This window comes from Leisingera sp. S132 (genome assembly GCF_025144465.1).
Taxonomy (GTDB): domain Bacteria; phylum Pseudomonadota; class Alphaproteobacteria; order Rhodobacterales; family Rhodobacteraceae; genus Leisingera.
The window spans coordinates 3,155,001-3,212,671 of the sequence record NZ_CP083553.1 but is presented as its reverse complement, the minus strand read 5'-3'; the positions used below and the strand labels follow the sequence as shown (position 1 = coordinate 3,212,671).

The 57,671-nt window shown below is 63.6% G+C and carries 41 protein-coding genes (2 of these 41 cut by a window edge); 21 read left to right on the top strand and 20 right to left on the bottom strand.

The features are described 5' to 3' along the window. The 12 genes from K3725_RS15815 to K3725_RS15760 form a co-directional block, all read right to left on the bottom strand. On the bottom strand, window positions 1-794 hold the 5' portion of the coding sequence (locus K3725_RS15815; protein ID WP_260016244.1) for a cis-3-hydroxy-L-proline dehydratase. The gene continues 310 nt to the left of window position 1, outside the view; the window shows 794 of its 1,104 coding nt (coding positions 1-794); its start codon is at window positions 792-794; its stop codon lies beyond the left edge, outside the window. Window positions 795-829: 35 nt separating this feature from the next. Next, window positions 830-2,080: an FAD-binding oxidoreductase gene (locus K3725_RS15810; protein WP_260016243.1), complete on the bottom strand. Its 1,251-nt coding sequence runs from the start codon at window positions 2,078-2,080 to the stop codon at window positions 830-832. Window positions 2,081-2,091: 11 nt separating this feature from the next. Beyond that, window positions 2,092-3,402, bottom strand: a complete 1,311-nt coding sequence (locus tag K3725_RS15805; RefSeq protein WP_260016242.1) for a TRAP transporter large permease subunit — start codon at window positions 3,400-3,402, stop codon at window positions 2,092-2,094. A gap of 3 nt (window positions 3,403-3,405) precedes the next feature. Beyond that, window positions 3,406-3,942, bottom strand: coding sequence for a TRAP transporter small permease subunit (locus K3725_RS15800; RefSeq protein ID WP_260016241.1), 537 nt, complete (start codon window positions 3,940-3,942; stop codon window positions 3,406-3,408). Between the two features lie 53 nt (window positions 3,943-3,995). Next, window positions 3,996-5,057 (bottom strand): TRAP transporter substrate-binding protein DctP, encoded by a 1,062-nt coding sequence (gene dctP, locus K3725_RS15795; RefSeq protein WP_260016240.1) that lies wholly within the window; start codon window positions 5,055-5,057, stop codon window positions 3,996-3,998. Window positions 5,058-5,123: 66 nt separating this feature from the next. Beyond that, window positions 5,124-6,074: a proline racemase family protein gene (locus K3725_RS15790; RefSeq protein WP_260016239.1), complete on the bottom strand. Its 951-nt coding sequence runs from the start codon at window positions 6,072-6,074 to the stop codon at window positions 5,124-5,126. Then, window positions 6,065-7,024: a dihydrodipicolinate synthase family protein gene (locus K3725_RS15785; RefSeq protein WP_260016238.1), complete on the bottom strand. Its 960-nt coding sequence runs from the start codon at window positions 7,022-7,024 to the stop codon at window positions 6,065-6,067. Before K3725_RS15785 ends, K3725_RS15790 begins: the two co-directional genes overlap by 10 nt. Before the next feature lie 65 nt (window positions 7,025-7,089). Then, window positions 7,090-7,812 carry an amino acid ABC transporter ATP-binding protein gene (locus tag K3725_RS15780; RefSeq protein WP_260016237.1) on the bottom strand — a complete coding sequence of 241 codons (723 nt, stop codon included), beginning with the start codon at window positions 7,810-7,812 and terminating at the stop codon, window positions 7,090-7,092. Beyond that, window positions 7,809-8,471 carry an amino acid ABC transporter permease gene (locus K3725_RS15775; protein WP_260016236.1) on the bottom strand — a complete coding sequence of 221 codons (663 nt, stop codon included), beginning with the start codon at window positions 8,469-8,471 and terminating at the stop codon, window positions 7,809-7,811. The genes K3725_RS15780 and K3725_RS15775 overlap by 4 nt, the downstream gene beginning before the upstream one ends. Window positions 8,472-8,482: 11 nt before the next feature. Next, the gene (locus K3725_RS15770; protein WP_065268448.1) at window positions 8,483-9,145 is read right to left on the bottom strand and encodes an amino acid ABC transporter permease; all 663 of its coding nucleotides are present in this window, start codon (window positions 9,143-9,145) and stop codon (window positions 8,483-8,485) included. A gap of 73 nt (window positions 9,146-9,218) precedes the next feature. After that, on the bottom strand, window positions 9,219-10,019 hold the full coding sequence (locus K3725_RS15765) for a transporter substrate-binding domain-containing protein (RefSeq protein WP_260016235.1): 801 nt from the start codon (window positions 10,017-10,019) through the stop codon (window positions 9,219-9,221). A 128-nt stretch (window positions 10,020-10,147) separates the two neighbouring features. Next, window positions 10,148-10,561 (bottom strand): helix-turn-helix domain-containing protein, encoded by a 414-nt coding sequence (locus K3725_RS15760; RefSeq protein ID WP_260016234.1) that lies wholly within the window; start codon window positions 10,559-10,561, stop codon window positions 10,148-10,150. Between the two features lie 89 nt (window positions 10,562-10,650). Here K3725_RS15760 and K3725_RS15755 point away from each other — a divergent pair, with 89 nt between their 5' ends. The 3 genes from K3725_RS15755 to K3725_RS15745 all read left to right on the top strand — a co-directional run bounded on the left by K3725_RS15755 (window position 10,651) and on the right by K3725_RS15745 (window position 15,640). Beyond that, window positions 10,651-11,412, top strand: coding sequence for a YdhR family protein (locus K3725_RS15755; protein WP_260016233.1), 762 nt, complete (start codon window positions 10,651-10,653; stop codon window positions 11,410-11,412). 186 nt (window positions 11,413-11,598) lie between these two features. Further along, window positions 11,599-13,497: a methyl-accepting chemotaxis protein gene (locus tag K3725_RS15750; protein ID WP_260016232.1), complete on the top strand. Its 1,899-nt coding sequence runs from the start codon at window positions 11,599-11,601 to the stop codon at window positions 13,495-13,497. Window positions 13,498-13,732: 235 nt separating this feature from the next. Then, window positions 13,733-15,640, top strand: coding sequence for a methyl-accepting chemotaxis protein (locus K3725_RS15745; protein ID WP_260016231.1), 1,908 nt, complete (start codon window positions 13,733-13,735; stop codon window positions 15,638-15,640). A 78-nt stretch (window positions 15,641-15,718) separates the two neighbouring features. Here K3725_RS15745 and K3725_RS15740 read toward each other — a convergent pair whose 3' ends face one another. Further along, on the bottom strand, window positions 15,719-17,932 hold the full coding sequence (locus K3725_RS15740; protein WP_260016230.1) for an NADP-dependent isocitrate dehydrogenase: 2,214 nt from the start codon (window positions 17,930-17,932) through the stop codon (window positions 15,719-15,721). Window positions 17,933-18,276: 344 nt separating this feature from the next. Beyond that, the gene (locus K3725_RS15735) at window positions 18,277-18,774 is read right to left on the bottom strand and encodes an SH3 domain-containing protein (protein WP_260016229.1); all 498 of its coding nucleotides are present in this window, start codon (window positions 18,772-18,774) and stop codon (window positions 18,277-18,279) included. 217 nt (window positions 18,775-18,991) lie between these two features. On the opposite strand from K3725_RS15735, the gene K3725_RS15730 reads away from it, so the two are divergent. From K3725_RS15730 to K3725_RS15720, 3 genes are all read left to right on the top strand, one after another. Continuing rightward, window positions 18,992-19,978 carry a D-glycerate dehydrogenase gene (locus tag K3725_RS15730; protein ID WP_260016228.1) on the top strand — a complete coding sequence of 329 codons (987 nt, stop codon included), beginning with the start codon at window positions 18,992-18,994 and terminating at the stop codon, window positions 19,976-19,978. Between the two features lie 234 nt (window positions 19,979-20,212). Continuing rightward, complete coding sequence (gene ggt / locus K3725_RS15725; RefSeq protein ID WP_260016227.1) at window positions 20,213-22,003, top strand: gamma-glutamyltransferase; 1,791 nt, start codon at window positions 20,213-20,215, stop codon at window positions 22,001-22,003. Window positions 22,004-22,173: 170 nt separating this feature from the next. Beyond that, entirely contained in the window at window positions 22,174-23,577 is a 1,404-nt protein-coding gene (locus K3725_RS15720) for an FAD-binding oxidoreductase (RefSeq protein ID WP_260016226.1), read from the top strand. 167 nt (window positions 23,578-23,744) lie between these two features. On the opposite strand, the gene K3725_RS15715 is transcribed toward K3725_RS15720, so the two are convergent. The 3 genes from K3725_RS15715 to K3725_RS15705 form a co-directional block, all read right to left on the bottom strand. Next, window positions 23,745-25,007, bottom strand: a complete 1,263-nt coding sequence (locus K3725_RS15715; RefSeq protein WP_260018624.1) for a glycerate kinase — start codon at window positions 25,005-25,007, stop codon at window positions 23,745-23,747. A gap of 80 nt (window positions 25,008-25,087) precedes the next feature. After that, a complete protein-coding gene (locus tag K3725_RS15710) occupies window positions 25,088-26,065 on the bottom strand; it encodes a CoA ester lyase (protein ID WP_260016225.1) in 978 nt (325 codons plus the stop codon). A 187-nt stretch (window positions 26,066-26,252) separates the two neighbouring features. After that, window positions 26,253-26,867 carry a response regulator transcription factor gene (locus K3725_RS15705; RefSeq protein WP_260016224.1) on the bottom strand — a complete coding sequence of 205 codons (615 nt, stop codon included), beginning with the start codon at window positions 26,865-26,867 and terminating at the stop codon, window positions 26,253-26,255. Window positions 26,868-27,176: 309 nt separating this feature from the next. Between K3725_RS15705 and K3725_RS15700 the strand changes: the two genes are divergently transcribed. From K3725_RS15700 to K3725_RS15660, 9 genes are all read left to right on the top strand, one after another. Next, a complete protein-coding gene (locus tag K3725_RS15700; protein ID WP_260016223.1) occupies window positions 27,177-28,427 on the top strand; it encodes an aminotransferase in 1,251 nt (416 codons plus the stop codon). 33 nt (window positions 28,428-28,460) lie between these two features. Beyond that, window positions 28,461-29,660, top strand: coding sequence for a malate--CoA ligase subunit beta (locus tag K3725_RS15695; RefSeq protein WP_260016222.1), 1,200 nt, complete (start codon window positions 28,461-28,463; stop codon window positions 29,658-29,660). Then, entirely contained in the window at window positions 29,657-30,550 is an 894-nt protein-coding gene (sucD, locus tag K3725_RS15690) for a succinate--CoA ligase subunit alpha (protein ID WP_260016221.1), read from the top strand. Before K3725_RS15695 ends, sucD begins: the two co-directional genes overlap by 4 nt. A gap of 100 nt (window positions 30,551-30,650) precedes the next feature. After that, a complete protein-coding gene (locus tag K3725_RS15685) occupies window positions 30,651-31,622 on the top strand; it encodes a D-glycerate dehydrogenase (protein WP_260016220.1) in 972 nt (323 codons plus the stop codon). Then, a complete protein-coding gene (locus K3725_RS15680) occupies window positions 31,622-34,282 on the top strand; it encodes a phosphoenolpyruvate carboxylase (RefSeq protein WP_260016219.1) in 2,661 nt (886 codons plus the stop codon). Before K3725_RS15685 ends, K3725_RS15680 begins: the two co-directional genes overlap by 1 nt. 13 nt (window positions 34,283-34,295) lie before the next feature. Next, window positions 34,296-35,579, top strand: a complete 1,284-nt coding sequence (gene glyA, locus K3725_RS15675) for a serine hydroxymethyltransferase (RefSeq protein ID WP_260016218.1) — start codon at window positions 34,296-34,298, stop codon at window positions 35,577-35,579. 338 nt (window positions 35,580-35,917) lie between these two features. Then, the gene (locus K3725_RS15670) at window positions 35,918-36,709 is read left to right on the top strand and encodes a DeoR/GlpR family DNA-binding transcription regulator (RefSeq protein ID WP_260016217.1); all 792 of its coding nucleotides are present in this window, start codon (window positions 35,918-35,920) and stop codon (window positions 36,707-36,709) included. A 144-nt stretch (window positions 36,710-36,853) separates the two neighbouring features. Continuing rightward, window positions 36,854-38,557 carry a Na/Pi cotransporter family protein gene (locus K3725_RS15665; protein WP_260016216.1) on the top strand — a complete coding sequence of 568 codons (1,704 nt, stop codon included), beginning with the start codon at window positions 36,854-36,856 and terminating at the stop codon, window positions 38,555-38,557. A gap of 7 nt (window positions 38,558-38,564) precedes the next feature. Next, window positions 38,565-39,404, top strand: a complete 840-nt coding sequence (locus K3725_RS15660; RefSeq protein ID WP_260016215.1) for a DMT family transporter — start codon at window positions 38,565-38,567, stop codon at window positions 39,402-39,404. Between the two features lie 32 nt (window positions 39,405-39,436). On the opposite strand, the gene K3725_RS15655 is transcribed toward K3725_RS15660, so the two are convergent. Together K3725_RS15655 and K3725_RS15650 are read right to left on the bottom strand one after the other, a co-directional pair. Then, window positions 39,437-42,388 (bottom strand): ATP-binding protein, encoded by a 2,952-nt coding sequence (locus tag K3725_RS15655; RefSeq protein ID WP_260016214.1) that lies wholly within the window; start codon window positions 42,386-42,388, stop codon window positions 39,437-39,439. Window positions 42,389-42,572: 184 nt separating this feature from the next. Then, window positions 42,573-44,924, bottom strand: coding sequence for a methyl-accepting chemotaxis protein (locus K3725_RS15650; protein WP_260016213.1), 2,352 nt, complete (start codon window positions 44,922-44,924; stop codon window positions 42,573-42,575). A 452-nt stretch (window positions 44,925-45,376) separates the two neighbouring features. On the opposite strand from K3725_RS15650, the gene K3725_RS15645 reads away from it, so the two are divergent. The 5 genes from K3725_RS15645 (at window position 45,377) to fdhF (ending at window position 54,635) form a co-directional block, all read left to right on the top strand. After that, window positions 45,377-48,256: a Hint domain-containing protein gene (locus tag K3725_RS15645; protein WP_260016212.1), complete on the top strand. Its 2,880-nt coding sequence runs from the start codon at window positions 45,377-45,379 to the stop codon at window positions 48,254-48,256. A 330-nt stretch (window positions 48,257-48,586) separates the two neighbouring features. After that, the gene (locus K3725_RS15640; RefSeq protein ID WP_260016211.1) at window positions 48,587-49,111 is read left to right on the top strand and encodes a winged helix DNA-binding protein; all 525 of its coding nucleotides are present in this window, start codon (window positions 48,587-48,589) and stop codon (window positions 49,109-49,111) included. Window positions 49,112-49,163: 52 nt separating this feature from the next. After that, window positions 49,164-50,075: a LysR family transcriptional regulator gene (locus K3725_RS15635; RefSeq protein WP_260016210.1), complete on the top strand. Its 912-nt coding sequence runs from the start codon at window positions 49,164-49,166 to the stop codon at window positions 50,073-50,075. A 93-nt stretch (window positions 50,076-50,168) separates the two neighbouring features. After that, window positions 50,169-51,857, top strand: a complete 1,689-nt coding sequence (locus K3725_RS15630; RefSeq protein ID WP_260016209.1) for an NAD(P)H-dependent oxidoreductase subunit E — start codon at window positions 50,169-50,171, stop codon at window positions 51,855-51,857. Between the two features lie 3 nt (window positions 51,858-51,860). Beyond that, window positions 51,861-54,635, top strand: a complete 2,775-nt coding sequence (gene fdhF / locus K3725_RS15625) for a formate dehydrogenase subunit alpha (RefSeq protein ID WP_260016208.1) — start codon at window positions 51,861-51,863, stop codon at window positions 54,633-54,635. Between the two features lie 279 nt (window positions 54,636-54,914). Here the strand turns inward: fdhF and K3725_RS15620 are convergent, their stop codons facing one another. Then, window positions 54,915-55,529, bottom strand: a complete 615-nt coding sequence (locus K3725_RS15620) for a TetR/AcrR family transcriptional regulator (RefSeq protein ID WP_260016207.1) — start codon at window positions 55,527-55,529, stop codon at window positions 54,915-54,917. A gap of 137 nt (window positions 55,530-55,666) precedes the next feature. Here K3725_RS15620 and K3725_RS15615 point away from each other — a divergent pair, with 137 nt between their 5' ends. Continuing rightward, window positions 55,667-57,671, top strand: the 5' portion of a protein-coding gene (locus K3725_RS15615) for an NADH:flavin oxidoreductase (RefSeq protein WP_260018623.1). Its footprint extends 41 nt past the window's final position; only the first 2,005 of its 2,046 coding nucleotides appear in the window; the start codon lies at window positions 55,667-55,669; its stop codon lies off the right edge, out of view.

The following is a 57,671-nucleotide window of genomic DNA, read 5'->3' as shown; positions in this document are numbered from 1 at the left end:
TTGAGGTTGATCACGTCCATTGCGTCCTCGGCAATGCCGCGCACCAGCGTGTTGGGGGTGTCGATCACCTCGTCCATCACAAAGGGCAGCGCGGTGCGGCGGCGGATTGAGACGCATTCCTCGTAGGTCAGGCAGGGCTGCTCCACATAGACGTCGAGGCCCGCGATGGCGCCCACCACCCGCGCCGCCTCGTGCCTGGTCCAGCCGGTGTTGGCGTCGGCCACCAGCAGGTCGGATTTCTTCAGCACGGCACGGGTGGCATGGATGCGGTCGATGTCGTCGTTGGCTTCGCCGCCGACCTTCAGCTGGAACTTGGTGTAGCCCTCGGCGGCGTAGCCTTCGATCTTGCGGGCCATGGTGTCCGGGTCCTCCTGGCTGATGGCGCGGTAGAGCACCACATCGTCCTGCGCGGCGCCGCCCAGCAGAGTGTAAACCGGCTGGCCGGTGGCCTTGCCCAAGATATCCCAGCAGGCAATGTCGACCGGCGCCTTGGCATAGGGGTGGCCGCGCAGGGCGGCGTCCATGGTGCGGTTGATCCGGGTCAGGTTCAGCGGGTCCTGCCCGATCAGATGCGGCGCCAGTTCGGCCAGCCCGGCGCGCACGCCGCGCGCGAAGGAGGGCAGATAGGCGGAGCCCAGCGGGCAGCACTCGGCATAGCCCGTCAGCCCTTCGTCGGTGCTGATTTCCAGAACGGTGCTGTCAAAGACGTCGACATAATTGCCGTTCGACCAGCTGTAGCGGCCTTCCTTCAGCGGCAGATCGACCTGGTAGACGGTGAGCTGGGTGATCTTCATGGCGCGGCTCCTTTCAATTGCGGGTCAGCGGCGGATCAGAATCTTGTGGCGGCATAGGGCTGCATCGGCAGCGCGGCGGGGGTGTTTGCGGCCAGTGCGGCTGCCAGCTCGGCGGTGCCGGCGGCCTGGGTCAGGCCCAGATGGCCGTGGCCGAAGGCATAGATCACGCCCTCCGCGCGGGCGGAGCGGCTGATCACCGGCAGGCTGTCGGGCATCGAGGGGCGGAAGCCCATCCACTGGGTGCCGCCCGAGGTGTCGAGGTCCGGCAGGAATTGCTTGGCCTTCTGCAGCAGGATATCCGCGCGGCGGTAGTTCGGCGGCAGTTTCAGCCCGCCCAGCTCCACCGCACCGCCGACCCGCACGCCGCCGCTGATCCTTGTGACGACAAAGCCGTGCGCCGGGAAGGTCAGATGGGTTTTCAGGCCAAAGGCGCCGGGGGGCAGGGTGGTGTTGTAGCCGCGCTCGGTTTCCAGCGGAATATGTTCCCCCAGGGTGCGGGCGAGGTGGTGAGACCAGGCCCCGCAAGCGACCACGATCTGCGCGGCTGGGACCGGGCCGTCCTTGGTCTGGGCTAGGGTCTTTCCGCCCTCGCTGCGCAAGGCGGTCACCGCAGCGGTGTCTATGCGGCCGCCCCGGGCGAGGAAGGCCTGCGCCAGATGCTCCGCCCAGGTCTTGGGGTTCACCGTGTTCATCCAGTCGGGGGTGAAGGCGGCATGGGTGAAGCGCGGGGCCAGGCCCGGTTGAACTTCGGCAATTGCCGCGGGGCTGCGCAGCAGGTCGAAGCGGATGCCGTGTTCGCGGCGCAGCTCCCAATCGGGCAGGGCAGCGCGGAAGGCACTCTCACCCTCGTAAAGCTGCAATTGCCCCTCGCGCTGCATTAGCGGCTCGCCCTCCACATCGGCAATCTGGCGTTCCAGCGCGGCGCGGGAATGCGCCATCAGCAGTACCTGCGTCTGCAGCGCGGCCTGATAGCGGCTGCGCCAGCTGGCGCGCCAGAAGCGCAGCATCCAGGGCGCGATCTGCAGCGCATAGGCGGGCGGCACCGACAGCGGCCCCAGCGGGTCCAGCAGCCACTTCGGCGCCTTGCGCATGATGCCGGGCGTGGCCAGCGGCACGATGTCGGTAAAGGCAAAGGCGCCGGCGCTGGCCGCCGAAGCCTCTGCCGCGACGCCTTTGCGGTCGAGGATCCGCACGCGGCGGCCCTGTTTCTGCAGTTCCAGCGCGGCGCTGAGGCCGATGATGCCGGCGCCGATGACGAGGATATCGTCTGTGTCTTTCGCGGTCATGTCAGGTCCTGTCACAGTCCGACCAGCAGTGAGGGCAGCCAGGTGGCCAGCTCCGGCACCAAGAGGAGCGCCACCAGCACCAGGCCTTGTGCGGCCACAAAGGGCAGCACGCCGCGGTACATGTGGCCGTAGGTCATGTCCTTGGGCGCGATCGAGCGCAGGTAGAAGATCGAGGGTGCCATCGGCGGGGTCAAGTAGGAGGTCTGGATCACCACCAGCACCAGCATTGCGAACCATACCGGATCAATCCCGGCGCTGCGCACCAGCGGCGCAAAGATCGGCACGAAGATCAGCACGATCGACACCCAGTCCAGCACGAAGCCCGCAAAGAACACCACCAGCAGCAGGAAGGTTATGAGGCCGGCGTTGCCGTAGCCGATCACCTCCACCGTGTCGCGCACCAGCCCGCCGCCACCGGTGACAGCAAAGATCGAGGTGAACATGGTGCCGCCCGCCACGATCAGCATGATCATCGCGGTGATGCGCAGGGTGACACCCAAGGCCTCGCGCAGCATGGTGAAGGTGAGCTCGCGGAACATCAGCGTCAGCACCAACGTGCCGGCGGCACCCACGGCGGCGGCTTCGGTTGCTGACGCAGCGCCCGCCAGCAGCGAGCCCAGCACCATGGCAATCAGCAAGAGCGGCGGCACCAGCGCGGTGACGGTGATTTTCAGCTTCTGCCCCATCGGCATGGCGCGGCCTTCAGGAGGCAGCACGGGGGCGTCCTCAGGGCGGCGCAGGCTGCGCAGCAGCACGTAGCCGGTGAAGAACGCCACCATCAGCACGCCAGGCAGGATCGAGGCGGCAAACAGCTGGCCGATCGACAGCTGCGCGATGGAGGCATAGACCACCACAATGACCGAGGGCGGGATGATGGTCCCGAGCGAGCCGCCGGCGCAGATGGTGCCGGCAATCAGGTCGTTCTTGTAGCCCGCCGCGCGCATGGCGGGGATCGCCATCAGCCCCACGACGATCTCCACCGCGCCCACCACGCCAGAGGCGGCGGCGAAGATCGCGCACATGGCGATGGTCGACAGTGCCAGCCCGCCGGGCAGGCCGCCCAGCCAGATCTGCAGCGCATAAAACAGCCGCTTGGCGATGCCGGAGCGTTCCAGCACCGCACCCATGAAGATGAACAGCGGGATCGCTGCCAGCACGAAATTCGAGGCGGTGTGCAACAGCGGGCCGTAGAGCTGCAAAAACAGCATGTCGCCAAAGACCGCATAACCAAAGGCAACGGCCACGATCATCATCGAAAACGCCACCGGAATGCCGGCAAAGACCAGCGCGAAAAGCGCCGCAAACATCAGAAGGGGGATCATAAATCAGCTCTCCGGCGCAGCGTGCGGGTCATCGGGGGTCTGCCCCGGGATCTTCTCGCCGCGTAAGTAAAGGAGCGCCTCCAGCAGGAACTGCAGGCAGAAGGCAAAGAGGCCGAGCGCAATCACCGAATAGAACGGCCACATCAGCGGCGCCCAGGGGCTGACGGTTTCCACCTCGCCGGTCTGAAACGCCTTCAGCGCCTTGGACGCGGCGACCCAGGTCAGCGCGCCGGTGATCGGCGCCATCAGCAGCACATAGACTGCGGCATTCAGCAGCTGCTGGACCCGCAGCGGGAACTTCTGCGACAGGAAGTCGATCCGCACATGCGCCTCTTTGCGCAGCGAGTAGGCGGCGCCCAGGAACACGATGGAGCCGTTCAGCATATAGGAAATGTCAAAGGCCCAGAGCGTCGGAGCGCCAAAGACGTAGCGGGCGGCGACCTCATAAAGCATGGCCGCGATCATGGCGAGGATGGTCAGCTGGCCAGCCGCGCCCAAGAGGGTGGACAGCCCCTCAACGCCGGTTCTGAAGAAATGCATGGAAACCTCCGGGCAGGGAGGCGCGGGCCGGAGATCCCGGCCCGCGCAAAGGGTCATTCAGCGGCGTCACGCACCAGGTAAACGGAGTTTTCAGCCCAGCTGGCCTGGTAGGCGAGGTAGCTGTCCAGGACTTCCTGCATGCGGGCATTGCCGCCCTCGGACAGTTCCGCAGCACGGGCGCGCGCCCAGTTGCGGCCCGCTTCGCGCAGTTTCTCGGATTCCGCATGCTCCATCTGGACCATCTGCACCTTGGTCTTGCGGTAGTCGGCCATCGCCTTGATGTCGGCATCGCCAAAGCGGGTGTAGCCTTCATAGGTCGACAGGCGCGCGGAGGCTTCAATCAGCCCCTGCAGGTCTGCGGGCAGCGCGTCCCAGGTTTCGGCCTTGACGAAGACTTCCCACAGAAAGGACGGCTGGTGCACGCCGGGCATGATCATGTAGGGCGCAACCTCGTGGAAGCCTTCTGAGAAATTGGCGCCGGGGGTGGACCATTCGATGGCATCCACGCCCTTGCGCTGCAGCAGGGTGTAGATTTCGTTGCCGGGCACCACGGTGGGCACCCCGCCGAAATCATCTTTCATCACAGCGGCAAAGGCGCCGGAGGTGCGGTATTTCACGCCCTTCAGATCCTCGACGGTTTTGATCTCGACGTTGGAATGCGCCATGATTTCGGAGGTGCCGATGCCGACGACCAGGCTGTGCAGCCCCATCTCCTCGCGGCGGAAGTCCTGCAGCATCTTCTCGCCGCCGCCCTCGTAGATCCAGTGCAGGGTGGCCTCGGGCGACATGCCGCCGGGGAAGGAGGCAAAGATCGCGTTGGTCGGGTCCTGGTTCACCAGATAGGAGGGGGTGGAATGGCCGGCCTCGACGATGCCTTCCTGCACCGCTTCATGCGCCTTGAAGGCGGGCACCAGAACGCCGGCGCCGAAGGGCTGGATCTCAACCCTTCCTTGCGTCAGGGTTTCGACGTTGCCGGCAAAACGCTCCATGAAGTTCTGGTAGAGGAAGGAGCCTTCGCCGACGGCGGCGGTCATCTTCCATTCGACCTCTGCCGCTGTTGCCGCGGTTGCCATGGCCAGGCTGAACCCGGCTGCGATTGCGGATGTGAATTTCATGTTAGGGACCTCTCTTCTGCTGGAATGCGGCCCGGCTTGTTTCTCCCGGGCCTTGGTTGAAAACGTTCAGGCGGCGGCTTCCCCGCTGCTGGAGATGCCGCCGCGGAAGGGATCATCGGGGCTGAAGAACAGCTTGCCCTCGCCCATCACAAAGGCCTGGCCGCTGAGGGTGGGGATCACCCCGCCATCCGTGCCCGGCTGATAGGACAGGCGGTAGGGGGAGCCGATGATGCTTTCCTGGATGATCTCCTCTCCCGGCTGCAGCCGTCCCGCTGCCGCCAGGCAGGCCAGCCGGGCGGAACTGCCGGTGCCGCAGGGGGAGCGGTCATATGTGTCGTCCGGGCACAGCACGAAGTTGCGGCTGTGGATGCCGTCGCGGGGGGAGGGGCCTTGGAAGATCACATGGTCGATTGTCTCGCCGTTTTCGCCGCCCACGCCCTGGGCATTGGCGGCAGTGCGGATGGCGATGGCGTGATCGGTCAGGGCGCGGATGTTTTCCCGGCGAAGGGGCAGCGGGCTGGGCTCAATGATGAAGAACCAGTTGCCGCCATAGGCGACATCGCCGGTCACTGTGCTGCCGTCGGGCAGGATGACCTTGGCCGCGGCGGTGACGCGGCGGCTTTCGATGTTGGTGACGGTGACAGTGTTGGCATCCTCCAGCAGCACCGTCACCACGCCCACGGGGGTTTCGATGCGGTGGCTGCCGGGGGTGATCAGGCCCAGATGAGCCAGGGTCACTGCCAGCCCGATGGTGCCATGGCCGCACATGCCCAGCACCGCATCGGCGTCAAAGTAAATGACTCCGGCGGCGCAGCTGGGATCGGTCGGATGCACCAGAAGCGCGCCGACCATGGCGGGCTGGCCGCGCGGCTCGCGCATCACGGCGTGGCAGAAGCCCATATGCTCCTCCGCCAGCCGCCGCGCGCGTTCTGCCAGCGGGCCGGTGCCCAGATCGGGACCGCCCTCCAGGATTACCCGGGTGGGTTCTCCTCCGGTATGGCTGTCGACTACATGCATTCGGCGATGATCCCGCCCTGCGCCGACCAGTCTGCGAACCAGGTGCGGAACAGCTTGTACTGCTGTTCGCAATAGTTGCGCTGGGCGTCCGACAGTTCGTCAGTCTCGTTGAAGTGCAGGCGGTAGTCGTCCTCGCCGTTCAGAACCAGCAGATGCTTGTAGTAGAGGATCAGGTCCGGGCCTTCGTCGAAGGTGGACAGCACGTGGATGGCGTCGGTCAGCTCCTGCGCGCGGACGCGGGCCTCGGCGCTGCCCTCGGCGGCCAGTTTCGACAGGCGCGCCAGCAGCAGCGCTTCCCGCGGCAGGGCGCAGCCGATGCCGGTGATGGAGCCGGTGGCGCCGCAGTTGACAAACCCGTGGTAGACCTCAGTGTCGACACCCACCATCAGCGTCACCTGGTCGTCCTGGCAAGTGATGTGTTCAGCCGCATAGCGCAGGTCGTCCTTGCCGCCGAACTCCTTGAAGCCGATCAGGTTCTTGTGCTCGGCCCGCAGGGCAAAGAACAGGTCGGCGCGGGTGGCAAAACCGTAATAGGGGCTGTTGTAGATGATTGCCGGGACGTCCGGTGCGGCGTCCAGAATGGCCTTGAAGTGGTTCTTTTGCGCCGCAACAGAGGTGCCGCGGGACAGCACGCGCGGGATCACCATCAGGCCGGCCGCGCCGACCTCCTGCGCGTGGCGGGCGTGATCGACGGCGGATTTGGTGTTGATCGCACCGGTGCCGACGACAACCGGCAGCCCGGCGGCGGCCAACCGGGCGACGCCCTCCATCCGCTGTTCGTCGGTCAGCAGCGGCCAGTCGCCCATCGAGCCGCAGTAGACCACCGCCGACATGCCCGCCGCGATCATCTCCTCGCCCTTTTTGACCAGCGCGTCGAAGTTCGGCGTGCGGTCCGGGTTGCAGGGGGTCATCAGGGCCGGCATGGTGCCGGTGAAGACGTTTGTAGACATTATCCAGTTTCTCCAGTTAGGGGCAGGGTGCTGCTGGGAGGCACGGCAGCCTGCGGGGGAAGGGGTCAGCGCACGTTGGCGAGGAATTTGCGGGTGTGTTCGGACTGGGCATCGCCGAAGATCTGGGCGGGCGGTCCGATCTCCTCCATCACGCCCTGATGGAAGAAGGCCACCCGGTCGGAGACATCACGGGCAAAGCCCATCTCGTGGGTGACGCAGATCATCGTCATGCCCTCATCTGCAAGCAGGCGCATGGTATCCAGCACCTCACCCACCAGTTCGGGGTCAAGGGCAGAGGTCGCCTCGTCAAACAGCATGTATTCCGGCTCCATCGCCAGCGCGCGGGCAATGGCGAGCCGTTGCTGCTGGCCGCCGGAGAGGGCGCCGGGGTAGACGTTCAGCTTCTCGCCCAGCCCCACATGCTGCAACTGTCTGGCGGCAATGTCGCGGGCCTCGGCCTTGGATTCGCCTTTGACGATGCGGGGTGCCAGGGCCACGTTTTCCAGCGCGGTCAGATGCGGAAAGGAATTCCACTGCTGGAACACCATGCCCAGCTTCTGGCGCAGCTTGTTGATGTCGGTGCCCTTGGCGTGCACATCGGTGCCATCGACGGTGACTGCCCCGTCCTGGATCGCTTCCAGACCGTTGATGCAATAAAGCAGCGTTGATTTGCCGGAGCCGGAGGCGCCGATGACAGAGAGCACCTCGCCCTTCTGCACATCCAGGTCGATGCCTTTCAGAACGTGCAGAGCGCCGAAAAACTTGTGAAGGTCGCGGATGGAAATCATTGGGCCCACCTGTTTTCAAGATGTGTGGCGTAGCGGGAGACCGGATAGGACAGCGCGAAATAGAAGGCGCCGGCCAAGGTCAGGATCAGGAACGGCTCCTGGGTGCGGGTGATCAGGATCTGGCTGGCCTTCAAGAGCTCGACATAGCCAAGCACCGAGACCAGCGCGCTGTCCTTCATCACCCCCAGCGCAACGCCGACCCAGGAGGGGAACACCGCCCGCCCGCCAATCGGCAGCACCACATGGCGCAGGTCCTGCCAATAGCTCATGCCAAGGCTGCGCGCGGCGCGGCGCATCGGGGCGCCCACCGCCTCAATCCCGCCGCGGGCCACATTGGCCACCAGCGCCGCGGTATAGACGGTCAGAATCACAGTGCCGGAGGCAAAGGGATCAAGGTTCAGCCCGACGATTGGGGCGAAATTGTAAAACAGCACCAGCTGGATGATCAGCGGCACGGAGCGGAACACGTCCAGCACCGGCGCCAGCGTCAGGGTCGCAGTACGGCGGCCCTCGTACAGCATCCAGCCGAACAGGGTGCCCAGCACCGTTCCAAGCGAGATCGACAGGACGGAAATCCACAGCGTGCGCAGCGCCGCCTCGCCCATGAACCAGAGGTCATTGGGGGCAAAGCCGCTGAAAAACTTGAGTGTCGGTTCCATGCGTATCCCCCTCAGTACCGGAACAGCCGGGCGGCCATCAGCCGCGAGCTGAGCAGGATCACCTTGACGATGGCGTAGTAGATCACCGCCGTGACCGCGAAATATTCAAAGATGCGGAAGGTGCGGGAGGCAAAGAACTGCGTTTCGCCAGACAGCTCGCGGAAACCCACCAGCATTCCCAGCGAGGACATCAGCACCGCCCAGACCATCTGGTTGGTGATCGGGTGATAGACGATGCGGAACACCTGCGGGATCACCACGCGGCTGTAGGCCTGCCACGGCGTCATCCCAAGGCTGCGGGAGGCGCGGATCTGGGTCTCCGGCACCGCCTTGAAGCCGCCGCGGAAGTTCTCCGCCAGATAGCCCGCGCAGTTGAAGGTCAGCCCCGCCAGCACGATCAGATAAGGTGAGAGGTGCAGCCCGAAGGCGCCGAGGCCGAAGCCGAAGAAGAACAGCTGGAACAGCGCCGGCGTGTTGCGGGCCAGCTCCACCCAGGCGGTGGCGAACCAGTAGACCGGACCCTTGAGGTGCAGCCGCGCCAGCGCCAGGCAGAGGCCGATCACGATGCCTAGCACCATCGCCAGCACTGCCACCTGCAGCGTCAGGGAGGCCGCCTCCAGCAGATCCGGCAGGCTTTTCATCACCGGCCGCCAGTGAAAATTATAGTCGAACATGCGGGGTTATGCTCCCTGGCCCCTGCCAGCCGCCAGGAGAGTGCGGCTGGCAGGGGCGGGTTTCTTCGTTGGGTCAGTACAGCACGCCGGGGATGCGCAGCTCAGGCGCGTCGCCGCCGACGTATTTGCTCCACAGTTCCGCATAGCGGCCCGAGCGCACCTGATGGGTCACAAACAGGTTCAGGAAGTTGATCCAGGTGACATCTTCGCGCTTGCCAACGACCGAAGTGTAGTCGGTGGTCCAGGGCATCCGCGGGCCGGCTGCCAGGGTCTCATACTGCTGGGTCACCGGCAGTACTGCGGTATTGGTGGTCAGGCCAATGTCTGCCTTGCCCTGCGCCACCGCCAGGAACACCTCGTTCTCGGACTGGTAGCCCTGGTAGTTGCCCTCTTCGCCCCATTCGGCGGCGATCTTCAGCCATTCCTGCTCCGGCACGGTGCCGATGGCGCCGGCCACCCGCTTGCCCTTGATGTCCTCAAAGCTCTTGATGCCGCTTTCGGTGTTCACGACGCCCTGGGCGAAATAGATCGCATAGGGAATGGTGAAGCCGACGGTGCGCGCCCGCGCCAGGCTGTCGGAGGTGGCGCCGAACACCACGTCTGCGCGGCCCGTCACGATGGCGGGCAGGCGTTCGGCCCAGGTGACCGGCAGAATTTCGGCATCAACCTCCAGCGCCGCTGCCAGATCGTTGCAGTAATCAACGTCAAAGCCTGCCGGTTCGTTGTTGGCATCGCGGTAGCCGATCGGTGGGAAATCCAGCACCACGCCGCAGCGCAGGGTGCCGCGGTCCACCACATCATCCAGCGTATCGGCAAGGGCAGGTGCCAAGGGCACAAGGGCAAGCGCCGCAGCCGCGGCCAGCGATTTGAACATGAGATCCTCCTGTCGGTGTGTTGTTGTGGAGAATCAGATACAGGATAATGGATACAAAATCCACAAATATGTAAAAAGACCCGCCGAGGCAAGGGGAGGCGGATCAAAGGGCGCTGTAAATCAGGAGCTTAGGGGCGCTCGCCTGCGCGCATTCTGGCCTCGGTTCCGGTCCGGTCAGCCGAGATTTTGTCGAGGAATCCTGTCATCGCATCCGGGTCAGGGTTGTGTCGGCCGCTCCACAGGGCGATTTCGATCAGCACCGGCGCCAGATCGCGGCCCTTTTGTGTCAGCTCATAAACAAAGCTGCGGCCGCTGTCCGGGTCTTTCTTCTTGGTGACAATGCCTGCCTGCTCCAGCTGCTTCAGCCGCTGCGCCAGGATGTTGGTTGAGATCCCCTCCCAGCCCGCCAGCAATTCGCCATAGGTCCGGGCGCCTTTCACCGCCATGTCGCGGATCACCAGGAGGCTCCACCGGTCACCGAAAATGTCCAGCGCATAGGCGACGGGACAGCCGGAGTCATATTTGCTGCGCGATTGGGTCATGGGTCCTGCGTACAATTTTTACTTGCGATATGCAAGTGTTCGTGCGAGCTATTGAATCACTTGCAAAGCGCAAGCAATTAGGAGTGACCATGACAAACAAGCCAAGGACCGCGGATTTCCGCGAACGATCGCGGCTGTCCCGCCGCCAGCTGCTGGCCGCGTCTGCGGGCGCGCTGCTGCTGCCCTCCCTTCCCAAAGCACAGGAAACCGCCATGACCCCCAAAGCCTTTGTTTACACCGAAGTTGCCATTTCCGTTCCGTTCGGGCAGGCGCCCTGGCAGGAGATCAACGAGGCGATCCGGCAGCAGCCCGGGTTCTTGAACAAGACCTGGCTGTCAGGCCACGGCAACAATTCGCTGGGCGGTTTCTATAGCTTTGACAGCATTGAAAACGCGCGGAAATTCGTGACCGGCTATTTCCCGTCGGAGCCGCGGGCCTTTGGCGTGGCGCATAACACGCGGGTGTTTGATGCCGAAGCCACCGAGGCCGCCAGCCGGGACATGGGCGCGGTGCACTACGGCGGAGCAGGCACAGCACCCGGCGCCTTTGTTTATACTGAACTGCAATTGTCGGTGCCCTTTGAGGACGCGCCCTGGCAGGCCCGCAATAAGGCGCTGAAGATGCTTCCAGGGCTGCAGAACAAGGTCTGGCTGAGCGGGCTGCAGACCCGGACGCTGGGCGGGTTGGATGCCTTTGAGACGCTGGACCACGCGCTGGATTTTGCAGTGAACATGTTCCCGGAAACCGCGGCAGAACTGGGCTGCGCCTTCTATACGCGGGTGTTTGATGCTGCGGTCACCGAGGCCGCCAGCCGGGACATGAACTCGCCCTATTACATCCCGGCAGCCTAGCGCCTGGAGGTGCGGCGCCGGTGCTGTTTGACAATGTCCAGGCTGCTGCGGTTGTACGCGGCGGCCTGGTCAGGCGCACGCACTGGCGGGACCGCACCGGGCCGGCGCCGCGCCGCTAGGGTTTTGTTAGGGGTGGCTGCCTATTGGAGGAAGGAGATGGCCCGGAATCAAAGGACCCCAATCACTATGCCAGTCTTCTTCTACCGTTTGCCGGTGCGGATCTACGCACTGGCCGCAATGGCGGTTTGCCTGTTTGCCCTGCTGACCGTCTTCCTGCTGGTTCGCGCAAACAACGATGAATACGTCAGCCGTGAACGTGAGCTGCATCAAATCACGGACATGGCCTTCAGCCAGCTGGATGCACTGCAGCGCCAAGTCGCGGACGGCCAGCTGGAGGAAGCAGCGGCCCGCGAGATGGGCCGCACGGTTCTGGAGACCTTGAGGTTCGGCACCGCCGGCGACTTTCATGCCTTTGATTTCGATCTGGTCATCACCGCAAATGCCTTTCTGCCGGAATGGGTCGGCACGCGCCAGCCCGGCCTGACGGATGAAAACGGGGTCAGGATCTATCAGGAGATGCTCAAGATCGCCGAGGCGGATGGCCAGGGCTCTCTGATTTACCACTTTGCCAACGCAAGCACTGGCGTGATCGAGGCCAAGATGGGCTATATCCGGGTCTATGAACCCTGGGGCTGGATCATCGGCACCGGCGCCTATGTGTCGGATATCGAGGCCAAGGTGCAGGAAAACATCCTCACAACCGGGACAGGTCTGCTTGTGACCCTGGCGGTTCTGATGGCGGGCGCCACCCTGATCACCCGCAGTGTCACCGGGCCGGTTGGCGCCTTGCGCGGGCGTATGCAGTCGATGGCGGACGGCGATACCGCAAGCGCCATTCCGGCCACCGCAAGCAAAAGCGAAATCGGCGAGATGGCACGCACCCTGGATGTGTTCCGCCAGGCGCTGATCCGCCAGCAGGAGCTGGAAGACGCGGAGCATGCGCTGAACGAGAAGCGCAGCAAGGTGGTGGCGGCGCTCAGCAGCAAGCTGTCGGCGCTGTCGCAGGGCGACCTGACCGCGCAGATCACCGAGACCTTCCCGCAGGATTACGAGCAGCTGCGCCAGGACTTCAACACCACGGCGCAAAATCTCAGCGCCACGGTGGAGCAGGTGATTGCTGCCGCCGCCAGCATCCGCAATGGCGCCTCCGAGATCAGCCAGGCTTCCGACGACCTGTCGCACCGCACGGAAAGCCAGGCGGCGACGCTGGAACAGACCGCGGCGGCGCTGGATGAGCTGACGGCCTCGGTGAAATCCGCCGCTGAAGGCGCCCGCAGCGTCGAGGCGACGATGGAAGACGCCAAGCAAGAGGCCCGCAACAGCGGCGAGGTGGTGCAGAGCGCGGTCTCGGCGATGACCGAGATCGAGGAAAGCTCCAACAAGATCAGCCAGATCATCTCGGTGATCGACGACATCGCCTTCCAGACCAACCTGCTGGCGCTCAACGCCGGCGTCGAGGCGGCGCGGGCCGGCGAGGCAGGCCGCGGCTTTGCGGTGGTTGCGAGCGAGGTGCGGGCGCTGGCGCAGCGGTCGTCGGACGCGGCGATGGAGATCAAGACGCTGATTTCCGACAGCTCCGGCCAGGTGGCCCGCGGGGTGGATCTGGTGGGCAAGGCGGGCGACGCGCTGCAAAGCATCGTCAGCCAGGTCACCCATATCTCGCAGCTGGTCTCCGGCATTGCCGAGGGCGCGGCGGAGCAGTCCACCGGCCTGAATGAAATCAACACCGGCGTCACCCAGCTGGATCAGGTCACGCAGCAGAATGCGGCGATGGTCGAGGAAGCGACGGCCGCGGGCCATTTGCTGAAGACCGACGCGGGCAAGCTGGCTGAACTGGTGGCCCACTTCAAGACCAAAGGCGGCAGCGCAGCGGCGGCCCCGGCGGCCCCGGCGAAGCCCGCTGCCGCTCCGGCCCCGGCGCCAACCGCGCATGGCAGCGATGACTGGGACATGCAGCCCGCACCGCGGCCTGCCGCGGTGGCGGACAGCGGCAATGCCGCCCGGGATCTGTGGCAGGATTTCTAAGCCGGAACAGGCCGTTGCAGACAAAAACGCCCGGGGAGAAATCTCCGGGTGCTTGCATCTTGCGGGGGATGGGGCGGGCGCTGTTTGGCAGACGGAAGACGGTTCAATCAAAATGCGGCAAAAAACCCGGGCAATACGGCGTGAAAGTGCGGGCGGGGCTTGCCGGGGTAGGGGTTTGTTAGAAACTGCAGCCTAAACAGACAGGCAATAGACCTGCAAAGAAGGCTCTGAATACATGTCTAGAATACCCGCTTTTCTCTACCGCTTGCCTGTCCGTATCTACGCACTTTCGGCGCTTGCGCTGTCGCTGATGGCGCTGCTGACCTTTCTGCTGCTCTCGCAGTCCGTAAAAAATGCATATGAGATGCGCTATACGGAGCTGCACAATGTCACCGACACGGCCGTCAGCCTGCTGCGCGACCTGGAGGAAGGGGTTCAGTCCGGCCGCTTCACGGTGGAGGAGGCGCGTGACATCGGCCGCGAGCGGCTGACGGCGCTGCGGTTTGGCGAATCGGGGTATGTCTTTGTCTTCGACCACGACCTGGTGGTTCAGGCGCACCCGGTTGTGCCGGACTGGGTTGGCACCAACCAGGGCGCTTATGAGGATGTGACCGGCATCAAGGTGTTCCAGGAGCTGGAGAAGATCGCTGCCTCCAAGGGGGCAGGGGAACTGACCTATTATTTCAAGAAACCTGATTCTGAGGTGATGGAAGCCAAGATCGGCTATGTGCAGGCTTATAAGCCCTGGGGCTGGATCATCGGCACCGGCGCCTATGTGTCAGATATCGAGGCTGATGTTGCGCTGATGCGCAACGAGGCGCTGATTGTGCTCGGCATCAGCCTGGTGGCGCTGATGGTTGCCGCCTATTTCATCACCCGCAGCGTGACCGGCCCGTTGACCGGTCTGAAGAACCGGATGCAGACGATGGCCGATGGCGACACCAGCAGCGAAATCCCCTCGGCAGAGGCGCGCAGCGAACTGGGGGAAATCGCCCGGAGCGTGGATGTGTTCCGCCAGGCGCTGATCCGCCAGCAGGAGCTGGAAGACGCGGAGCATGCGCTGAACGAGAAGCGCAGCAAGGTGGTGGCGGCGCTCAGCAGCAAGCTGTCGGCGCTGTCGCAGGGCGACCTGACGGCGCAGATCACCGAGACCTTCCCGCAGGATTACGAGCAGCTGCGCCAGGACTTCAACACCACGGCGCAAAATCTCAGCGCCACGGTGGAGCAGGTGATTGCTGCCGCCAGCAGCATCCGCAATGGCGCCTCCGAGATCAGCCAGGCTTCCGACGACCTGTCGCACCGCACCGAAAGCCAGGCGGCGACGCTGGAGCAGACCGCCGCGGCGCTGGATGAGCTGACGGCCTCGGTGAAATCCGCCGCCGAAGGCGCCCGCAGCGTCGAGGCGACGATGGAAGACGCCAAGCAGGAGGCCCGCAACAGCGGCGAGGTGGTGCAGAGCGCGGTCTCGGCGATGACCGAGATCGAGGAAAGCTCCAACAAGATCAGCCAGATCATCTCGGTGATCGACGACATCGCCTTCCAGACCAACCTCTTGGCGCTCAACGCCGGCGTCGAGGCGGCGCGGGCCGGCGAGGCAGGCCGCGGCTTTGCGGTGGTTGCGAGCGAGGTGCGGGCGCTGGCGCAGCGGTCGTCGGACGCGGCGATGGAGATCAAGACGCTGATTTCCGACAGCTCCGGCCAGGTGGCCCGCGGGGTGGATCTGGTGGGCAAGGCGGGCGACGCGCTGCAAAGCATCGTCAGCCAGGTCACCCATATCTCGCAGCTGGTCTCCGGCATTGCCGAGGGCGCGGCGGAGCAGTCCACCGGCCTGAATGAAATCAACACCGGCGTCACCCAGCTGGATCAGGTCACGCAGCAGAATGCGGCGATGGTCGAGGAAGCGACGGCCGCGGGCCATTTGCTGAAGACCGACGCGGGCAAGCTGGCTGAACTGGTGGCCCACTTCAAGACCAAAGGCGGCAGCGCAGCGGCGGCCCCGGCGGCCCCGGCGAAGCCCGCTGCCGCTCCGGCCCCGGCGCCAACCGCGCATGGCAGCGATGACTGGGACATGCAGCCCGCACCGCGGCCTGCCGCGGTGGCGGACAGCGGCAATGCCGCCCGGGATCTGTGGCAGGATTTCTAAGCCGGAACAGGCCGTTGCAGAAAAAACGCCCGGGGAGAAATCCCCGGGCGTTTTCCGTTTCAATCCATCCGGAGCGGATCAGCCGATGATGGCGTTCAGCGCCGGGCTGGGGCGCATCACCTTGGCTTTCAGCTCCACGCTTGGGCGGTAGTAGCCGCCGATGTCGGCGGGCTCACCTTGGGCAGCGGCCAGTTCGCTAATGATCTGTTCTTCCTTGGCGCCCAGTTCCTCGGCGATGGGGGCGAAATGCGCCGCCAGTTCCGCGTCCTCGGTCTGGGCTGCCAGGGCCTCGGCCCAGTAGCGGGCAAACCAGTAGTGGCTGTCGCGGTTGTCGGGCTGGCCCGCCTTGCGCGAGGGGGAGCGGTTGTGGTCAAGGATGCCCTGGGTTGCGTCCTCAGCCGCGCGGCCCAGCACGCCGGCCTTGGCGTTGCCTTTGACGTCGGCCAGGAAGTTCAGCGACTCGCCGAGGGCGCAGAATTCACCCATCGAGTCCCAGCGCAGGTGGTTTTCCTCGACCAGCTGCTGCACGTGCTTGGGCGCAGAGCCGCCCGCGCCGGTTTCAAACAGCCCGCCGCCCTGCATCAGCTTGACGATCGACAGCATCTTGGCCGAGGTGCCCAGCTCCAGGATCGGGAACAGATCGGTCAGGTAGTCGCGCAGCACGTTGCCGGTGATGGCGATGCTGTCCTTGCCTGCGGTGATGGTCTCCAGCGACTGGCGGGTGGCTTCGCGCGGCGCCAGGATCTGGAACTTGTCCGCAACGCCGGCCGCCTCGAGCGCGGGCTGAACATATTTGATCAGCTCCGCGTCATGGGCGCGGTTTGCGTCCAGCCAGAAGATCGCTTCGGAGCCGGTCAGGCGCTGGCGGTCCATCGCCAGCAGGATCCAGTTCTCGATCGGGGCTTTCTTGACGGTGCAGGACCGCCATATGTCGCCGGTTTCCACGTCATGGGAATGCAGCGTCTTGCCGTTTGCCAGAACGATACGGATGGTGCCGTCGGCGGGCGCCTCAAACGTGGTCGGGTGGGAGCCGTATTCCTCGGCCTTCTGGGCCATCAGGCCAACGTTGGCGACCGCGCCCGCGGTGGTCACGTCCAGCGCGCCATTGGCTTTGAAGAAGCTGATGGTCTCGTCATAGACGGATGCATAGCAGCGGTCGGGGATCACGCAGTTGGTGTCGCCCTTGTTGCCGTCCTGGTCCCAGCCTTTGCCGCCGGCGCGGATCACCGCAGGCATGGAGGCGTCGATGATCACGTCGGAGGGCACATGCAGGTTGGTGATGCCCTTGTCGCTGTCCACCATGTACATGTCGGGGCGGTCAGCGCGCACCGCTTCGATGGCGGCGGTGATTTCGGCGTTGCCTTTGACGCGTTCCAGCAGGTCGCCCATGCCGGAGTTCGGGTTCACACCCAGCGCGTCCAGCTCAGCGCCGTATTTCTCGAACACCGGTGCCAGCCAGGCCTTGACCGCGTGGCCGAAGATGATCGGGTCGGAGACCTTCATCATGGTGGCCTTCATGTGCAGCGAGAACATGGTGCCGTCAGCCTTGGTGTCGGCAATCGCTTCGCCGAGGAAGGACGACAGCGCCTTCACCGACATGAAGGTGGCGTCGGCCACGGTGCCCTCTTCCAGCGGCCAGCCGTCTTTCAGCACGGTGACGGCGCCGTCCTTGGCCACGAACTCGATCCGGGCGGCACCGGCCTGGGCGGCGGTGATGGTCGCGGATTTCTCGTTGGCATAGAAATCGTTGCCGGGCATCGAGGACACTTTGGTCTTGCTGTCTGCCGACCATTCGCCCATCGAATGCGGGTTCTTCTGGGCAAAGTTCTTCACGGCCTTGGCAGCGCGGCGGTCGGAGTTGCCTTCGCGCAGGACCGGGTTCACCGCGGAGCCTTTGATGGCGTCATAACGGGCGCGCACGCCTTTCTCGGCATCGGTCCTGGGCTCTTCCGGGTAGTCCGGAAGGGCATAGCCCTGGGCCTGCAGTTCCTTGATGGCCGCGGTCAGCTGCGGCACCGAGGCGGAGATGTTCGGCAGCTTGATCACATTGGCGTCCGGGGTCTTCACCAGTTCGCCCAGCTCTGCCAGGTCGTCGCTCTGGCGCTGTGCGTCAGACAGGTTTTCCGGGAAGGCGGCGATGATGCGCCCCGCAAGCGAGATATCCTTGGTGCCGACGGTGACACCGGCGGCAGACGCGAACTTGCGGATGATCGGCAGGAAGGATGCCGAGGCCAGTTCGGGCGCTTCGTCTACAATGGTATACAATATGTCCGGGGTTTGATTTTCTGCCATGTTCCACAACCTTTCAGCGATCTCGGAGGCGTTTATGACGTCAGCAGGGCCAGGCCCGTGCCGGGGGTTATTCCAGTTATGTTCCAGCGCAGCCTGACGGGGGCGGGAACGGGCTTGGGAAGCCATTGATATGGTCCCCATGTAGAACAGGATTGCTGCAGGTGCAATGGTGCGGTGCCAGGGAAGCCCGCGCAGATTGCCGCGGCAGCGGGGAGGGGCGCTGCCCCGCAGGCAAAGAAAGGGCGCGCTGCCTCGCGGGCCTGATTCAAAGAGGGGCGCTGCCCCTCTTGGGCCGCCGGCCCAATTCACCCCGGAGTATTTCTGCAAAGGTGAAAGAGCCGGGGTTACTCGCGCAGCTCGTCAGGGGCGACACCCCAGAGCTTTTTCTTCGGCGCCCAGCCGCTGTAGCCGCCTGCTGAGATCTCACACCAGTCACTGGCGCATTCGCCCAGCCGCGCCACCACGCCCAGTTCAAAGGCGGCAGTCACCGGCGCGCGGGTGTCGGGGCGGGCGTGCACGGTCAGCATGTCCTCCTCGACCAGCACGGTGCGCACGCCGGACAGAAGCGCGTAATGCACCCAGCCGCCGGCGCCGTCGCGGTCCTGCACCCTGCGCCAGTGGCCGTATTCAGCGGTGATCTCCAGCGGCATGCCGCGGCGTTTGAACACCCAGTCGATCTTGTGCGTCAGCGACGGCCCGCGGCGCACATTGCCGGTGGCCGCTTTCATCGAAACATAGCGGGGCAGGGGCAGGTTGGTGACCGGGCCGCGGGATTCGGCCGCAGAGACCGTGGCGGTCAGCACTGTCACTGCTGCCGCCGCTGCCAGATGGCGGAGTGCCATTGCCGCGTTTCTCACTGCTTGCTCGCCTCTTCGTTGCCCAGCCGGGTTATGCCCAGCCTCTTATTCCGGTCTTCCGCCCGTCTGGTTATGCCCCTGCTGCGCCCGGCAAATTCCGGGTGCACGGTCAGGGAATGCGGTTGGGTTCTTGTGCCTCTGCGCATACTGGGCCACGATGCCACGGAGGCGTGCGGAATGAAAAGCCCAAGGGAGAGCACAAGTGCCAAGAGACCGATTGAGTGTTGTCGTTACGCGACGGTTGCCGGAACCTGTGGAAACCCGGCTGAGCGAGCTGTTCGATGTGCGCCTGCGCGAGGATGACACCCCGATGACCCGAAGCGAGCTGGCGGCGGCGCTGAAGGACGCCGATGTGCTGGTGCCGACCGTCACCGATACCATTGACGCGGGCCTGCTGGGCCAGGCCGGCGAGCGGCTGAAGCTGATTGCCAACTACGGCGCCGGCGTGGATCACATCGATGTTGCCACTGCCCGCCAGCGCGGCATTCTGGTGTCGAACACCCCCGGAGTGCTGACCGATGACACCGCCGATATGACGATGGCACTGATCATGGCCGTGGTGCGCCGGATGCCCGAAGGGCTGGCGGTGATGCAGAAGGGCGACTGGCAGGGCTGGGCGCCCACCGCGTTCCTGGGCGGCCGCATTGCAGGGCGCCGTCTGGGTATCCTAGGCATGGGCCGGATCGGGCAGGCCGTGGCCAAGCGCGCCGCCGCCTTCGGGATGCAGATCCACTACCACAACCGCCGCCGCTTGCGCCCTGAGATCGAGGAGAAGCTGGAGGCCACTTACTGGGAGAGCCTCGACCAGATGGTGGCGCGGATGGATGTGATTTCCGTCAACTGCCCCTCCACTCCCTCCACCTTCCACCTGATGAACGCGCGGCGGCTGAAGCTGATGAAACCTTCGGCGGTGATCGTGAACACCTCGCGCGGCGAAGTGATCGACGAACACGCGCTGACAAGGATGCTGCGCACGGATGAGATCGCGGGCGCCGGCCTCGACGTCTATGAGCACGGCACCGACATCAACCCGCGCCTGCGCGAGCTCCCCAATGTGGTTCTGCTGCCGCATATGGGGTCCGCCACCATCGAAGGCCGGATCGAGATGGGCGAGAAGGTGCTGTTGAACATCAAGACGTTTGAAGACGGCCACCGGCCGCCGGATCAGGTTGTGCCGTCAATGCTGTGAGGCCCTTCGATCGTTTGTTCTTTTCAGGGGTCCGCATCTGGTAAATATTCCCGACTCAATTGATGAATATAGAGCAGTGTTCCGAATTTGATCTAGGAATCGGGATACTTTTCTTACGTCAATAGGCATTTCCCGCACAGGGTCTTGTGCGGAGCCTTGGGGGTGTGGCGGATTGTCGCAAATCTGGATTGGTGGCAGCATTGCCGGGCAAGACGAATTCCGAAGGAGAAAATGATGCGTATTCGCTGGCAGGAAAGCCTGTATTTTTTATCCCTTGCAGCGGCATCCCCGCTCTTTGCGCAGGAGGCCGCTGATGCTGTTGCGCCCGAGGCTGCGACCGCCGGCACCTTTGAGGCGATCTCCCCGGAAGTGGCTGCCGCGTTGGAGGCCAAGGCACGCGGTGAAGCAATTGAAGCTGATAACTGGATGGTCGCTGCCGCAAACCCGCATGCGGTGGAGGCCGGTGCGGCGGTGCTGCGCGCTGGCGGCAGTGCAGCTGATGCGATGGTGGCGGTGCAGACCGTGCTGGGGCTGGTGGAGCCGCAATCCTCAGGCCTGGGCGGCGGCGCGTTTCTGGTCTGGTATGATGCTGCGACGGGCGCGCTGACCACGCTGGACGGGCGCGAAACTGCGCCGCTGGCGGCCACGCCGACCCTGTTTCAGGATGAAAACGGCGAACCGCTGCAGTTTTTCGATGCAGTTGTCGGCGGCCGGTCGGTTGGCACGCCTGGCACCCCTGCGCTGCTGGAAGAGGCCCACCGCCGCTGGGGGCGCGCCAATTGGCCGTCGCTGTTTGAGCCGGCGATCAAGCTGGCAGAGGAGGGTTTTGCCGTCTCGCCGCGTCTGGCAGCATTGGTGGCGGGGGACGCCGAGCGGCTGGTAAGCGCCCCGGCCACAGCCGCCTATTTCCTGCCGGAGGGCGAACCGGTTGCCGAGGGCGCAACCCTGTTGAACCCGGACTATGCTGCCACGCTGCGCGCGCTGGCCGAGGGCGGGGCAGGGGCGTTCTACTCCGGCCCCATCGCGGCAGAGATCGTGCGGGCGGTGACAGGTGCCGAGGGTAATCCCGGCGTGCTCTCTGCCACCGATCTGGCGCTCTATCAGGTCAAGGAACGCCCGGCGGTCTGTGCGGCCTACCGCGATTTCGAGGCTTGCGGCATGGGGCCGCCGTCCTCTGGCGCGCTGACCGTGGGGCAGATCCTGGGAATGCTGAACAGCTATGATCTGGCAGCGCTGGGCGCGGAGAGCGCCGAGGCCTGGCGGCTCATTGGCGATGCCTCACGCCTCGCCTTTGCCGACCGGGGCCGCTACATGGCGGACAGCGATTATGTGCCGGTGCCCGCCCACGGTCTGGTGGCGGCGGACTATCTTGCCAGCCGCGCCGAACTGCTGCAGGGCGATGACGCGCTGCCCGAGGTGGCGCCGGGGTCGCCGGAGTTCGACCACGCGCTGCTCGCGGATGATGAGTCCATTGAGCTGCCCTCGACCTCCCACATTTCCATCGTGGACCAGTATGGCAACGTGCTGTCGATGACCACGACAATTGAAAACGCCTTTGGCTCCCGGCTGATGGCGGGCGGGTTCCTTTTAAACAATGAGCTGACGGATTTCTCTTTCCGCACCCATGCGGACGGGGTGCCGGTTGCCAACCGGCTGGAACCGGGCAAGCGGCCGCGGTCGTCGATGGCGCCGACGATTGTTCTGAAGGACGGCAAGCCGGTGCTGGCCATCGGTTCCCCCGGCGGCAGCCGCATCATCGGCTATGTGGCCAAGTCGATCATCGCCTGGGCCGATTGGGGGATGGATATCCAAGCGGCGCTGGCGCTGCCGCATCTGGTGAACCGTTTTGGCACCTATGACGTGGAAGCGGGCACCAGCGCCGAAGGCCTGTCGGAGGCGCTGACGGGGATGGGGTATGAGGTGAACATGCGTGACCTCACTTCTGGCGTCCATGCGATTGAGATTGGTGACAGCCTGAAAGGCGCGGCAGACCCAAGGCGTGAGGGGATTGCGCTGGGCGGTTAACTGAACTGGCTCGCTGAGAGACTTGGCTGCGCTTGCCTTGCGGCAGGCGCAGCCTTGACCTTGAAACAGGATCTACCAGCTACTGGGTATTGCCCGGCGGTAAGAGCGGCGCGTAGGTTAACAGGTGAATTGTTCCGGGGCGCCGCGCCCCGCTGCCAGGGGAGGCCGCCATGGTCCAAGCCACATCACTGCCGCGCAACGAGGCTGGGATTGCTGCCGCCATCGATGCGCTTACCGAGCAGTTCGGCGACCGGCTGCAGACCGGCCAGGCGATCTGCGAGCAGCATGGCCACACCACCACCTGGATTACCAACCAGGCGCCGGATGCGGTGGTCTTTCCCGCCACCACGCGTGAGGTGTCGGAGATCGTCACGGTCTGCGCCGAATACGGCGTGCCGGTCATTCCCTTCGGCACCGGCACCTCGCTGGAGGGGCATGTGAACGCCCCCGCAGGCGGCATCTGCGTTGACATGATGCGGATGCACCAGATCATCGCGGTCCATGCAGAGGATCTGGACGTGGTGGTGCAGCCCGGCGTCACGCGCGAGCAGCTCAATACCTACCTGCGCGACCAGGGCCTGTTCTTCCCCATCGACCCGGGCGCCAATGCTTCGCTTGGCGGCATGGCGGCCACCCGCGCCTCCGGCACCAACGCGGTGCGCTATGGCACCATGAAGGACAACGTGCTGGGATTGGAGGCGGTGATGGCCGATGGCGCCGTGATCCGCACCGCGCAGCGGGCCAAGAAATCCTCCGCTGGTTACGATCTCACCCGCCTTCTGGTCGGCAGCGAGGGCACATTGGGCCTGATCACCGAACTGACCCTGAAACTGCAGGGTATCCCGGAGGCGATCCGCTCCGCCCGCTGTTCTTTCCGCACGGTGGATGAAGCCTGCCGCGCGGTGATGATGACCATCCAATACGGCATTCCCGTTGCCCGCATTGAGCTGCTGGACGAGATGAGCGTGCGTGCCGCCAATGCCTATTCCGGCCTCGACTTGCCGGAAACGCCGCTTTTGCTGCTGGAATTCCATGGCTCGGAGGCAGGCGTGGTGGAACAGTCGGACATGTTTGCCTCCATCGCGGAGGAATTCGGCGGCTTTGACATCGCTGCCACCTCGACAGCGGAAGAGCGCAGCAAGCTCTGGCAGGCGCGCCACGACATGTACTGGGCCTGCCTGCAGCTGCGCCCGGGTGCCAAGGGGATTTCCACCGATGTCTGCGTGCCAATCTCCAAGTTGGCGGAATGCGTCGGAAAGTCCCGGGAGAAGGCCGAGAGCATGGGGCTTCTGGCGCCAATGGTCGGCCATGTGGGCGACGGCAATTTCCATGCGCTCCTGCTGATCGACATGGACAGCGACCTCGAACGCCAGAAGGCGGACGAGTACATCGGCTGGCTCAACGAGATGGCGATAGAGATGGACGGCACCTGCACCGGCGAGCACGGTATCGGCCAGGGCAAGCGCCCCTATCTGCAGCAGGAACTGGGCGAGGCCACCCGTTACATGGCCGCGATCAAGGCGGCGCTGGACCCCGACAACATCATGAACCCCGGCAAAATCGTCGAGATGTAGGCGGCCTGCCTCCGTTCCGTGCAGGGCGGGCGGCGGAAATCCCGCCCGGAAAGTTCTCCTGCGGCAGAGGATTGTGCTGCGCCATGAAAACACCTTAGCCTGCTCTCAGGTTGATCCGGATATGGCTGGCCGCTCAGCAAAGCTGCAGGCGGGCGTCGCTTACAAGGTTAGTCTGGCAGCCTCAGGAAAACTTGGACATCGGCCACATTGGTGCCGGTGCCGCCGGTGATCAGCAACGCATCCGCAGCCTTCAGCGCGGCATGGCTGTCATTGTTGGCAAGCAGCGCGTCCGGGTCCTGACCGGCAGTCCTGATGGCCTGCCAGGTGGCGGGGGTCGCGATGCCGCCTGCGGCGTCGGTCGGGCCGTCGCGCCCGTCGGTGCCGCCGGAGAGAAACAGCCAGTCGCCGCCCAGCCGTTCCGCGCCCAGTTTGGCGACTCGCAGAGCCAGCTCCTGGTTGCGCCCGCCCAGGCCGGTGCCGCGGAGCTGAACTGTGGTTTCACCGCCGAAGATGAGCGCGACCGGTTTGTCCTTGGGGGCGGTTTCCGCCGCTTTTACAACAGTTTCAGCGGCCTCTGCCACATCACCCACCAGCCGGTGCGACACCAGCTTGGGGCTCCAGTATTCAGCGGCAGCGGCCATCATCGCCTTGAGGCTGTGGCGGTTGGAGCCGATCAAAGTGTTGACGGCGGGCGGCGGGGTTTCCTTGACCTCTTCAGCCATGCTGAGATGGGTCCTGACGGCGTTCGGGGCACTGTCCCAGATACCTGCGCGCTGCAGGATTTCCCGCGCTTGGGCGCGGGTGCCGATGGGGGCCACGGTGGGGCCGGAGGCGATGGCGCGCAGGTCGTCGCCGATCACGTCCGACAGGATATAGGCCTGCACCCGGGCTGGCGCGGCGTGGCGCAGCATTCCGCCGCCTTTGGTGTCCGACAGCTGCTGGCGGATCAGGTTCATCTCGTTGATCTCGAGCCCGGAGGCGAGCAGCAGCTTGTTCACGGCTGCCTTGTCCGCCAGCGTCAGGCCGGGGGCGGGGGCCACCATCAGGGCCGAGCCGCCGCCGGAAATCAGCGCAACCAGCCGGTCATCCGGGCCGAGAGAACGCGCCAGTTCTATGGCTGCCTGACCTGCTGCAGCGCTCTTTTCGTCCGGCACCGGGTGACTGCCGCAGAGGACAGTGGCACCAGAAATTTCGGTGTAGTTTTCTGGGTTTGTGATGACCAGAGACTGGTCCGCGTCCGGGATTAGCGCCAGCGCTTCGCGCATCATCGGTATGGCGGCCTTGCCCACTGCCAGCAGCACATTCCTGCCGCCTTCGGGGAGGGGGGAGAGCGGGGAAGACGCCAACTGGGCGCGCAGGGCTTTGGCCGGGTCTGCCCGGTCGACAGCGGCCTGGAACAGGGCCTTGGCGGTGGTCAGCAATCCGGTCATCTGCATCTCTCTGGCATAGCGGCGATCAGCCGCCCCAGCCATTGCCGGGGCGGCCTAAGGTCTTGAAAGCAGTCGGCGGCTTAGTTGCCGGCGATCTGCTTGGCCTTTTCCACCAGCACTTCTGCCTGACGGATCGAGGCATAGTCAATCAGGCGGCCATCCAGCGACACCGCGCCCTTACCGGCCGCTTCAGCTTCGGCCATCGCTTCCAGGATGCGGTGCGCCTTGGTGATTTCCGCGTCCGACGGCGACATCACCTCGTTGGCCAGTTCGATCTGGCTGGGGTGGATCGCCCATTTGCCCTCGCAGCCCAGCACAGCGGCGCGTTTTGCGGCGGCCTTGTAGCCTTCCTTGTCCTGGAAATCGCCGAACGGGCCGTCAATCGGGCGCAGGCCATTGGCGCGCGCGGCCACCACCATGCGGGCCAGGGCGTAGTGCCACATGTCGCCCCAGTGCACGTCGCGGGAGCCGTCTGCAGCCGGGTCGGTCAGCACCGAGTAATCCGGGTTCACGCCGCCGATGATGGTGGTGCGGGCACGGGTCGAGGCGGCATAGTCGGCAACGCCGAAATGCAGCGATTCATTGCGCTTGGAGGCTGCGGCAATTTCACTCACGTTCTGCATGCCAAGTGCGGTCTCGATGATGTGCTCGAAGCCGATCCGCTTCTTGTATCCCTTGGCGTCTTCGATCTGGGTGACCAGCATGTCGACGGCGTAAACATCGGCGGCGGTGCCGACTTTGGGAACCATGATCAGGTCAAGGCGTTCGCCTGCCTGTTCAACAACATCGACCACATCGCGGTACATGTAGTGGGTGTCGAGACCGTTGATTCGGACTGACATGGATTTGTTGCCCCAGTCGATGTCGTTCAGGGCTTCAATGATGTTCTTTCGGGCCTGGTCTTTCTCGTCCGGGGCAACCGCGTCTTCGAGATCAAGAAAGATCACGTCGACGTCGGATTTCGCAGCTTTTTCAAACATTTGGGGCTGGGATCCGGGGATTGCCAGCTCGCTGCGGTTCAGGCGGCCAGGGGCCTGTTCGATGGTATGAAACGACATGGGTGCGCTCCTCATTCGCAATGGGGTTTCGTCCTCTCCTCCCTAGCCATTCCTCATCAGACAGTTTCCTGTCAAGAAAAAAGTTTTCATTTAAATACATTCGCGCGGGAGCGCGCCCGCGCGTCGCGCCCTCGCGTGCGTACGCGTGTGCGTGCCCGCGTGCGAGGCGCTGGGCGGCAATCCGGGGTCATTCCTCCAGGCTGAAATCGCCCCTGGCGGCGCGGTTGGCGTAGTAGAACGCGATTGCCTGGGCGCGGTTCTTGACCGAGAGTTTTTCGTAGAGGTTCGACAGGTGGAATTTCACCGTGTTGGTCGAGATTTCCAGCTCCTTGCTGAGCTCCTTGTTGGTGAGCCCCTTGGACAGCGCCTCGAGCATGGTGCGCTCGCGGCGCGACAGCTGCTCAATCGGATCAGTCTGCAGGCCGCGGACGTCGAGGAAGGGAAACACCATCTTGCCCGCGGCCACGGCCAGGCAGGTGTCCAAAAGCCCGTCGACGGCGCTGGAACGCGGCGCAAAGCCGGCGGCGCCTGCGCTCATCGCCTTGCGCGGGACGTCGCCGCTGCCGTCGGCATAGACCACCAGCCGCGGCGCGTTGGCCTGGTCGCGCAGCACTTCGATCAGCTTGGCGCCGCCAAGCGCGGGCAAGTTCCAGTCGATGATCCCGACCTGAACCGGCACCCGCATCACGGTTCCGAGGAAGCCTTCGGCGGTGGCGGAAGTGGCGACCAGCGAGAATCGCGGGTCCTTTTCGAAGATCTCGGACATGGCCGACAGCACCAGCGGATTTGCGTCAGCAAGCATGACCGATATCGGGGAAACTTTGTCGCTTATAGGAGGCATTTGGTGCCCTTATGTTAAAACTACCCAAACGGGCGGGGTCATTTTCGGTATGCAACGGTATTTTTACCAGTATGGGTAGGTTTCTTGCCACCCATTTAGATACCCAAAAGCAGGATATAGGAATGTTGCGGGTTTTGTCGACCTAGGTTTTCCTAGCGTTAACAGATGTTGACCCACAGGAAACAAACCTTCCCACAGCGAAGATCGCGGCAAAGAAGGCCCGTGACCTCCGGCGCATCGCCGAAACGACAACAGCGAGGCCTGACCCCGATGACTGACCCCACGATCTTTCCCAGCCTGGAAATCCCGGAAACCTTGGCCGCTGGCCCCGGGCCGGGCAATACCGACCCCCGCGTGCTGCAGGCCTTTGCCAACACCGGCCTGGCTGACCACATGCAGGCGGACGTGCTGCGCGGCATGATCGAGTGCAAGCAGATGCTGCGCGATCTGTGGGGCACCGCCAACACCTACACCTACGGCGTCGGCGGCACCGGCTTCTCCGGCCTGGACTGCATGCTGAACGCAATCCTGCCGGGCGATACCGTGGTTGCCTTCCAGAACGGCACCTTCTCCGGCATCGACGCGATGACCATCCGCATGAAGGCCGCCACCCGCGAGGAGCTGGCCGCTGACGCGATGAACCCGCAGCCGGCCTCCGTCACCGTGGTGGACGTGCCGCACGGCGAGTCGGTGTCAGGCAAACTAGTGGAGCAGGTGCTGGCTGAGAAGAAGCCCAAGTGGGCCTTCATGGCGCATTGGGAAACCGGCTCGGGCCGCATCAATGACCTCAAGGGGTTCTCGGATGCCTGTGTGAAGCACGGCGTGATGGGCCTGATCGACGCAGTGTCGTCGCTGGGCATCGAAGATTTCTCGATCGACGATTACCCGGGCGTTGCCGGCTGGGCGTCCTGCCCGCAGAAGGGCGTGCTGTGCCTGCCGCTGACCTATGCGCCTGTGTCTTTCACCGACCAGTACATCCAGACCGTGCGCGAGAACGGCTGCCATTCCTATGTTCACAATCCGATCCTGGAGGCCCGCCACTGGGGCATCGTGGACGGCCAGGACGTTGCCGCCGGCACCTACCACCGCACGCATTCCGGTTATGCGGTCGCGGCCTTCCACGAGGCGCTGCGCATCACCCTGCAGCATGGCCGCGCCCAGAAGGCCCGCGACTATGCCTTCCACGAGAAGGCGCTGCGCGACGCTGTGACCGCCATGGGTTGCAACGTGACCAGCAACATGACCAGCCTGGTGGTTCTGAACCTGCCCGGTGCCCTGGCGGGCCGCGAAAAGGAACTGGTGGGCAACTGCCGGGCCGTTGGCTTCGGCATCTGGCCGACCCTGTCGGAACCGGTGCAGGTCCGCATCGGCATCCTGAACCAGATCACCCCGGCGGCCATCACCGACATCGTTAACCGCTTTGGCAAGGCAATGAACGATATGGGTGCCAAGGTCGACATGGAGGCGATCAACGCCCTGCTCGACAAGCATTACGCACCGGAACTGGAACCGGCTGAGTAATAGAATTCCGACATCCATGAGGAGGAGAGGACCATGGATATCCACGAGTATCAGGCCAAGGAAGTTCTGAGCAACTTCGGTGTGACGGTTCCGCCCGGCGCACTGGCCTACAGCCCCGAGCAGGCGGCCTACCGCGCGCGGGAACTGGGCGGCGACAAATGGATCGTCAAGGCTCAGGTTCACGCAGGCGGCCGCGGCAAGGCGGGCGGCGTCAAGCTGTGCAATTCGGAAGCCGAGATCTATGAGGCGACTGAGAACCTGTTCGGCAAAAAGCTGGTGACCCACCAGACCGGCCCCGAAGGCAAAGGCATCTACCGTGTCTACGTCGAGGGCGCGGTGCCGATTGCCCGCGAGATCTACCTGGGTTTTGTGCTGGACCGCTCCAGCCAGCGGGTGATGATCGTTGCCTCCTCTGAGGGCGGCATGGAGATTGAGGAGATCTCTGCCGAGCGGCCCGAGTCCATCGTGCGATCGACCGTTGAGCCGGCCGTTGGCCTGCAGGACTTCCAGGCGCGCGAGATCGCGTTTGCCCTGGGCATCGAACCGGCGATGACGCAGCAGATGGTGCGCACGCTCAAGGGCTGCTACCAGGCGTTTTCCGAACTGGACGCCACCATGGTTGAGATCAACCCGCTGGTGGTCACCTCGGACAACCGGGTCATCGCGCTGGACGCCAAGATGACCTTTGACGACAACGCCCTGTTCCGCCACCCGCAGATCGCAGAGCTGCGCGACAAGTCCCAGGAAGATCCGCGCGAAGCCCGCGCCGCCGACCGCGGCCTGTCCTATGTCGGCCTGGAAGGCAACATCGGCTGTATCGTGAATGGCGCCGGTTTGGCGATGGCGACCATGGACACCATCAAGCTGGCCGGCGGCGAGCCTGCCAACTTCCTGGACATCGGCGGCGGGGCAACCCCGGAACGGGTCGCCAAGGCGTTCCGTCTGGTGATGTCCGACAGCAATGTGCAGGCGGTTCTGGTCAACATCTTCGCCGGCATCAACCGCTGCGACTGGGTGGCCGAAGGTGTTGTGCAGGCGCTGCGTGAAGTTGAGGTTGACGTGCCGGTAGTGGTGCGTCTGGCGGGCACCAATGTGGAGGAAGGCCAAAAGATCCTGGCCCAGTCCGGCCTGCCGTTGATCCGTGCAACCTCGCTGATGGAAGCCGCAGAGCGGGCCGTCGGCGCCTGGAAAAACGACCTTGATCAAAACACCCGTGTGAGGGCCGTCAAATGAGCATCCTTCTTGATCGCGAAAGCCGTGTCATTGTCCAGGGCATCACCGGCAAGATTGCCCGGTTCCACACCAAGGACATGATCGAATACGGAACCAACGTTGTTGGCGGCGTGGTGCCGGGCAAGGGCGGCGAGACCGTCGAGGGCGTGCCGGTCTTCAACACTGTGAAAGAAGCGGTGGAGGCCACTGGCGCCAATGCCTCGCTGGTGTTTGTTCCGCCGCCGTTTGCAGCCGACTCCATCATGGAAGCGGCGGATGCGGGCATCAAATACTGTGTCTGCATCACCGACGGCATCCCGGCCCAGGACATGATCCGCGTGAAGCGCTACATGTACCGCTATCCCAAGGACAAGCGGATGATCCTGACCGGGCCGAACTGCGCGGGCACCATCTCGCCGGGCAAGGCGCTGCTGGGCATCATGCCGGGCCATATCTACCTGCCAGGCACCGTGGGTATCATCGGCCGTTCGGGCACCCTAGGCTATGAAGCAGCGGCGCAGCTGAAAGAGCTGGGCCTGGGGGTTTCCACCTCTGTGGGCATCGGCGGCGACCCGATCAACGGCTCCTCCTTCAAGGACATCCTTGAATGGTTCGAGCAGGATCCGGAAACCGAGGTCATTGCGATGATCGGTGAAATCGGCGGCCCGCAGGAAGCGGAAGCGGCGGATTACATCAAGAACCACGTGACCAAGCCGGTTGTTGCCTATGTCGCGGGTCTGACCGCACCCAAGGGCCGCACCATGGGCCACGCGGGCGCGATCATCTCGGCCTTCGGTGAGTCCGCCTCCGAGAAGGTGGAAATCCTGTCGGCGGCTGGCGTGACCGTTGCCGAAAACCCCGCCGTGATCGGTGAAACCATCGCAAGCGTCATGAAAAAGAACGCCGCCTGATCCAGCCCTGGATCAGGTGCGACGCTCCACCCCTGGCCCGGGGCAATGGCGGGGGTGGAGCGCATTTTTAATAGCACAAGCACGTCAGGGAGATGACACCATGGCAAAGCCGAAGGTACTGGTGACCCGCCGCTGGCCCGCCGCAGTTGAGGCGCAGCTTTCTGAAACTTTTGATGCTGTGCTGAACACGGGCGACAAGCCGCTGAGTGAGGATGAACTGCGCGAAGCGATGACGTCTTATGACGCGGTGCTGCCGACCGTCACTGACAAGATTTCCGCCAGGGCGTTTGACATCGCAAAGCCGCAGGCCCGGATTCTGGCCAATTACGGCGTCGGCTACTCCCACATTGATATGCATGGGGCCGCCGGCCACGGAATGACTGTGACCAACACCCCGGATGTGCTGAGCGAATGCACTGCTGACATCGCCATGACCCTTATGCTGATGGTGGCCCGCCGGGCTGGCGAGGGCGAGCGCGAGCTGCGCGCCGGCGAGTGGACCGGCTGGCGCCCGACCCATCTGGTCGGCACCAAGGTTTCGGGCAAGACGCTGGGCATCGTTGGCTTTGGCCGCATCGGCCAGGAAATGGCGCGGCGTGCCCACCACGGGTTCGGCATGAAGATCGTGGTGCAAAACCGTTCGCGCGTGTCGCCAGACGTTCTGGCCCGCTACAATGCAACCCAGGCCGACAGCTTGGAAGATCTGATGCCGCAGTGCGATTTCGTTTCGCTGCATTGTCCCGGCGGGCCTGCCAACCGGCATCTGATCAATACCCGGATGCTGAACCTGATGAAGCCCGATGCATTCCTTATTAATACCGCCCGCGGCGAGGTGATCGACGAACTGGCCCTGTCCCGTGCCCTGTGGTTCGAAACCATTGGCGGTGCTGCGCTGGACGTTTTTGACGGCGAGCCGCGCATCAACCCGGACCTGCTGGATTGCGAAAACCTGGTGATGCTGCCGCACCTGGGCAGTGCCACCCGGGAGGCGCGCGAAGCGATGGGCTACCGTGTGCTGGATAACCTGACTGACTTCTTTGCAGGGCGCGAGCCGCGTGACCGGGTGATGTAATGGGAAACCCGGCGGAAACCACTCAAGCGGTGTTCGAAGATACGGGTTATGCCACCGAACTGCGCACCGAACTGCAAACGCTCTGGCTGGATGTCCTGCGCCAGCGCGCGCCGGAAGTGGCAAAACGTGCCACCGGTGAGTCTCCTTGGAACCTGTCGGACGGTCAGCCCGCGACTGCTTACATGCAGGCCTTCAACATCTGGTTCCAGCTGCTGAAGATCGTCGAGGAAAACGCCGCCATGCGCGACCGCCGCATGGCGGAAACGCAGGACGGGCCGGAAGTGGTCGAGGGCAGCTTTGCCCGCGCGCTGGATCTGGCCGGGGAACTGGCAACGCCTGAGCGTCTGCAGGAGGTCGCCAGCCAGTTTTCCATCGGCCCGACCCTGACCGCGCATCCAACCGAAGCCAAGCGTGTCACCATCCTGGAAATCCATCGCCGCATCTACCGCGGGCTGGTGTCGCTGGAAGCCAAGCGCTGGACCCCGCGCGAGCGCGCTGATCTGCTGGCGGACCTGCGATCCGAAATCGACCTGTTGTGGATGACGGGCGAGCTGCGCCGCGACCGGCCCAGCCTGCAGGATGAAATCCAATGGGGGCTGCAGTTCTTCCGTGATAGCCTGTTTGATGCCGTGCCGCAGCTGTTTGAGCGCTACATCGCAGCAGCCGGGCCGTGGCTGGGCGACAGTGCCGACGCGCCATGCCTCAAATTCCATTCCTGGATCGGCGGCGATCGCGACGGCAACCCGAATGTGACGGTGGAGGCCACGGCGGCAGCGCTGACCGCGAACCGTGCGGCAATCCTGAAACGCTACCAGAAAAAGCTGACCACCGCGGCGGAGAGGATTTCCATTTCGGCGGCGGTGTTTGCCTTGCCGGACAGCGCCTCTGCCCGGCTGGCAAAGGTCATTGCCGCGGCGCCCGGTACCGCGGCGCTGTCTGCCCGCAATCCGGGTGAAGTCTTCCGCCAAGCGCTGACTGCAATTCTGGTGCGGATCAAGGCCACCGCGGCGGAGGAAACCGGCGCCTACAAACATCTGGGGGACTTCGTTGCCGACCTGACAGAAGTGGAAGAGGCGCTGGAGGAAATCGGCGCGCACCGGTTGGCCGCCCGCTATGTGCGGCCGATCCGCTGGCAGGCGGATGTCTTTGGCTTCCGCACGGTGACGCTGGATATCCGCCAGAATTCCACCGTGACAACCCAAACACTGACCGAGATCTGGGCACGGTCCGGCGCAGTGCCGGACTTCGGCAGTCCCGAATGGTCGGCGCGGTTGCGTAAGGAATTGGGCAGCGCCTCGCTTCCTTATATGACTCCGGATGAGCTGAGCCCGCAAAGCGGTGAACTGCTGAAGCTCTTGCGGCTGATGCGTGATGCAGGGGCGGGCGAGGACCCGCAGGCGATGGGGCCGTTCATTCTGTCGATGACCCGTTCCACCGATGATCTGCTGGGGGTCTACCTGCTGGCGCGCTATGCGGGCTTCGGGGCTGAAAAAGCCGCGCTCAAGGTGGTGCCCCTGTTTGAAACCATCGGCGACCTACGCGCGGCCCCAAGCATTCTTGACGGGCTGCTGGATGTTCCTTTTGCCCGCCGTTCGCTGAAGTCCAGTGACAACCGGATCGAGGTGATGCTGGGCTATTCCGACAGCAACAAGGACGGAGGTTTCCTCTGCTCCACCTGGGAGCTGGAAAAGGCGCAGCGCCTGATCACCCGCACCCTGGCATCGCACCGGATGAAGCCGGTGTTCTTCCACGGACGCGGCGGTTCGGTCTCCCGCGGCGGCGCACCTGCGGAGCGCGCCATTGCCGCACAGTCCGCAGGCACCATCGCGGGCCGGATGCGGATCACCGAACAGGGCGAGGTTGTCAGTTCGAAATACGCCAACCGCGGCACTGCCCTGCATCAACTGGAGCTGATGGCGTCCTCGGTGCTGCGCCACTCGCTGCAAGAAGACACGCCGCCGGTAAACCCGGAATTCGATGACGCGTTCGAGGCGCTCGCAGGGATGTCACAGGCGGCCTATTCCAACCTGCTGAACGCACAGGGTTTCCTGGACTATTTCCAGCAGGCCAGCCCGGTGGAAGAGCTGGCCATGCTCAAGATCGGCTCGCGCCCTGCGCGCCGTTTCGGCGCCGGGTCGCTGGACGACCTGCGCGCAATTCCCTGGGTCTTTGCCTGGTCGCAGAACCGCCACATGATCACCGGCTGGTACGGTTTCGGCTCGGCGGTTGCCAGCTTCCGCAAGTTCCGCGGCGCGCGCGGCGATGCGGTGCTGCAGGACATGTTCGCGGGCTCGCCGCTGTTCCGCCTGGTGGTGGACGAGGTCGAAAAGACCCTGCTGCAAAGCGACATGGAGATTGCAGCTGACTACGCAACGCTGGTGCAGGACGCTGAAATCCGGGAGCGCATCTTTGGCTCCATCCGCAAGGAGTATCAGCTTGCCTGCGAGGCGATCCTGTTCCTCACCGGAGACAGCAGCCTGTCCCAGCGGTTCCCGCGCCTGCGCGCCCGCTTTGGCCGTGTCGAAAACATGCTGCGCGAAATTCACAAAACCCAAGTGCGCCTCCTGCGGGAAGAGCGCGCCCGGAAATCTTCAACAGTGCCGGTCCCGCTGATGCAGTCGATGAACTGCGTTGCCGCGGGCCTTGGCTGGACTGGATAAACAGGAGCCCCGAATGTCCAAAGATCTGTTTTTCACCCAAGCGCTGTCTGAGCGCGATCCTGAACTTTATGCCTCGATCACGGCGGAGCTGGGCCGCCAGCGCGACGAGATCGAGCTGATCGCCTCGGAGAACATCGTCTCGGCCGCGGTGATGGAAGCGCAAGGCTCGGTGCTGACCAACAAATACGCCGAAGGCTACCCGGGACGCCGCTATTACGGCGGCTGCCAGTATGTCGACGTCGCCGAAAACCTGGCCATCGACCGGGCCAAGGCGCTGTTCGGCTGCGAATTCGCCAACGTCCAGCCGAACTCCGGCAGCCAGGCCAACCAGGGCGTGTTCCAGGCGCTGCTGCAGCCCGGCGACACCATCCTCGGCATGGACCTGGCCTCCGGCGGCCACCTGACCCACGGCGCGGCGCCGAACCAGTCCGGCAAGTGGTTCAACGCGGTGCATTACGGCGTGCGCCGCGATGACAACCGGATCGACTACGATCAGATCCAGGCGCTGGCCAGCGAGCACAGCCCCAAGCTGATCATCGCCGGCGGCTCCGCCATCCCGCGCCAGATCGACTTTGCGAAGTTCCGTGAAATCGCCGACAGCGTGGGCGCCTATTTCATGGTCGACATGGCCCATATCGCAGGCCTGATCGCCGCCGGCGAGCACCCCTCGCCGTTCCCGCATGCGCATGTCGCCACCACCACCACCCACAAGACCCTGCGCGGCCCCCGCGGCGGCATGATCGTGACCAATGACGAGGCGATTGCCAAGAAGGTGAACTCGGCGATCTTCCCGGGCATCCAGGGCGGCCCGCTGATGCATGTGATCGCCGGCAAGGCGGCGGCCTTCGGCGAGGCGCTGAAGCCGGAGTTCAAGGCCTACCAGAAGCAGGTGCGCGCCAATGCGGCAGCGCTGGCGGACCAGCTGATCCAGGGCGGCCTGGACATCGTCACCGGCGGCACCGACACCCATGTGATGCTGGTCGACCTGCGGCCCAAGGGCGTCACCGGCAACATCGCCGACAAGGCGCTGGGCCGCGCCCATATCACCACCAACAAGAACGGCATCCCGTTCGACCCGGAAAAGCCCACCGTGACGAGCGGTTTGCGCCTGGGCACGCCGGCCGGCACCACCCGCGGCTTCGGCGAGGCGGAGTTCCGCCAGATCGCCGACCTGATCATCGAGGTGATCGATGGTCTGGCGGCCAACGGGGAAGAGGGCAATGCGGATGTGGAAGCGGCGGTGCGCGCCAAGGTCGCGGGCCTCTGCGCCAGGTTCCCGCTCTATCCGAACCTGTAAGCACGGGCTTCGCTGAACACAGGAAACCGCCGCGGCCCCGAGGCCGCGGCGGTTTTTTTGTTGCCCGGCAGGCTCCCGCGCCCCGCCTGTGCATCAAGGATGCCCCGGCAAGGGCCTTGGGCCCGGCAGCGCCCCTGGCGGGGCGCTGCCCGCGCCGTGCACCCGCACGGCGCCACGCCCAACGCTTGCAGGCCGGCCGAAGGCAGACCGGAAAGGGGCGGGTGAGGCCTGCCTGTCTGTGCGGGGTCCGGGCCGCAGCAGAGGCTGCGGTAAGGCCTTGTCATGCACCGCCGGCCCGTGCCTTATTGGGCAAACGGCCCAAGAAATGGAAACTTCTCTTGTCGGACTCTCTTTCCCTGTCCCACCGTGAAATGGAGCTGGTAGACGCGCTGCGCCGCTTGGGCGGCTCTGCTCGCAGCGCCGAACTTGCCAAGATGCTGGATGTGTCCGAAGAAACCGTTCGCCGCACAATTAAGGCGCTGAACAAGGCAGGGGCCGTGCAGCGTGTGCATGGTGGCGCGTTTCTGGCCGGCCCGCAAAGCGCGACTAGTTTTGCGCGGCGGATTTCTGAAAACCAGAAGGAAAAGGCACGGATTGCTGCGCTGGCGGCCGGCTATGTGCGAGACGGGATGGCGGTGTTCCTTGATGTCGGTTCCACCACGGCTTTTGTTGCTGAGGAATTGCGCCAGAAGTCGGATCTGACTGTGGTGACAAACTCAATTGGAGCCGCGCAGACCCTGGCAAACCACAATGGCAACCGGGTGCATTTTCTGGGTGGAGAAATGCAGAGCAATGAACGGGGCACGTTCGGCTTTGTTGCCGAGCAGCAACTGCGCCGGTTCGCGCTTGACTTGGCGGTCCTGTCTGCGGATGCGCTTTCGGCCAAACAAGGCGTGCTTTATCACAGCGCGGATGAAGCTCAGCTTGCGTGCGTGGCCGCTGACTGCGCTCAGAAGGTTGCAGTCGCCATTGCACATCCGAAGTTTGCGGAGACGGCGCCCCACTGCGGGCCGGACCCCCGCAGGATATCTGTCTTGCTGACTGATCAGGATCCCGGCAAGAAGCTGTCTGCTGCCTTGAGCAGCTGGGGGGTGAAAACAGAAGTTGCCCAATCCGGCAAGGGAGATTGAGGCAGGGGTCCGCGAAGAGGCGGGCACGGAGCGGTACACCCTTTTGTGCCCAGCAGGAATTGCTGTTGCCGCCAGGGCCGCGCGGCACTAAGGCCATGCCGGGAGCGGATAGGCTCCGGCAGAAGGCTTCGAGCGGAAATTGACATGGCGATACTGACCTTTCTGATCAGCCTTGCTGGCGCGACGATGCTGCTTTTGTATGCGGTGCGGATGGTGCGGACCGGGATTGAGCGCAGCTACGGCGCTTCGTTCCAGCGGCTGCTGACCGCGCGCCAGAGCCATCTGCAGGCCGGGCTGATGGGGCTGGTCCTGGCGATCGTGCTGCAAAGCTCGGCCGCGGTGGCGCTCTTGACCTCCGGCTTTGCCGCCAGCGGCTATCTCGCCTTTCCCACCGGGCTGGCGATCGTGCTGGGCGGCGATCTCGGCTCGGCGCTGATCATCCAGATCCTGTCGTTCAAGCTCGACTGGCTGGTGCCGGTGCTCTTGGCGGCGGGCGGCTACCTGTTTGTCAAGACCGAGGCCAAGAAGGCCCGCCAGCTGGGGCGGATCCTGATGGGCGTGGCCTTCATCCTGATTTCACTGCGCTTTCTGCGCGAGGCGATGGACCCGATCCGCGACAGCGCCTTTCTGCCGGCGGTGGCGGGCTACCTGGCACGCGACTATATCACCGCCTTCCTGGTTGGCGGCGCGCTGGCCTTTGTGATGCATTCCAGCGTGGCGGCGATCCTGATGTGCGTCACCCTGGTGCAGATCGGCGCCATTCCCTTTGCCGCCGGCCTGTCGCTGGTGCTGGGGGCGAACTTCGGCTCCGCGTTTATCCCGGTCTGGCTCAGCCGCGGCATGGCGCTGAAGGCGCGGCGCATCCCCTATGCCAACCTCGCCCTGCGCGGCACCTGGGCGGTGCTCTGCCTGTTTGCCGCCAATCTGGCGCTGCGCCAGGGCTGGCTGGGCGATCCGCAGGGCGGCCAGATGCTGGTCAATGCCCATCTCGCCTTCAACGCGTCGCTCCTCTTGCTGGCGCTGCCCGCCTGCACCCCGCTGGGCGGCGTCTTTGCCCGCGCCTTCCCGGAGCCCGTTCAGGCAGCGGCGGCGCAGCCGGGCCGCCCGGTCAGCGCGCTGGAGCAGGGCAGCTACGGCTCGCCCGCGCAGGCGGTGGCCAACCTCAAGCGGGAGCTGCTGCGGATGGCCGATCAGACCGGCGCCATGTTCCGCCCGGTGCTGGACCTCTACAAGGGCGGCAGCAAGGAGCAGATCAGGGCGGTGCAGCAGATGGACGCGGAGGTGAACGCCTGCCTCTCCGGCATCCGCCAGTATGTGGCGGCGATCCCGGAGGAGGCGTTCGGCAAGGCCGAGCTGAAGACCGCCCGCAGCCTGATGGAATACGCCATCCGGCTGGAGACCGCGGGCGATGTGGTGGCGCGCCGCCTGACGGTGCTGGCGGGGGAGATGAACAAGAAGGGCCTCAGCTTCTCGCGCGAGGGCTGGCTGGAAATCACCCGCATGCATGAGGCGATCCTGGCCAACATGCAGCTGGCCTCCAACGTGCTGATCTCCGATGACCTGGAGAGCGCGCGGCTGTTGAGCCTGGAGAAGACCGAGCTGAAGCGGATGGAGCACGACAGCCGCAAGCGCCACCTGAAGCGGCTGCAGGACGGCGCGCGGGAGAGCTTTGACACCTCCGACATCCACCTGGAGACCCTGCGCGCCCTGCGCGAGTTCAACAGCCACATCGCCGCCGTCGCCACCCCGGTGCTCTACCGCAGCGGACAGCTCCTGGAAACCAGGCTCATCGAAGATATGCCCGAAGGCGGGGAGACCCCGGCCGCCGGGCTCTTGCCAAAAGACTGATCCGGATATGACGCTTTCCATAATAGCCATCATCTTGTCGGCAGCCCTGTTGCATGCGCTGTGGAACGCCATAGTGAAGACGGCGGCAGACCGGACCACAACGCTTGGGCTGGTGGCCTTTGGCCAGGTTGTTCCGGGGGCTGTCATGATCGCGGTGCTGCCGATGCCGGCGGTGGAAAGCTTTCCATACATTCTGGCGTCGACGGTCGTTCATTTCGGCTACTACTACATGCTGGGCCGCGCCTATCAGCATGGCGACCTGAGCGTCGTCTACCCGATTGCCCGCGGCATCGTTCCGGCTTTGGTTGCACTCTGGGCAATGGTTTTTGCCGGCGAGGTGCTGCCGCTGCAGGCCTGGGCCGGAATTGCAGTGATCGCCTGCGGCATTCAGCTCAGCAGCTGGAAAGCACTGCGGTCCGGTGTCGGGCGGGCGGCACTTGGTTTTGCCGCAGGCACCGGATTTTGCATTTCGATCTATTCCGTGGTTGATGGCATCGGAGTGCGCCTGTCAGGGCATACCCTCAGCTATTGGGCCTGGGGAGCCTTCCTGCATCTTTTCATTGCAGGGTTTGTTGCTGTCCGCAGGCGGCGGACCCTGGCACATCTGCCCGCAAAGACCTGGATGCTGGGGCTTGCCGGCGGGCTGGTGTCGATGATTGCATACGGGCTGGTGCTCTATGCCAAGAATTTTGCCCCGCTCGGAGCCGTTTCCGCTCTTCGCGAGACCTCTGTGATCTTTGCTGCGCTGATCGGATTTGTCTTCCTGAAGGAGGGCTATTGGATGCGGCGGCTGGGATCGGCACTTCTGATGGCCGCCGGTGTCGGCCTGATCGGCACGGCCGTATAAGCCCGCACCCGGACGGGCTGCGGCCCTCTTTGTCAGGCGCTGGCCCGGGGTTCTTGCTGCGGAGCGATCTCTTCAGTGATCGCAGCCAGCCTGTGCAGAAGCACGGATTTTTTCACGGGCTTGGCCAGGAAGTGGTCCATGCCGGCCTCCAGGCAGGCCTGCTCATCGCTGGCAAAGGCGTTGGCAGTCAGGGCCACGATGACCGGCTGGCGACCGGGCAGGCTGCGGATCTCCCGGGTGGCGCCGAGACCATCGAGAACCGGCATCGACATGTCCATCAGAATGATATCCGGACGCAGCTTCTGGCACATCTCCACGGCAGCGCGCCCGTTGGCGGCTTCGGCGAGTTCCACCGGCTGGTTGCGCAGATACTTGCGGATCAGCAGCCGGTTTGTCTGGTTGTCTTCCGCCAGGAGAACCCTGCAAGGCGCAATCTGCGGAGGGCTGTCCAAAGACAGCGGCGCAACTTCGTTTGCGGTTTCGCCTGCCGGTTGAAGCTGGAGTTCAAGCCGGAAACAGGACCCCAGGCCCAGCTCCGAGGTGACCGAGATACCGCCGCCCATCCGCTTTGCCAGCATGCTGGAGATGGTCAGGCCCAATCCGGTTCCCCCGAACGCTTTGGTCGTGGCGGCATCGGCCTGTGTGAAACGGTCGAAGATGTGGCGTGCCTGGTCCTCGGAGATGCCGATCCCGCTGTCCTCGACTTCGGCAATCAGGCGGTAGGGGTTGCCAGGCGCATGCGACACCCGAACGGAAATTCTGCCGTCCGTCGTGAATTTCACTGCGTTGCCAATCAGGTTAACAAGGATCTGGCGCAAGCGTCCGTCATCGCCGTGCATCCGTTCCGGCAATCCGTCTGCATAGCTGATTTCCAGCGGCAGGCCCTTTTCCAGAGCCTTCGGTTGGAAAAGATTGGCAGCACTGCTGACACAGTCGCGCAGATTGAAGTCCTCTCCTGTGATCGAAAGTTTGCCCGCCTCCAGGCGTGACAGGTCGAGGATATCGTTGATGATCTTCAGCAGGGCCTGGGCCGAGCTGCGGATGGTCTCGACGTTTTGCAGTTCGTCAGGCGGCAGTTCCGCCTCCGCCAGGAGGTCGGCCATACCGATGATGCCGTTCATCGGTGTGCGGATCTCATGGCTCATGTTGGCAAGAAACTCCGACTTGGCGCGGTCGGCCTGCTCCGCCGCAAGTTTTGCCTCTGCCAGTTCGCGTTCCCGCTGCTTGCTGCGGGTGATGTCCCGTTCGATGCCGATGATCAGATCCACAGATCCATCCGCACATGTCACCGGCACGATGTTGGTGTCGAACCAGACTTCGTCGCCCGATTTCGTGTAGTTGAGAACCTCGTTGTGATAGCGGATGCCAAGTTCCTTGTGGCGGTTCATTTCCTGGATCACCTGGGCGTTGGTTGCCGGCCCGTCCAGAAGTTCGGACGGCGTCCGGCCGATGGCGTCAGTTGCCAGATAGCCTGTTGCCCGCGTGAAGGCGTCGTTGACCCAAAGAATCCGGCGCTTCGCATCTGTCAGGATGATACTGTCTGAGGCGTGTTTGGCCACCAGCGACAGGCGGTGCAGCTCCGCCTGTTGCTTTTGCAGTTCCGCATGCGCCTGTTCCAGGGCCTGCTTGCCTAGTTTCAGCTCACTGTTGCGTTCGGACAGGGTCTGGTTGGCGCGGATCAGTTCCTCGCGCAGGCTCACATCCTCTGAGACATTCCAGTTGACGCCGATCATCAGCTTCCGGCCGCGGGCATCGGTGAACGGGCTGGCCAGAGCCCGGATGTGCTTAATTGTGCCGTTGTCCAGGACAATCCGGAAATCAGAGGCAAAGCTGGCGTGGTTCTCTTCTGCGGTATTCAAGGCATCCTGAACCCTGTTGCGGTCATCCGGATGCAGTGTTTCGGTCCAGGCCTCTGCACTTGGCGGACCCAGTTCCTCAGGCACGCCGTAAAGCTCGTGCATCCGGCTGTCCCAGCTTACCCGCTGGGCCGCGGCGTCGTATTCCCAGATGCCAACCCGGGAGGTCTTGACCGCAATCTCCAGCCGCCGCGATACCGCCTCCAGTTCCGCTTCGCGGTGGCGCAGCTTGCCGATCACGGCTTGCCGGGCATTGGACAGCCTGCCTGCCAGAAATGTGGGGAACACGATCAGAGTGCCTGCCACCAGAAGCGCGAACCGAAGCTGCCAAAGGTTGCCGGGGCTGTTCTGCCATCCGTCCTGCGGGCGGGCTGCCATCTGCCAGGACCCGGCGGGCAGCATAATGTCCAAAAGTACCGGGTTGTCCGCAAAAATGCCAGCTGAGCCAAAAAACTGCTGCCCGGCCGCTCCTGTTCCGTCCCGGCCTGTCAGCGCAAGCTCCAGCTTGCCGCGGGCATGCAGGCCGGTAATCGCATACAGGGTGTCTGTTTCGACAACTGCCGAGAGAATGCCCCAGAACTGGCGCTGTTCTCCGGTGCCGGTGAAGATCGGCAGGCGGTAAATGAACCCGGTACCGCCCTGTACAAGATTGACGGGGCCAGCCAGAACCATTTCACCGCTGTCGCGCACCCGGTGCGCGGCAGCGCGCTGTGCCTCGTTCTTGTTGTAATCCAGCCCCAGGGCCGCTTCGTTGCCTCTCATCGGGTGCACAAGGGTAACAACAAGTCCGGGAGCTGCCGCAATATGGCGGATGGCGGTTTTCCCCTCCAATACCTGGGCGGCAATCCGGCTGAACCGTTCCTGGCTTATGTCCGGTTCTGTCGCCAGCATTGCAGCAAGGCCGCGCAGGCGCTGGTAGTCGCCGTTCAACTGGCCCTCGAGGCGGGATTTGATCATCCCCGCCGCCTGCTGCGTGTCGGCGCGCTGTGACTGGAAGTGGATCGTGGCGTTTTGTCTTTCGGCATAGAGTCCCGCAGCACATACCACCGCCAGTGCAAGCAGGGCAGGAAGGTAAGTCCTGTTGCCAAAGGCACGCATCCAGCGCGCGGGGAGATTTGACAGGGCCATTCAGCCACCTTTGCTTTTTCCGAAAACACCTTTGGCATTAGCGGCCTGAAATTTTGCCCGGTGTCCGGTTTTGCTCTATGTTCCTTTTAAAGTCTGAAAATCCGGTTTCCACAATACGGGTGCTTGCAGCTGCTGTGGAGTGTGGCAACGGCAGCAGCCGTTGCTGAGGACCGGACCGTCGGGATCAGAAGTCCTGCCATTTTGCCAAGGCGGCTGATCCCTCTGAGACTGGCACGGGGGCCGGCACCTCGGGGATCTCATCCCAGCCGGTTCCATGTGCCGACGGAACCTCCGGAAGGGAGGCCGCCTCGCGCGGGGCGGCGGTTTCCTGCCCAACATCGAATTGCGCCACCAGACCGGCCAGGTTGGAGGCGTCGCCATTCAGCAATTGGCCCGCTGCGGTCATTTGCTCGACCATGGCGGCGTTTTGCTGGGTGACCTGGTCCAGCTGCATCACCCCGGTATTGATTTCGCCGATGCCGGTCGACTGCTCTGCCGCGCCTGTGGCGATGTCCGAGACCAGACCGGAGATGTGGGAGACTTGCGACACGATGCTGTGCAGCGCCTCGCCGGCCTTGCCGACCAGATCCACGCCCTTTTCGACCTGTTCGCCGGAATTGGAGATCAGCGTTTTGATTTCCATGGCTGCATCTGACGAACGCTGCGCAAGTGCCCGCACTTCGGAGGCGACGACGGCGAAGCCGCGGCCCGCTTCGCCGGCCCGGGCAGCTTCGACGCCTGCGTTCAAGGCCAGCAGGTTGGTCTGGAAGGCGATGTCGTCGATCACGCCGATGATCTGCGAGATATGGCGGGAGGACTCCTCAATGCCATTCATTGCGGTAACGGCGTTCTGGACAACCTCGCCGCTGGCCAGTGCTTCGTCCCGGGCTTCGTTCATGGAAGCTTCGACTTTGCGGGCGCCATCTGCGGCGGCCTTGACGCTGGCGGTCATCTGATCAAGGGCCGCTGCGGTCTGTTCCAGTGTCGCGGCCTGGCTTTCGGTGCGCTGCGACAGATCGTCGGAAGCCTGGCTGATTTCCGACGTGCCGTTGCGGATGCTGGTGGTGGCTTCCACAACTTCGCGCACGGTGGCGTTCAGCGTGTTGACCGTCTGGTTGAAGTCGAGGCGCAGGCCCTTGTAAGCCTCGGGGAAGGGCGTATCGATCGTGGTCGAAAAGTCGCCCTTTGCCAGATGGGTCAGGCCGGTGCGCAATTCATTCACAACAAGATCCTGCTCGCGCTGTGCTTCCGCCCGCTCTTCTTCAGCAAGCTGGGCGTTTTGCAGATCGGTTTTAAAGCCTTCCAGAATACCGGCGATGTTGCCGAATTCGTCGCCAGTGCCCAGACCAGCCACTGGGTGGCCATAGTCCTTTGCGGCAATGTGCTCCACGCTGTCAGACAGGCCGGACACCTTGCGCGCAATGCCGCGGGCCGCGATCCAGGACAGCAGGGCCACCGCCAGGGCAACCCCGACTGCCTGCAGCATGGAAGCATTGACCAGGCTTTTCTCGGCCGCCAGGGCCTCGGCGCTGTCGACTTCCAGCACAATGCCCCAGGTTCGGTCGTTGAGTCCGACGCCCGCAGCCATCGCCTCAACCGGCTGGCCAGCAAGGCCGGGGGTTCCTGAGAAGCTGCTTTCCCCGCCGCTGAGCGCTGCAGTGATCTGCTGCAGTTCCGGCAGCTTGGTCAGAACCTGGTGGCCGCCCTCGCGTTCCGATGCGGTCAGGGCGATGCCGTCGCCGCGCACCAGATAGGCCTGCCCGGTTTCGCCGAGCAGCGCGGAATGGGAGAGGATGCCGGCGATGCCATCCACCGGCACGCGCAGCACCAGCGCCCCCATGATCGCGTCTTTCTTGTAGATGGGAGAGGAGACAAACATCGCGGCCGCCCCGCCATCGGGCGCATATCCGGCCATTTCCGACAGGAACACACTGCCCTGCTCCATTTCCAGGGCCGTGCGGAACGCCAGACCCAGCCCGCTGTCCTTGTACGGCCCGTCCAGGTAGTTCAGCGCGAAGTCTTCGTCTTTGTGGACCGAGTAGACCATGTTGCCCTGCACATCCAAAAGGTAGGCATCCAGGAATCCCTGCTCTTCGAGGAATGTCACGAAGCCGGTGTGGTTCATCTTGTGGCGGATGGACCATGCCGATTTGTCTTTGGCGTCCAGCAGCTTGTAGCGTTCGCCTGCCGGGTTCGGGTTGCCTTCGCCATAGGCCGCGCGCAGATAGCTGCCGGGCGTGTCGCCAAGCGAGTAGAACCCGTTGGAAAAGTCGCGCAGCGCCGTTTCAACTGCTTTGCTGGCCACCAGTGTTCTGGTCTGGGACCGCAGCCCGGCAACCCAGTTCTCCAATGCCTCCTTGCGCTCTTCCAGAAGCGTGGCATAGGCCGCCTCTCGGTTGGTTTTGAGCGCCTGCCCGGCTTCCCAGGCAAAGAAGAAGCCCGATGCGAGAGTCAGGAAGATTGTCGGCGCGGCAATGGAGAGCGGCAGCTTGCGGCCCAGCCGCATGTTGTTCCAGAATTTAAACAGTCGAGTCATTACAGCGAAGGTCCCATCAACATTTCAGTCTGCCGGACTGCCTGAGAGCGGTCAGTGGCGGTCCAGCAGCGAGGTGCCGGACGTGAAAACAGTCAGAGGGATTCATTTCAGGGCCGTTAAGATGCGGCTTGTTGCCCTGTATTTGGCCTTTTTAGCGGCCTGAAACGGCGAAAATACAATTCCACTTTTAGCTGACTGCCTTCAAGACAATGCGAATCACTCAACATTGAAGGGTGAAATGCGCCGAACGATCGGGTTTTGAGCGGGCCGCGTGCCCTGGCAGGCGCTCCGGTTCTTCTGCTGCGGCCTTTACGGAAATTTCACAACACCTGCCAGATTTACGATTCATTACCGGGATGCGTGTATTGAGGGGCGCAATAGCGGCTGTTTTGCCGGGAGCACTTGGCTCTTTGTGTGCTCAGGCACCTGCGGCCAGAGATTGAGATTTGACTATGCCCCTACCTGACTGGCTTTCCGGCCTCCTTGCGTCTCTGAAAGGCACCGAAGGCAACGACAAGCTCGCCGGAAGCACCGGCGACGACGTTATCGAAGCGGGCGAGGGTGCTGACACCGTTGCCGGCGAAGAGGGCAATGACGTCATTGATGGCGGCGAGGGTGATGATGTCATCTATGGCGACATGGGGGACGGGTTCGAACAGGGCGCGGACGCCAGTCCGCTTGAGCTGAAGATCGGCAATATCCAAAGCATCTCGCATGACGGCTGGACAGGTTCTGCGGGCAACTATGCTGTCTTCAGCGACGTTGCGGCATTGGAGGATGGCACAAAAGTCTGGGGCAAACTGGTCCTGGTCGGGAAATCTAACGCGAATATGTCAGTGCAGTTCGGTTACACCGACGGTGCGGAGATCCTGCTGGAAGGGGATCAGGCGGGTGACCAGGCAACGTTCCGGCTGGAATTCTTTGATCCGGCAACAGGCGAGCCGGTTTACCTGAACTCCACTGCGACCTTCAACGATATCGATGACAACAGCGGCTACGGAGATGCCGAAGCAGTCATTATTGACGGCAGCAGTTTCACCTCCTTTGGCGTTTCTTCGGATTCCAACCTCAGCACCTCGACTGACGGCAGTTTGGTAACGGCCACCGGGACACAGCTGAATGCCTACACGGATCAGAGCGCCTGGTTCTCCGCCGGGTTCGAGGACCGGTCCTCGATCGAGTTTACGCTTCAGACCCGGGACGGTCTGGCGGGGTTCACCTTGTCCGGCGATGTCATTGACGATCCGGTTGTCACCCTACTTGAGCAAGGGGCCGACACGATTTCGGGCGGTGAAGGCAATGACGTTGTTTATGGGCAGGGCGGCAATGACTCGCTGCTGGGCGAACAGGGCGACGACAGCCTGGACGGCGGTGACGGTGATGATGTCCTGGATGGCGGAGAGGGGGCGGATACGCTGATCGGCGGGGCCGGGGGCGACACGCTCTCCGGTGGTGACGGCAATGACTACATCGACGGCGGCGAAGGCAACGACTTCCTGTCAACCGGACTGGGCAATGACACGCTGGTCGGCGGTGAGGGCGACGATACGCTGCACAACTCGGCGGGCGACGACAGCCTGGTTGGCGGCACCGGCAATGACAGTATTGTTGCGACCGATGGCAACGACACGCTGGAAGGCGGCGATGGCAACGACACGTTGTATGGTGGCAATGATCACGATGTGATGGCAGGCGGCGCCGATGCTGACCTGATGTACGGCGAGGCCGGCAACGACAGTATGGACGGCGGCGACGGCGACGATGTGATGGACGGCGGGGCCGGGGCAGATACTCTGATCGGCGGTCTTGGCGCGGACACCATCTCTGGCGGTGATGGTGACGACTACATCGAAGGCGGCGATGGCGACGACAGCCTGACGACGGGTCTGGGTAACGACACGCTGATCGGCGGCGCTGGCAATGACACCCTCAGAAACTCGGCCGGCGACGACAGTCTTGTCGGCGGGGCCGGCGACGACAGCATCGTTGCAACGGATGGCAATGACACGCTGGAGGGCGGCGACGGCGCCGACACAATGTACGGCGGCAACGACAACGACCTGCTGATCGGCGGCAGCGGGGCGGACCTGATGTATGGTGAGGCCGACGCTGATACCTTCGAAATGTCGGACGGGTTCGGCAATGACACCCTGACCGGCGGCGAGGCCGGGAATGATTACGACACTGTCGACATGTCGGGTGTCACCACAGGGGTCACCGTCACCTATACCGGGGATGAGGCCGGCACCATCACCGACGGGACCGACACGGTCACCTTCTCGGAGATCGAGGCGCTCAACCTGACGGATCAGGCAGATGTCGTGGATGCTTCTGCTGACAGCGCCGGCACCGTGATTGATGCGGGCGCCGGGGATGACACCGTGACGTTCGGGGCCGGCGATGACTCCATCACCAGCGGCATTGGCTATGATGAGCTGATCCTGAGCAGTGGCGGCGGCACCGATACGATCACCGATTTCAGCATCGGTGATGACGATCTTGACGGTTTCTACAATGACCAGCTGGACGTCTCGAACCTGACGGGCGGCACCGGACCGGCGGGCGCGGTGCGGGCCTGGGATATTTCTGTCAGCGATGACGGGTTCGGTAACGCGCTGCTCACCTTCCCGAGCGGTGAAAAGCTTGTTCTGCAGGGGGTGACACCGGCGCAGATGACGACCGCGCAGCAGATGTATTCCGCGGGTATCCCCTGCTTTACGCCTGATGTCCTGATTGTCACGCAGCGCGGCGCGGTGCCGGCTGGGCAGATCCGGGTTGGCGATATGCTGCAGACCGCCGACAATGGCTATCAGCCGGTGATCTGGACCGGCAGCCGGACTCTGAGCCCGGCAGATCTGGCCCGGCGTCCGCATCTGAGGCCCTACTGCCTGCGTCCGGGCGGGCTGCTGCGCCCTGAGCGGCCCATGCTGCTGTCTCCGCAGCACCGGCTGCTGATTGGCCGCAAGGCCTTGGGCGGGGACGGGCAGCTTGACGAAAGTTTTCTGTCCGCCAAGCTTCTTGCAGAGCGGGACACAAGCTGCGTCCAGGTGCCCGGGGCAACCGGGCCGGTCACCTATGTGCATCTGATGACAGAGCAGCACGAGGTGATCTTTGCCGAAGGTATTGCAACGGAAACGTTCTGGCCGGGCCCTGAGGCTGTTCGCGGATTGCACGCGGAAGGCAGGCGGGAGCTGTTTGAGCTGTTTCCCGGCCTGACCTCTGCGATCGGCCTTTCCGGACCAACCGGCAGGAGGCAGGTGTGCAAGGCCTACGGCGGGCTTGCCCGCAATGCCATGAGGCGGCGCGACCTGCAAAACCTGCCCGTGTCTTGAGCGTTTTCAGAGAATCTGGAAACCGGATGCTGCCAATTGGCGGCCGGCAGGCGTTCCTGCAAGCATTTCAGGCTCGCGATCCGAACGGAAAAGCGCATTGATTTTTTTCTACCCTGCGAGCTGTGCCGTGTGATCGGGCAGGGTATTGAAGTTCCGGCGATTTGAGCGGATATGTTGCGCAGTATTTGAATTGGATTTTCGGAATTGAGCCGGGCCTGCTGCAGGGGCGCATAGCTGCCTTGATCTGGAGGCCGGGAGGTGCGCCGAAGGCGTCAGTATTCTGATCCGCACCATTTTGCCTGTTTGGGCAGCAGATTTTGGAGTTGTTCATTGAATCATTCAGTCAGCCAGTCCTTGTTATTAAACCCTATTGATCATCAGTCTTCCTGCCGGCTGCGGGATTTGGAGATTGCGGTGCAGCGGACACATGAAGGACTTGTCCGCTGGCAGGTGGATCGTTTTGAACAGCTGAGCGGCATCCCGCTGTCAGGAGCGGAAGTCACCTTGCTGCTTCTGATCGCAGAAGGCGGCCGCGCTATCTCGATCAAGGAAATGGCCCGGATCACCAATCGTGTGGATATTCCCAATATCCAGTATTCCCTGCGAAAACTTGCCTCAGCCGGGCTGACCCGGAAACAGGGCGCAGGCCGGTCTGGTGTGTCCTACAGCCTCACCGAGAAGGGAAGCCGGACTGCTGCGGAAATGCAGGCTGCCCGCGAAGACCTCCTTGAAGAAGCCTTTGCAGGCCATCCCAGTAAGCTTGTGCAGTTGCAAGGCGCCTTGGCCGCACTGGAGGAGCTGACTGCGCTTTACGGATCCGCGGAGGGTTCCGCTGGCCCTGCCAGCCAGGATTGAGCGGCCAACTGCTCCATTGTGCCAGATGCCGGGACGGGCTTAAGGTTCTGTTATGATCGAACTCAAGGACCTGACGCTTCTGACTGCGCTGGCGCGGCACAAGCATTTCGCAAAGGCCGCCGCCGATTGCGGCATGTCTCAGCCTGCGTTCTCCATGCGGATCAGGAATCTGGAAGAGCGGCTCGGCCTGTCCATCGTGCGGCGGGCCAACCGGTTTCAGGGTCTGACGGAAGAAGGCATGATGATCGTGCGCCGGGCGCGCTCAATCCTCGACGATGCCAAGGCGCTGGAACAGGAGATCGCCGCAACCCGCGGTGAAGTGAGCGGCACCCTGGTGCTGGGCGTCGTGCCGACGGCCACCGCCTGGGCAGCGCAGCTGGTGGATCAGGTGCACCAGGCCTATCCGCGGATATTGGCGCAGGTGGAGGTCACTACCTCGCTGGCTATCCAGCAGCGGCTGTATGATGGTACAATTGATGCCGGAATAACTTATGCCGACAGCATGGGCCGCGAACTGGTGACCGTGCAGCCGCTCTATGAGGAAAGCTATGTGCTGCTGGCGCCGGAAGACATGGTGGCCGGACGTGGCGAAATGATCAGCTGGGCGGAAGCAGCGGACCTGCCGTTGAGCCTGCTGGATCAGCAGATGCAGAACCGGCGGATCCTCGACCGGATCTTTGCCGACCTGGGGCTGAAGCCGGAGATCGTTTCCGAATCCAATGGCTTCATGGCGTCGATGGTGCTGGCGCGGGAAGGCTCGGCCGCGACCATCCTGCCGCGGGCGCTGATGCAGGCGCTGGGCGATCTGGGCGGCACCCGGGTTCTGGCGTTGGTGGAGCCGGAACAGGCGCGCCCGATTTGCATTGCGACTCTGGACCGGACTCCGGAACTCACAACTGTGCGCGCTTTGAAAGAGGTAGTTGCGACGTTTGTAGACGACAGGATGCCGCAAATGGCGTCATAAGATTTTCTGATCGTGCAATCCAATTTCCAGATTTGACGATATTCATTCTTGATGGCATTGGCTGAATGAAAGATGTGCTTACTGGAGGAACCCATGGCACCATTGGATGATAGCAAGGGCGTATGGAAGTCCGGCAAAGGCAAAGGGCGCAAGACGCCCAAAGGCCGCCAGGTTGACGACATTGCGCTGAGCGAGGTTCAGGACCTGCTGGGGGACCGCCCGCGCAACCGTGACCTCTTGATTGAGTTCCTGCACCTTATTCAGGACAAATACGGCTGCCTCAGCGCCGCGCATATCCGGGCGCTGGCCGAGGAAATGCGCACCGGTCAGGCAGAGATCTATGAGGTGGCCACTTTCTACGCCCATTTCGATGTGGTGAAGGAAGGCGAGACCCCGCCGCCTGCGCTGACCATCCGGGTCTGCGATTCGCTGTCCTGCGAGCTGGCCGGGGCCGAGGCGCTGAAGAAGGCGCTGGAAGATGGGCTGGATGCTTCTCAGGTCCGTGTGCTGCGCGCACCCTGCATGGGCCGCTGCGACACGGCGCCGGTGCTGGAAATCGGCCATAACCACATCGACCACGCCACCGTCGAGAAGGTGGAAGCGGCGATTGCGGCAGATGATACCCATGCACACCTGCCCGAGTATGAAACCTTTGCGGCCTATGAGGCCGAAGGCGGCTATGCCACGCTGAAAGACCTGCGCGCAAATGGCGACTGGGAAGCGGTTCAGGCCAAAGTCAAGGAAGCCGGTCTGCGCGGTCTGGGCGGCGCTGGTTTCCCGTCCGGCACCAAATGGGGTTTCGTGCGCGCCAACGAAGGTCCGCGCTATCTGGCCGTGAACGGCGATGAGGGCGAGCCGGGCACCTTCAAGGACCGCTACTACCTAGAGCGCACGCCGCATGTTTTCCTCGAGGGCATGCTGATTGCTGCCTGGGCGGTCGAGGCAGAGAAAGCCTTTATCTACATGCGCGACGAATATCCGGCGGTGCTGGAAATTCTGCGCCGGGAGATCAAGGCGCTGGAAGACGCTGGCATCGTCGAAGAAGGCTACATCGACCTGCGCCGCGGGGCAGGGGCCTATATCTGCGGTGAAGAAAGCGCGATGATCGAGTCTATCGAAGGCAAGCGCGGCGAGCCGCGCCACCGTCCGCCGTTTGTGGCTCAGGTGGGTGTCTTTGGCCGTCCGACCCTCGTGCACAACGTGGAAACCCTCTATTGGGTCGCCAAGATCAACCGCGAAGGCCCGGAATGCCTGAACTCGGTTGAGAAGAACGGCCGCAAGGGGCTGCGCAGCTACTCGGTTTCGGGCCGCGTAAAGAACCCGGGCGTGCATCTGTTGCCTGCCGGTTCCACCATCACCGACATCATCGAAGCTTGCGGCGGTATGCTGGATGGCCACGCCTTCAAGGCGTATCAGCCGGGCGGCCCGTCCTCAGGCCTGCTGCCTGCGTCGATGAATGACGTTCCGCTCGACTTCGACACGCTGCAGCCGCATGGCACCTTCATCGGTTCCGCCGCTGTGGTGGTGCTGTCCGATCAGGACTCGGCCCGTGACGCGGCGCTGAACATGCTGCGCTTCTTCGAAGACGAAAGCTGCGGCCAGTGCACCCCGTGCCGGGTGGGCTGCGAGAAAGCTGTCAAGCTGATGAGCGAGAAGAAGTGGGATCAGGGCCTGCTGGAAGAGCTGAGCACCGCAATGGTCGACGCGTCGATCTGCGGTCTGGGTCAGGCCGCACCCAACCCGATCCGCCTGACCATGAAACATTTTCCGGATGAGGTCTGAGCCATGAGCGATAAAGTCACATTCACACTCGATGGCGAACAGGTCACGGCGGACAAGGGCCTGACCATCTGGGAAGTCGCTAACGGCCGCGGGCTGAAAATCCCGCATCTGTGCCACAAACCGCAGCCGGGCTACCGCCCGGACGGCAACTGCCGTGCCTGCATGGTCGAGATCGAAGGCGAGCGCACGCTGGCGGCCTCCTGTATCCGCGAACCCTCTGAAGGCATGGTCGTCACCACCAACAACGCGCGCGCCGAAAACGCCCGCAAGATGGTGATGGAACTTCTGGTGGCCGACCAGCCCAAGCGGGAAGAGGCGCACGACAAGTCCTCCCACATGTGGGACATGGCCGAGCTGAACGGCGTCACCGAGAGCCGCTTCCCCAAGCTGGAAGAGGGCCGTATTCCGCTCCTCGATGACAGCCATGTCGCCATGAAGGTGAACCTGGACGCCTGTATCTCCTGCGGCCTGTGCGTGCGTGCCTGCCGTGAAGTACAGGTGAACGACGTGATCGGTATGGCCGGCCGAGGCCACGATGCCTATCCGACTTTCGATATCGCTGACCCGATGGGCCAGTCCACCTGCGTTGCTTGCGGTGAATGTGTGCAGGCCTGCCCGACCGGCGCGCTGATGCCCGCCACCGTGCTGGATGACAACCAGGTTGGCGACAGCAAGGACTACGATAGCGAAACCGAAAGCGTCTGCCCGTTCTGCGGCGTCGGCTGCAAGGTTTCGCTCAAGGTCAAGGATGGCAAGGTCAAGCATGTCGAGGGCATCAACGGCCCGGCAAACGAAGGCCGCCTATGTGTAAAGGGCCGCTTCGGCTTTGACTACATCCACCACCCGCACCGTCTGACCAAGCCGCTGATCCGCCGCGACGATGCGCCCGCCAAAGGCCTGAACGTCGATCCCGGTAACCTCTCGACCCATTTCCGCGAAGCATCCTGGGAAGAGGCGATGGATCTGGCCGCCAAGGGCTTGATGCGTTTGCGCGATGAGAACCCGAAATCGGTTGCGGGCTTCGGCTCTGCGAAATGCACCAACGAAGAGGCCTATCTCTTCCAGAAGTTCATCCGCCAGGGTTTCAAGCACAACAACGTCGACCACTGCACCCGTCTGTGCCATGCGTCGTCCGTTGCGGCGCTGATCGAAAACGTGGGCTCCGGCGCTGTGACCGCGACCTTCAACGAGATCGAAAACGCCGACGTGGCGATCGTCATCGGCTCCAATCCGATCGAGAACCACCCGGTGGCTGCGACCTATTTCAAGCAGTTCACCAAGCGCGGCGGCAAGCTGATCGTGATGGATCCGCGCGGCGTCGGCCTGCGCCGGTTTGCAACCGAAATGGTGCAGTTCCGTCCTGGCGCGGACGTGTCGATGCTGAACGCGATCATGAGCGTGATCGTCGAGGAAGGCCTGTACGACCAGGAATACATCGACAAATACACCGAGAACTGGGAAGCGGAAAAACAGCATCTGGCGCAATTCACGCCTGAGAAGATGTCGGAAATCTGCGGCGTCTCCCCTGAGCAGCTGCGCAGCGTTGCACGCACCTTTGCGGGTGGCAAGGCTGGCCTGATCTTCTGGGGCATGGGTGTGTCCCAGCACATCCACGGCACCGACAACTCGCGCTGCCTGATCTCGCTGGCGCTGATGACTGGCAACGTGGGCAAACCGGGTGCAGGCCTGCACCCGCTGCGCGGCCAGAACAACGTGCAGGGTGCGTCCGACGCGGGCCTCATCCCGATGTTCCTGCCTGATTATCAGACCGTGACCTCGGATGATGTCCGCAAGAGCTTTACTGATGTCTGGGGCGGCGGCGACTTCTCGAACGAGAAGGGCCTCACCGTGACCGAGATCGTCGACCAGGCCTATGCTGGCAACATCAAGGGCATGTACATCCAGGGCGAAAACCCGGCGATGTCCGACCCGGATGCGGATCACGCGCGTGACGCCTTTGCCAAGCTGGAGCTGATGATCGTTCAGGACATTTTCCTGACCGAGACGGCAAACTATGCCGACATCATCCTGCCGGCCTCGGCGCTGTATGAAAAGAACGGCACCGTGTCGAACACCAACCGCCAGGTGCAGCGTGTGCGCCCCGCCGTTCCGCCTCCGGGCGAGGCGCGCGAGGACTGGCAGGTGACTGTTGAGCTTGCGCAGCGCATCGGCCTGCCGTGGGACTACAAGGATGTCAGCGAAGTCTTTGCCGAGATGAAGCTGAACATGAAGTCACTCAACAACATCACCTGGGAGCGGCTGGAAACCGAGACCATCACCTATCCGTCGCTGCATGAGACCGACCCCGGTCAGGCGATTGTGTTCGGCGACGGCTTCCCGCGCCCCGAGGGCCGTGCCCGCTTCACCCCGGCATCGGTGATCCCGCCGGATGAGGCGCCGGATGCGGACTACCCGATGATCATGACCACCGGCCGCCAGCTGGAGCATTGGCACACCGGGTCGATGACCCGCCGCTCCAAGGTACTGGATGCGGTGGAGCCGGAGGCGAACTGCTCGCTCAATCCGCGCACGCTCATGATGATGGGCATCGAGCCGGGTGAGATGATACGCCTCTCGACCCGCCGCGGCTCGATCGAGATCATGGCACGGGCCGACCGGGCCATTGCCGAGGACATGGTGTTTGTGCCCTTCGCATATGTGGAAGCAGCAGCCAACATTCTGACCAACCCGGCGCTGGACCCCTACGGCAAGATCCCCGAGTTCAAATTCTCGGCGGTGAAGGTGGAAAAAATCGAAGGGCAGATCGCAGCCGAGTAATCCGGCAGATCTGGCCGAGGAAACCGGGCGGGCGGGGAACCATTGGTTCCGCGCCCGTTTCTTTTGGCCGCGCCGGGCTGGCGCCCGGCGCGGCAGTGCCTTGCGGGTTCGGGGGCGCAGACGCAAATGGTGCTGAGGTGTTTCGCTTCGGGCCTTGCCCGAAGCGACCCGCGCCGCGCCCTTCAGGCGCGGCGCCCGGCCCAACTGCAAGGCAGGCATCTGTGATGCCTGCCTTGCAGGCGGCGGTGCCCGTTTCAATGAAAGTGCAGCGGCCTGCCCCTATCGGTGCCGGGCCAGGAACCGGTCAAGTTCCCGCTGTTCGGGGCTGGTGCCTGTGAAGACTTTGATCCAGCCGGGCATCAGCGAAATCCGGTATTCCGTGCCTTCATGCACCTGCATCGAGATATAGCCGATCTGAGTATAGATCATGGCCCGCGCCCGAATCACCGCGTCCGTCTCGGGATAGCCGAAGCGCACGAACATATCTGTCATGGCCTGTTCACGCCGGGCATCGGCGAGGTTCAGCCGCGCTTGCAGGCGGCTGTCGTTGCGCGCCCAGTTGCGTATGGCGAGGTCCAGCCGGGCATCAAACAGCTCCGGGTCGATCCAGCAGTCGAACAGGTTGAACATCGCCTCGGCGATGCTCTCGGCATAGGCTTCGGTGCGGGCCACGAGATTTCCGGTATTCCGTTCCTCCCAGCGCCGCACCATAGCTTCCAGCAGCTCCTCGCGGTCTTTGAAATGCCAATAGAAACTGGTGCGCGACACGCCAAGGCGTTTGGCCAGCGGCATCACCTTCACCGCTTCTACACCGCTTTCGGTCAGCACCTGATAGGCGGCTGTCAGCCAATCCTCTTCGCTCAACCGCGGGCGCGTGATGTCCTGTGTATCCATCCGCCAGCCATAGCAGCGGCGCGGGGCTCGCGCAACTTTTCTTGACAGGTGTGGTGTTTTAATTGACATAAGTGTCGAGAGTGGCGGGCGACACGCCTTACCGCTATGCCAAGATACTGTTCCAGGAGACGCCTGCCATGTCCAAGGATCCGCTGCTGCAGCCCTATCAGCTGAAGCATCTGACGCTTCGCAACCGGATCATGACCACCAGCCATGAACCGGCTTATCCGGAGGATGGCATGCCAAAGGAGCGCTATGCGGCTTATCACGCGGAACGGGCCAAGGCGGGTGTCGCGCTGACCATGACAGCCGGCTCCGCCGCGGTCAGCCGCGACAGCCCGCCGGTGTTCAACAATATCCTGGCCTACAAGGATGAAGTGGTTCCCTGGATCCGCAACCTGACCGACCAAGTGCATGATCATGGCGCGGCAGCCATGATTCAGCTCACCCACCTGGGCCGCCGCACCGGCTGGAGCAAGGGCGACTGGCTGCCGTCCGTCAGTTCCTCGCGCCACCGCGAGCCCGCGCACCGGTCGTTTCCGAAATTGGCCGAGGACTGGGATATCACCCGCATCATCTCCGACTTTGCCGATGCGGCGGAGCGGATGAAGGAAGGCGGTATGGACGGGATCGAGCTGCAGGTCTACGGCCATTTGCTGGACCAGTTCTGGTCGCCGCTGACCAATGATCTGGACGGGCCTTACGGCGGCCGGACCCTGGACAGCCGTATGAAGTTTCCGATGGATGTGCTGCAGGCAGTGCGGGGGCGGGTGGGCAGTGAATTCATCGTCGGCCTGCGCTACACGGCGGATGAGGCGGAAGAAGGCGGGATCACTCCGGAAGAAGGGCTGGAGATCTCCAAGCGGCTGGCAGCCAGCGGCATGGTGGACTTCCTCAACGTGATCCGCGGCCGCATCCACACGGACCCTGCAATGACCGACGTGATTCCGGTCCAGGGCATGAAGTCGGCGCCGCATCTGGATTTCGCAGGCGAGGTGAAGAAGGCAACAGGTATGCCCACCTTCCACGCAGCCCGGATTCCCGATGTGGCAACGGCCCGGCATGCGGTTGCCAGCGGCCTTCTGGACATGGTGGGCATGACCCGCGCCCATATGGCCGATCCGCATATTGTGAAGAAGATCATGGAGGGGCGCGAGGATGATATCCGCCCCTGCGTCGGCGCCACATATTGCCTGGACCGGATCTATCAAGCAGGGGAGGCGCTGTGCATCCACAATGCGGCGACCGGGCGCGAACTCACTATGCCGCATCAGATCGCCCCGGCAGAGGCGCGCAAGAAGGTGGTGATCGTCGGTGCCGGGCCGGGCGGGCTGGAGGCGGCACGGGTGGCGGCCGAACGCGGTCATGACGTGACCGTGTTCGAAGCCGCGGCGGAACCGGGCGGCCAGGTCCGCCTGACCGCGCAGAACCCGCGCCGGGCTGAGATGATCGGCATCATCGACTGGCGCATGGCGCAATGCGCGGCCCGGGACGTGGCGTTCCGCTTCAATACCTGGGCCGAGGCTGAGGATGTGCTGGTGCTGGATCCGGACGTGGTGATCTTGGCGACCGGCGGGACGCCTTGCATGATGCTGCATGAAACCGGAGCAGATCTGCCCCATGCGGTGTCCAGCTGGGACATCATATCCGGCGATGTGAAGCCGGCCGGGCATGTGCTGATCTACGATGAAAGCGGCGACCACCCGGGCCTGATGGCCGCTGAAGTTGCCGCCAATGCAGGCGCAAGAGTAGAAGTGATGACCCCCGACCGGACCTTTGCTCCGGATATTATGGGGATGAACCTGGTGCCCTACATGCGGGCACTGCAGGACAAGGATGCCACCTTTACAGTTGCCCGCCGTTTGCAGGGGCTGGCCCGCAACGGCAACAGGCTGACGGCGTCTATCGGCACGGATTACAGCGGTCACTCTTACGAGGCGCAGTATGATCAGGTGGTCCTGAACTATGGAACCCTGCCGCTGGACGGCCTCTACTTCGAACTCAAAGAGGCATCGGCCAACCGGGGCCAGGTCGACCAGAACGCCCTGATCAGCAGCCTGCCTCAAACGATCCGATCCAATCCTGCGGGCCGGTTCCAGCTGTTCCGCATCGGCGATGCGGTTTCTGCCCGAAATATCCACG

What these genes read in the sequence shown, in the direction of transcription:
- K3725_RS15810 (WP_260016243.1), bottom strand. Translation starts at nt 2,080, where the DNA reads ATGACCGCGAAAGACACAGACGATATCCTCGTCATCGGCGCCGGCATC.
- K3725_RS15805 (WP_260016242.1), bottom strand. Translation starts at nt 3,402, where the DNA reads ATGATCCCCCTTCTGATGTTTGCGGCGCTTTTCGCGCTGGTCTTTGCC.
- K3725_RS15800 (WP_260016241.1), bottom strand. Translation starts at nt 3,942, where the DNA reads ATGCATTTCTTCAGAACCGGCGTTGAGGGGCTGTCCACCCTCTTGGGC.
- dctP (WP_260016240.1), bottom strand. Translation starts at nt 5,057, where the DNA reads ATGAAATTCACATCCGCAATCGCAGCCGGGTTCAGCCTGGCCATGGCA.
- K3725_RS15790 (WP_260016239.1), bottom strand. Translation starts at nt 6,074, where the DNA reads ATGCATGTAGTCGACAGCCATACCGGAGGAGAACCCACCCGGGTAATC.
- K3725_RS15785 (WP_260016238.1), bottom strand. Translation starts at nt 7,024, where the DNA reads ATGTCTACAAACGTCTTCACCGGCACCATGCCGGCCCTGATGACCCCC.
- K3725_RS15780 (WP_260016237.1), bottom strand. Translation starts at nt 7,812, where the DNA reads ATGATTTCCATCCGCGACCTTCACAAGTTTTTCGGCGCTCTGCACGTT.
- K3725_RS15775 (WP_260016236.1), bottom strand. Translation starts at nt 8,471, where the DNA reads ATGGAACCGACACTCAAGTTTTTCAGCGGCTTTGCCCCCAATGACCTC.
- K3725_RS15770 (WP_065268448.1), bottom strand. Translation starts at nt 9,145, where the DNA reads ATGTTCGACTATAATTTTCACTGGCGGCCGGTGATGAAAAGCCTGCCG.
- K3725_RS15765 (WP_260016235.1), bottom strand. Translation starts at nt 10,019, where the DNA reads ATGTTCAAATCGCTGGCCGCGGCTGCGGCGCTTGCCCTTGTGCCCTTG.
- K3725_RS15760 (WP_260016234.1), bottom strand. Translation starts at nt 10,561, where the DNA reads ATGACCCAATCGCGCAGCAAATATGACTCCGGCTGTCCCGTCGCCTAT.
- K3725_RS15755 (WP_260016233.1), top strand. Translation starts at nt 10,651, where the DNA reads ATGACAAACAAGCCAAGGACCGCGGATTTCCGCGAACGATCGCGGCTG.
- K3725_RS15750 (WP_260016232.1), top strand. Translation starts at nt 11,599, where the DNA reads ATGCCAGTCTTCTTCTACCGTTTGCCGGTGCGGATCTACGCACTGGCC.
- K3725_RS15745 (WP_260016231.1), top strand. Translation starts at nt 13,733, where the DNA reads ATGTCTAGAATACCCGCTTTTCTCTACCGCTTGCCTGTCCGTATCTAC.
- K3725_RS15740 (WP_260016230.1), bottom strand. Translation starts at nt 17,932, where the DNA reads ATGGCAGAAAATCAAACCCCGGACATATTGTATACCATTGTAGACGAA.
- K3725_RS15735 (WP_260016229.1), bottom strand. Translation starts at nt 18,774, where the DNA reads ATGGCACTCCGCCATCTGGCAGCGGCGGCAGCAGTGACAGTGCTGACC.
- ggt (WP_260016227.1), top strand. Translation starts at nt 20,213, where the DNA reads ATGCGTATTCGCTGGCAGGAAAGCCTGTATTTTTTATCCCTTGCAGCG.
- K3725_RS15720 (WP_260016226.1), top strand. Translation starts at nt 22,174, where the DNA reads ATGGTCCAAGCCACATCACTGCCGCGCAACGAGGCTGGGATTGCTGCC.
- K3725_RS15715 (WP_260018624.1), bottom strand. Translation starts at nt 25,007, where the DNA reads ATGACCGGATTGCTGACCACCGCCAAGGCCCTGTTCCAGGCCGCTGTC.
- K3725_RS15710 (WP_260016225.1), bottom strand. Translation starts at nt 26,065, where the DNA reads ATGTCGTTTCATACCATCGAACAGGCCCCTGGCCGCCTGAACCGCAGC.
- K3725_RS15705 (WP_260016224.1), bottom strand. Translation starts at nt 26,867, where the DNA reads ATGCTTGCTGACGCAAATCCGCTGGTGCTGTCGGCCATGTCCGAGATC.
- K3725_RS15700 (WP_260016223.1), top strand. Translation starts at nt 27,177, where the DNA reads ATGACTGACCCCACGATCTTTCCCAGCCTGGAAATCCCGGAAACCTTG.
- K3725_RS15695 (WP_260016222.1), top strand. Translation starts at nt 28,461, where the DNA reads ATGGATATCCACGAGTATCAGGCCAAGGAAGTTCTGAGCAACTTCGGT.
- sucD (WP_260016221.1), top strand. Translation starts at nt 29,657, where the DNA reads ATGAGCATCCTTCTTGATCGCGAAAGCCGTGTCATTGTCCAGGGCATC.
- K3725_RS15685 (WP_260016220.1), top strand. Translation starts at nt 30,651, where the DNA reads ATGGCAAAGCCGAAGGTACTGGTGACCCGCCGCTGGCCCGCCGCAGTT.
- K3725_RS15680 (WP_260016219.1), top strand. Translation starts at nt 31,622, where the DNA reads ATGGGAAACCCGGCGGAAACCACTCAAGCGGTGTTCGAAGATACGGGT.
- glyA (WP_260016218.1), top strand. Translation starts at nt 34,296, where the DNA reads ATGTCCAAAGATCTGTTTTTCACCCAAGCGCTGTCTGAGCGCGATCCT.
- K3725_RS15665 (WP_260016216.1), top strand. Translation starts at nt 36,854, where the DNA reads ATGGCGATACTGACCTTTCTGATCAGCCTTGCTGGCGCGACGATGCTG.
- K3725_RS15660 (WP_260016215.1), top strand. Translation starts at nt 38,565, where the DNA reads ATGACGCTTTCCATAATAGCCATCATCTTGTCGGCAGCCCTGTTGCAT.
- K3725_RS15655 (WP_260016214.1), bottom strand. Translation starts at nt 42,388, where the DNA reads ATGGCCCTGTCAAATCTCCCCGCGCGCTGGATGCGTGCCTTTGGCAAC.
- K3725_RS15650 (WP_260016213.1), bottom strand. Translation starts at nt 44,924, where the DNA reads ATGACTCGACTGTTTAAATTCTGGAACAACATGCGGCTGGGCCGCAAG.
- K3725_RS15645 (WP_260016212.1), top strand. Translation starts at nt 45,377, where the DNA reads ATGCCCCTACCTGACTGGCTTTCCGGCCTCCTTGCGTCTCTGAAAGGC.
- K3725_RS15635 (WP_260016210.1), top strand. Translation starts at nt 49,164, where the DNA reads ATGATCGAACTCAAGGACCTGACGCTTCTGACTGCGCTGGCGCGGCAC.
- K3725_RS15630 (WP_260016209.1), top strand. Translation starts at nt 50,169, where the DNA reads ATGGCACCATTGGATGATAGCAAGGGCGTATGGAAGTCCGGCAAAGGC.
- fdhF (WP_260016208.1), top strand. Translation starts at nt 51,861, where the DNA reads ATGAGCGATAAAGTCACATTCACACTCGATGGCGAACAGGTCACGGCG.
- K3725_RS15620 (WP_260016207.1), bottom strand. Translation starts at nt 55,529, where the DNA reads ATGGATACACAGGACATCACGCGCCCGCGGTTGAGCGAAGAGGATTGG.